Genomic DNA, 55,446 nt, shown 5'->3' on the forward strand with positions numbered 1-55,446 from the left:
GTAGGCAAGCCATGCAAGAGCAGGACTGCATGCGAGTTCATCCCAAAGAAAAAAATTGAATTGAATCTTTCCCTTACAGCGCAGAACCTAAGAGAAAAAGAAGTCATTGTAGAAATGGAGACGCCTTACCTCCTCCTAATAAAATTCAAGGGAAAAAACATTTCACTCTTCAAGAGCGGCAAAATGATAGTGAAAGAAACACAGGACGAGAGCGAAGCAAGGGTTATAGCAGAAGAATTAATAAACAAGATAATACAAAAATAGATTAAGAAATGTAAAAGAGGCAAGAAGAATGCTGAATTTTTCAATGATCCCTGAGATACTGCTTATCCCTAGAGAAGGCTTCAATGCACTGAAAAAAGAGACAGAGGCATTGGACGGAATAACCACTGGGGTAATACTCTTCATTGCGTCAACAGCCCTTTCTGTGGGATTCCTTGCCTTATTTGAACCCAACAAATTTGATGTTATTTCAGAAATAAAAACGCTTTCAACAAGCATGGTGTTCATAATAATTTTCACGATAATTGTGGGAACAATTGCAGCAAAGACAGCAAAAAAAGCATTCAATGGCATAGGCGATGCCGCAATAACAATAAGTTTTAGCGGTTACAGCCAGGCAGTATACTTCATTATCTCACTCCTGATGACCTTGCTGACAATAATTTTAGGCCTCACAATACTAAAGGAAATGCCACAAAACATTTTTTCCTTGGCGCTCTCAACAGGCCCTGCAGGCATGCTGTTCCTTGCAGTAATTGCTGCAGGAGCCCTCTGGTGGCTTTATGTTCACGGAAGCGGCATAGCAGAAGCAAACAACCTCTCTTTTTTCAAAGGGGTTGCAGTATCATTGTTCGCCAGCATTACAGCAATAGCAATAACAACATTCATTGTCCTTACAGCAGACTTTGTCATAGTAACGCAAACAGGCTTTTCAATAATCCCCTAATTGCTTATATAATGCTTTAAAACAATTTTTGCACTCAAACTCTTTATTGGTATTATATGAAAAACTCATTCAGTTTTGGAAGAATTTTAGGCATAAGCCTTGAACTGCACATAACCTTCATACTCCTAATAATAGCCATTGCAGCAGGCATCCTATTGCTTGACACAAAAAATTTTATTCCCACAATGCTCTTGCTTTTCTTCCTCTTCCTTTCAGTATTCCTGCACGAATTAGTTCACTCAATTGTTGCAGTATACAAGGGCGTGAAAGTAAAAAAAATAATCCTGCTTCCAATAGGAGGCTTAGCACAAACAGAAAGAATGCCTGAAAAACCATTAGACGAATTCCTCATCTCAATTGCAGGCCCATTATTCAATTTCCTTGTGGTCTTTGCAGTAGCATTATCAGTTGTATTCCTGCACCTGCCTTTCCCTTCAATACAGCAGTTAAGCAATCCAGCCCTATTAGAACAGTTAATGATGCAATACCCTTTATTCGCATTATTCTGGGTCAACCTAATTTTAGGTGCATTCAACCTCTTTGTTCCTGCAATGCCAATGGACGGCGGCAGGGTTTTAAGGTCATTGCTTGCAATTAAATTCGGGACAGTAAAAGCAACAGGCTTTGCAACAAAACTCAGCATTGCAATAGCAGCAGCAATGTTTCTCATAGGAATATTCGCCAATTTCTGGCTTGCAATAATCGCAGTATTCGTTTACTTTGGGGCCCAAGCAGAAAACGAGGCAACACAAATAAAAGCAGTCCTTGAAAGAAGCCCAATAAAAAAATTAATTAAGCCCTTGCCAAAAACAGTCTCAGGCGAAAAAACACTTAAAGAATTATATGGCGAAATGAAGAAAAGAAACCAGACAGGCCTGCTAATAAAATTAGGCAAAGGGCTTGGATACATTGGAATTGAATCCTTAAAGCAAGAAAAAAAAGAGAACTGGGGCAAAATAAAAGCAAAAGAGAAAGCACAGAAGATTCCCTCAATTCCAATAGAATCAACTGCCTCTGAAGCACTCACAAAACTAATGCAGTCGCCTTACAGCTTCTTCACAGTAAAAGAAAAAGCAAAAATAACAGGCATAATAGAACAGTCTGCCCTCACCAAACTATTCCAACTGAAAAGAATCGGAGAAGTATAATAAGGGAAAACATTTAAAAGGAGTGCTACACTAATATTACTATTATGGTAATATTGAGGTAACGTTAAAATGTCTGGCAAGAATGGCATTAAGGGGTTGTCCAACAAGGAGATTAGGGTAGTGTCTTTTCTGGAATTGGAGGAAAAGCGCTTCTTTTCCAAGAAAGACATTAAGGGTTTTTTCAAGTCTGCAAGCGATATGCGCAAATACATTTATTCGCTTAAACATAAAGGCAGAATCGCCAAAATAAACAAGGATAAATATTATCTTGTTCCAATTCAGGCACAGAAAGCTTGGGCAGAACACCCTTTTATTGTTGCAGATGAACTTTTTAATGGAAAAGAATACTATATTGGTGGAAAGGCTGCTGCCCATTACTGGGGGCTTATAGACCAGCTTCCTTTTATTGTTGATGTTTTTTCCACTAAAAAGCAGGGCGCCAAAACAATCCTTGGAACAAAATTCAGGTTTCGCCGTATTAGAAAGCTTGGCGGTTTTGTAAGAAAAACTATTGGTAACCACGGTTTTCTGATTGCAAGCAAAAAGGAGAGCAAAAAATGGATTTAATCAGCAAAGCCAGGCTTCAGAACATTGCGGCTGAAAAAGGCTTTAACCTCATTTACCTAGAAAAAGACTATTTTCTTACTGTCTTGCTGTATTTAATCAAAGACATTAAAGGCTTGTACTTCAAGGGCGGAACAGCATTAAACAAAACTGTATTCAACCACACAAGGCTGAGCGAGGACTTGGACTTCACTTGCACGGCAAAAATAAGCGAAGTTAAAAGGAAGATTGAAGAAATAATAAAAGAAAACCTTGGATTATTTACAAGAATTGGAACAGACAAAGAAACAGGAAAATTTACCAGAATCCAAGTCTTTTATAAAGGTTATTTCAGGAAAAAAGAATACGTTAATGTTGATTTGAATGCTAACGCCAGAATTCACTTAAAGCCGGAAGAAAAAAACGTAAAGCATTTTTATTACAGGAAAATCCCAAGGTTCTCGGTACAAACATTAAACTTCAAGGAACTTATCGCAGAAAAGGTTTCAGCAACATTCGGGCGCAACGCGCCAAGAGACTATTACGACCTTTACAACATAATAACCAAAAAAATTCCAGTAAACATAAAACTCGTAAAACAAAAACTGAAAGAACACAACCAAAAATTTGACATCAATAAAATATTCAAGCCAGGAAGCAAAGTATACAGTAGATGGCAAACAGACCTGCTTCCACTCACAAAAACAAAACCAGAATACAAAAAAGTAATAAAAACAATAGCAAAATACTTCAAATACAAGCAAAAAAAATAAACGTAAAAAAAATAATGGGTAGTTCAATGAAAATTAAAAAAATTTATTTATGGGGTAAAAAGCGTGCTTTTATTGAATTAAAAGAAGATGATTATGGTCGTCTAGTTAATATAACAAAAAAATACAGTATGGGGGGTGAAATGACTTTAGGGGAATTTTTCGCTGAATGTTTTATTGTTAAGCCAATACCTAATTTTAGATTAGCATATCACCCATCTGGTATTAGTATTGGAATCGATTTAGGCGAAAAAGGCAGACCTCTTCAACTCACTTTTATCTCCAGAGAAAAAACAATGCAAAATATTGAAAAAATTTTAGGCAAAGAAAAAACAAAAAGGCTGTTGGAATTGTTTAAACATAGGGATAAAAAAATGTCTGAAGTGTTGAAATGGAGGAATTATCTATTAACTAAACCAATAGGCAGCAGGGGGGAAGACAAATTATTGTCTGCTCTTGTGCATATTGGTAAACTACAAGACAAAGAAAGAATAGTCGAAAGAATTGACAGTGAGATTAAGAAATCCTTTAGACCACTTATAATAAATTACTGTAAAAAAAGAAAGTGGATTATTCCATTAATAGGTCCGTCCTTTATTTCAGATAAAGCAAAAATAATGAGTAATGGTTCCTCGTGGGGGGTTGGTTCAAGAAAAACATCAAAAAAATTAGTAAAAGGAACATACCAATGGCCTATTACTATCAAAGAAGATAAAGGATGGCATAAAGAAATCAAAAAAATGAGAGCAAAAACAAAAAGACAGTTATAATTAAAAAAAAATGCTGGGGTCGGATAATGGCATTCCACTGGCCTCGAGAGCCAGCGCCCTCAAGGGCATGAGAGTTCAAGTCTCTCCCCCAGCGCTGCCCCTTCTTTTCTTTAGAAAAGAAAAGAAGCGGTAAGTTGCCGGAAGAAAAGAAAGTAAAAAGTGCAAGGAGCCCAAAAAAAGAAAAAAGAAGATTGTTAATTAAATTATTTATCTTCTGAATATCCTTCTGTAAAGTTTCCTTACAGGGTGTTTTTTAGTTCTTACATGACCGGGTTCATTTATTATTGTATGATTAATTCTGCCTAGGAAATCATATTTCTTTTCAATTGTTTTAAAAGAAGTGCTGCCGTCCATAATACTTCTTATTTTACGCATTACTGTTTCTGACTGTCTTTTTCCGTTATGGCCCCACACTCGTTCTATTGTTGTGGTTTTTTCGGGCATATTAGTACTTATATGGTCAACTTTTTTTCTGATTATGATTTCTCTAAATACATTATTTGGTTTATCAAATATTATGTCTTTGGATCTTCCATTAATTGCTTCTCTAACTTGTTGCTCTGTCAAATTTTTCATTAATATCTCTCATTATATCCTATTAGTAAATAAGCTCTTTCTTATATAAAAATTTTTTGTTTTTAATTATTTTAAGGGGGAATAATAATGGATAAAGCAAGGTTTTCGGTCATTGAAATAGAGAACCCTGAAACAAACGAAATAATCATAGGCCAAGGCAATTTTACGGTGAAAACAATAGAAGACTTCTATGACGTCCTGGTGAGCAGCAGTCCTGGAATAGAATTCGGGGTGGCAATGAACGAGGCAAAACCAAAGCTGGTTAGAGTGAACGGGAACTTACAAGAACTAAAGGACAGGGCAGCAAAAACCTGCCTTCAATTAGGCGCAGGCCATGCATTCGTGATATACTTCAGGAAAGCCTTTCCATTGCACGTATTGAACGCAATAAAATCAATGCCCACAATAGCAAACATTTACTGCGCTACAAGCAATCCCCTGCAATTAATCACAGCAGAAACATCACTGGGAAAAAGCATTACAGGTGTTGTTGATGGAACAGCAGCAGACAAAATTGAAACACCAAAAGAAAAAAAAGAAAGGCTTGAACTGTTAGAAAAATTAGGCTTCAGGAAAAAAGAATAAAAAGCGGCTATAGTCTAGTGGTTAGGATTCGAGCTTCCCAAATCAGAACCTAACGGTTCCGATACCTCCCTTAAGAGGTTGTGATTGGAGTGAGCTCGCTACCCGGGTTCGAATCCCGGTAGCCGCACTTCAAGTTTGGTTATTTGGATTTAGTCTTTTCCAACAGTGCCTAATGCTAAGGCATACGAATAGAATGGGCCTCAAAGCTCATGGTATTTTGCCGGCTGTTTTTCTATTTCAAAGTAATTTTTTACGAATTCAGAAAACTTCAGCCATTTCTCCCTGTGCTCTCTGGCTTTTTGCGTAAAAGAAAAAAACAAAGATATGTTGAACCAAATGCGAGCTTCAAATTGGATTATGGAAAAATCCCTGGCAAACATTATAAGAAAATGATTCAAGAAGAAATACAAGAAAAACAAACCTGCAATAAAAAATAGTAATTCAATAATAAAAAAAGGAAAAAATCCAGTTAAAAAAGCAAATATGATAAAAAGCGGAAAAATAAATATCATTGAAAATGCCCCTACTGCCCAGAAGAAAATAAATTGAAAGATATAAATTTTCATGAGCTCTTCCTTTCCCATCTCATTAACAAAAGACATCTGGCTCATGCTCGTCAAACCTTCTGTTTTGAATTCAACAATTAAAGCATTCTCAAATTTTTGCCAGAATTCCTTGTATTTGTCACTGAGAGCCTGCTTAAGTTCAGTGAAGCTGAATCTTTTGTTTTCTTTTTTAATCCATTCCATCAGAAAATTCAATACAACCAATTCAGAGGTGTTTAAGCCTGCTGTTTTTTCATCATTAATTCTTGGAAAAAATTCTTCACCAAAACTTTCAAGCTTGACTGCCCCTTTGTCTTCCAGCCTGAAAATTGAAGCCATAAAACTATTTTTTGAAAAATACTTTTTCACTAGAAATTCTGCAAGGCCAGGAGAATAATCAAAAGGTGGCTTTTCAAAATATTCTCCCACAAAAATCAACTCTAAACTATTAATATACAAAAGCTTTAAATATTACCTTAACTCTTTAAACTAATTGAAAAGCATTTTTTAATGCTTCAAATAAAAGGGAGGTTTAACAATGACATTGCAGGAAATAAAAAGCCTTGACATAATGTCAGCAGCCAAAATCTACGGGGCAATGGGATTTATTGCAGGCATAATAATGGGAATAAGTATCTTGATATTTGGAACAGCAGCCTCAGGAGCTCTGGGTTTTGGCGTTGGTTTATTGGGCTTCATAATGGCAGTAGTACTTTACACAATTATTGGCTTTGTTGGAGGCCTTGTAGGAGCATTCATCTATAACATTATTGCAGGTTTCATCGGCGGAATAAAAATAGAATTGAAGTAAATAAACCGCCCCCTTTTTCTTTTTTTTATTTTTTTGGGTTAAAGGTTTTTTGTTAGTTCTGATTTGAGTTTTTCGAATAATTTGCTTGAAATCTTTCCGATTTCTTTCAGGAATAATAGCTTTTCCATATTTCATCTTCTTTGTTATCCCAAATCTTTTCCAACGCCTTCTGGGACAAAGCAGCCTTAGAATAATTCTCTTCCTCAATCTTTTCTCTGCCTGGTTCTCTCATGATCTTGCTCCTGCTATTATATAACACTAATCTTCTTTTATTAAAGTAGATTTGATTAACTGTTTTTCTTTTCTCTTGAACAAGGACTTAATTTCATTTAATTCCTTGTGTGGGCCAATGAATGTAATGGAAGGGAAATGAATGAATACCTTGATGCCTGAGAATTCAAGCGAAAGATTCTTTGAGGAGTCATACAAAAAGTTTTCGCTTACCAGTTCAAGCAATTTATCAAGAGACTGAACTGGAAGAAGTAAAGAATTCTCTTTCTTTTTTGCATTGAATTTGGCTGAAACCAAGTCAATGAAGGAAAGGTCATTTGATTCAAGAAAGAATTCCTGCGGTTGGAGCATGCTTTGGATTCTGGAAATGCATTCAAGGGAATTCCAGTTCAAGTCCAAAGAAAAAAAGTCATTGAAATTGAATTCCTTGAGCGATTCAATGTGAGAGGAAAAAACCTTTGAAAGGTAATCCAGGTGCCTTGCCTTCAATTCAATCCTCTTGTTCAATTCAATTAACTCGCTTACATTGAACTGGCTTGAACTCTTTGCTGCCTTCAGGAGCTCTGAGTCCTCTTTTGCTCGCTCAATTAAGGTTTGAAGGTACTGCACAATGGATTCAATTTCGTTCTCTGCGTTCTTGGTTTTGAGCAGGGAATTCAATTTCATTAAAAGCTTGTTCTTCATTTCAGAGTTAATTTCAGTTGCTCCTTTGTCTGTAATAAAGAAGTGTTCTCCTTTTTTTGTTATTAAGCCCAGGGAAAGGCAGTCCTTTAAAGTCCTTGAAAGGGAGGCCTTGGCTGAATTCATTGAACTATAAGAAGAAGAGGTTTTTCCGAGCAAGGAATTAAAGCTTATTCCCTGATATTGTTTAATCATCAGCAGAACAGAATTCTTTACAGTCATCAATAAATAAAAGGAATGCGAAAGAAATAAAAATAAGATAAGCACTTCATTTAATAGCAAAAGAAAAGAAGGAAAAAAATGATTTACTCAATAATAAATTCAATAAAGCTGCTGGCAACAAAACCCTTCTATATAATAACGGCTTTGGTGATAAGCATCATCAATGCAGTCCTATTATTTTTCGTCCAGGACGACTTAACGCAGTTTTTGAGCGGTTCTCTCCTAACAGGAAACCTGCCTTCAAGCAATATCACTGTACTGCCGTACCAGGTAATTTCAATGTACCCAAAGCAGTCAATAGAATTGATTGCAGTCTTCTTCTTGTGGATTCTATTGAATGTAATGCTTTTCTTTGGCTTTGCCCATTACTCAAAAAAATTAAACCAGAAAAAGGCAAATGCGGGCGCATCATTCGGCTTCATGGCAGAAAAACTGCTTGAGGCAGTGAAAGTTACAGTGTTCTTTTTCTTGATTGGAGCATTGTTTGCAACCTTAATCTGGTTTGCATTGGTTTTAACCATATCAAACGCAATTCTGGGGATTATTGCATTAATAATACTGGCAATCATACTGCTTTTGGTTTTAATTGAATTCATTCTGACTCCTGCCGTGATGGCAGCAGAAGAACTGAAATTAAAGGAAGGCCTAAAAGAAACATTTGCCTTCTCCTCAAAGCACTCGATCGAAATATTAATACTCATAATAATTATTGGAGTGATTGACACCCTGATAAACGAAATAATAATTTTAATAGAAGATTTTTCCTTTGCGCAGAATTACTGGGTCCAGAACGGAATTGAAATAATTGCGGCATTGATTGTCACTTCCCTTGCATTCTTAATCTTAACCCAATTCTACTTAACAAAGAAAAAAGAATAAATAAAGCATTAAACAGTGAAAGAAATGGCCACAATAGCAAAGCTCAGGCTGAAAAACTTCAAGTCATTCAACAAAGCATTAATTCCTTTCAGCCAAGGCTTCACCTCAATAGCAGGAAGCAACGGAAGCGGAAAATCAAACATCCTTGACGCACTAATGTTTGTATTAGGAATAACAAGCCTTAAAACCCTGCGCGCTTCAAAGCTCACAGACCTGGTGAACCACAACGCAACAGAAGGATACGCCTTAGTGGAGATTGAACTCCAAAACAAGGAAAACAATTACATGCTTTCAAGGGAAATAGACAAAAAGGGAGTTTCAGTTTTCAGGCTAAACGGAAAGAGAAGCACATTAAACGAAGCCAACAGCCTCTTGAACGAATTAGGCATAAGGGCAGACGGCTACAATATTGTGGTGCAAGGAGACATCACAAGAATAATTGAAATGAATGCAGTGGAGAGAAGGGAAATAATTGATGACCTTGCAGGGCTTAGGGAGTACGACGAAAAAAAAGGTGAAGCACTAAAGGAATTGGACAAAGTAGACCAGAAAATCAAGGAAGTGACAATTGTACTAAAGGAAAGGGAATCATATTTAGAGGAAATAAAAAAAGAGAGGGAAGCAGCATTAGAGCACCAGAAGCTTTCAGCAGAATTGCAGCAGACTAAAGCAACCCTGCTTGACAGCGAAATAAAAAAAATAAACAAGGAAAGCAATGAATTCCAAGAAAAAAAGATGGAATTCACCCAGTCAAGGGAAAAAGCAGAGGGAACATTAAAAGAAATAGCAGAAGAAGAAAAAAGAATACAGCAAAAAATTGAAGAACTCAACAGAAAAATAATTGAGTCAAGCCAGAAAACCTATGCAGGAATAGGAATAGAATTAGAGGAAGCAAAATCAGAGAAAAGGCTCAGCGAAGAAAAAATCAGCCAGAGAAAGGAATTCACCATAAGGATAAACAACAGGATTCACTCCATCACAGAAAAAGCAAACTCAATAAAGGAAAGAAAAACAGAAACAAAAAATAGAATTAAAGAAATCCAGGAAAAAGAGCTTGAGTTTGAAGAAAAAATAAAAGAAAAGGAAAACCAAATAAAAAAAGAAAAAGAGAGGATTGGCTCAATAAAAGAAAAAATAAACAGGCTCAAAGAAAAAATAAAAAACGAGAATATCAAGCTCAACAAAAGCAAAGAAGAATTCTTCCAGTCAAAAGCAGAAAGCGAAAGGCTCAAAAAAGAAATAGAAACACAAGAAGAAGCACTCAAAGAAATAAAAGAAGACCTTGCCTCAATAAATGTCTTCAGCAAAAGCAAGGGCCTAAGGGAAAAAATAAAGGGCTTGCAAAGACTCATTGAAGAAACACAGAAAGCCCTAGGAAAAGAGAAAGCAAGGGAAATAGAGAAAATAAAGGCTTTGACAAAAGAGATTGAGACAGGATTAAAGGAAATCCTTGAGGGCGTAGAGGAATTAAGCCCTGAAAATAAAAGGCAAAAAATTGAAGCCTTACAGAAAGAGAATGCAAAGAAATTCAAGGAAAGCTTTGAGCTGAAGTCAAGGCAAGAGAAAGAAATTGAATTAATAGAAAAAGAAACAGAAATAAGGGAGAGAGAAAGAATCGAGTTAGAGGCAATGCTTGGAGAGGAGAGTGGAACAGAAAAAGAATTAAGTGAACTGAAAGCCCAAAAGATTGAAGCAGGGCTTCAAATAAATTCATTCAATGAAAGCCTAGGGGAAATGGAATTCAACGAGAAGGAAGGCATAAAAGAAACAAAAGACTTAATGGAAGACATTGACAGCGCAAGAAAGGCAATGGCAAAAGAAGAAGAGAGAATAAGCGAACTGAATGAAAAGATAAGGAAACTGAATATTGAGCTCGAGAAGCAGACGCAGGAAAGCCATTACCTCTATGAAGAAAAAGAAAAGGAAAGCACGAAGACAGGCGCACTGCAGGAAAAAAAACTGAAGCTGGAACAAAAAATATCTAAGTTGATAAAGGAAGAAAACGAGATAGAGATAGAGAAATCAAAGAACGAGGTAAGGCTTGTTGACCTGCAGGAGGAATTCAAGGATTTAAGCGAAATAAAGAAACTTGAAGGATTTGAAATAGAGGAATTAAGGGAGAGAATGCTTGAATGCGACAAGAGAATAAAGGAGTTAGGCCCAATAAACCTCAAAGCAATAGAGTCATTCGAGGGCCACGCAAAAGAATTGATTGAAATAAAAGAGAAATCAGAGAAACTGGACAAGGAGAGGAATGCAGTAATCGAAATGATTGACAAGATTGAAGTGAAAAGGCTCAATGTATTCACTGAATGCTTCAATCAAATAAACCAGAACTTCAAGAAAATGTACGAGGCATTGGCAGAAGGAGAAGGCTTTTTGAGGCTGAGCAATGAATTGGACCCATTGAATTCAGGCCTGTTAATTGAAGCAAAGCACGAAAGCGAGAAATTAAAGAACATTGATTCAATGAGCGGGGGAGAAAAAAGCCTTACTGCAATAGCATTCCTTTTCGCAATACAATTATACCAGCCGGCTCCATTCTACTTCTTTGACGAGGCAGACGCTGCACTAGACAAAGCCAATTCAGTCAAATTAGCAAGAATGATAAGGCAGATATGCTCTGAAAGCCAGTTCATTGCAATAACCCACAATGACGTCCTAATAAAAGAATCAGACCAAATAATAGGCGTTGCATTGAACGAAAACAACACTTCAGTCATAGGACTAAAATTAAGGGAAGAATACGAAAAAAAAATAAAAGAAAACAATTCTCCAGAAAAAAAACAGCAAGCAATACAAATTGCCTGAAATCATTTCTTCTTTTTAGTTTTCTTTCCGTTGGACTTTCTCTTGGGTTTAGGTTTTGATTTGGGGGTTTGCTCTGCCTTTATTTCTTCTTTTTCTAATTTACTTAAATCAATTTTGGGTTCTTCGTCTTTCTTCAGTTCCCTTTCTTCCTTTCTCTCTTCTTTTAGGAGCTGGGATTTCTCTTTCGTGTAGGAATCCATTCTCTTCTTGTACTCCTGCTCTGAAATTAAGCCTCTGCCATAAAGCCTTTTCAGGCCTGCAAGGCTTCTGTCCTTTGCCTTCAGTTCCTCCCTGAACCTGTCAATGTCAATCAAGTGAGTGGACTTGGATTTAAGAGAGCCTTCAACTAATTCCAATTCCTTCTTGTACTCAGAGCTCAGCTCAGAGTGCTTTTCCTGTGAAATCCTTCCTGAAGCAAGGGCTTCATCCAATCTCAATTGAAGTTTCTTGATTCTTTCAGCCTGGTACTTGGGCTTAACAGAATAATTCAGGTAATTGCTGTACAGCAGGAGGATCACAAAAACAATTAATGCGACGATCACAGTCCCCATAATTAAATTGAAGAGAGCTTGCTGGTTATCTGAAGGGGTTAAATTAACATTTAAAATATTCCCTCCTTGCCCCTTTATGTATTGGGACTCACTGAAGGTGCCATAATAAGAGTAAATGTCTGTTGCTGAATCATACAATGCCTCTGAGAGATAAGCAAGGCTCAAGCCGTTCTTTAATTTTTCTTTTGCAACTATTACCTGCCCGTCCTTCTGATAGAAGTATGCTGCATCAAGGAAGTATCTTGCGTGAGCAACGTAAAGTCTGCTCCAGCCGAAGACCTTCTTTGAGCTTGAATTCTTTTTAATTGAAGATTCAATTGAATTTATTTTTTCTTGGAGCATTGAATGAAGGGCATTAAAGTCTTTGTCTTTTGAGTCTAATTCAGCGTTAATTAATGCAACAGAAGAGCTTGAATCAAAGAGTTCAGCCAGAAACCATTTCAGTTCTTCCTCTTTTTTTGCTGCCTCAAGCCTTCTCTGAATGTCTTTAATGTCCTCTGAATCTAATACCTTGATGCCGTTCTCTGCATTAACCAAGTAATTGTCTGATGCCCCTTTAAAGTGGTCGTCAGGCTTTACCATTGCAGTAGAGTTCTTTGCTATCTCATAAAAGCTTTTTGAAGCCTTATACCAGCTTACAGCGAACTCGTAGTCCTGAATGTCTTCCAGGGCAGTAGAATTAGTTGTTGACCCTTCCCTAATATCAACTACAATTGTTGTTTTGGGCTGCTGCAATTTCTCCAAATTCAACTGGCTCCAAGCAAGCCTTTCCTGTGCTGCAATATACCAGTCTAACTGATCAATAGGAACAAAAGAGTCAAGGTTTGCCTTCAAATTGGTTATATCATTGCCTAATTCCTCAAGCCTTCTCTTAAACAAGGTTGAACTATCATCCAAAAGAGAAGGGTTATCAGAAACATCTTTTACAAGAGAAGCATAAACATTCGCAAGGAAGGCATTGTTTGCAGCAGAGTAAAGGTAATTATTATCATAAAGGCTTTGTGTTTCCTTTAAAGTGCTTTCAGCTGAATTCAGCATGCTTAACAGGAAATTTATTTGGGCCTGATCTGAAAGCCTTGTGTTTGAGAGTGAAGCCTTTGCTTCATTTATTCTTTCCTTTGTTTCCTCAATCATTTCTTTTGTAAGTGACTGCATTGGATAAAGGCTTGAATCAAGAGGGATAGGCTTTGGCTCAAAGATTTCTTCAGGCCCTGCAGAGCCCTTGTTGACGTCAATCTGCTCTATTGGAGTGAAAGCAAGTTTAAGCACTTCATCAATGCCCTGAACTTCAACTACCTTCAGAGTCCATTCCTGAATAGCATAATCAACCAAATTAATGTTTTTTACTGTGCTGTCTGTTTTGATCATCTGTTTTGCTGAGCCTTTAGGAATCATGAAAAGCCTTATTCCTGTCCTGGCCGCCTCCTTTGATTTTTCAAAGACTCCTGCAACGCTGCCTACAGTGCCGTCCTCTGAGATCGTGCCAGTAATTCCAACCCTTGCATCCAATTTCTTGTCTTCAAGCATTGAAATTGTAAGCAGTGCCATTGCTGCTCCAGCGCTAGGGCCTTCAACCATTGAGGCATCAGAATTAATGTCAAACTTGTAATCGTAATCTTCAATTTTGCTGTAATAATTTCTTGCAAGCTTTAATGCAGTCCTTTCAGCGCTTTGAGTGGTAGTTCCAACCAAAGGGTTTACTGAAGACCAGATCTTTCCTGTTCCGGGCTCAATTGTAAGCGTTAAGTCAGCAGAGATTGCTCCTCCATCCCCTGTCACAGCAAAAATCTTCATTGAGCCATTGGTGATTACAGCAGAAACATTAAAAGAGAACAGAATTAAAAGAACGAAAACCAAAAAAAACTTCTTCATACAAGTAGCAATTAATCCACAAAAAGAAATTTAAATTAATTCTTTTGGTTAGAAGAAAAAGAAATTAAAACAAAAAAAAGGAAAGAAGGATTCAGCCGAATAATGCTCCTAGTCCGGCTGCTGCTTCTTCTTCGGTTTTGGCTTCTTCTTTCTTTTCTTCCTTTTTTTCTGCCTTGGCTTCTTGTGCTGGAGGTTGAGCTGGAGCAGAAACTGAAGGCATTATTGAAGCGCTCTTTATTGCCTCGTCAATGTTGACTTCCTTCAGTGAAGCAATCAAAGCCTTAACCCTTGCAGGGTCGGCTTTAATTCCTGCGGCTTCAAGGACTGAAGTAACATTTTTTTCGTCAATGCTTTTCTTTGCTGAGTGAAGCAGCATTGCAGCATAAACGTATTCCATTTTTTTCACCTCTTTAATTTTTTTTAATTCATTTTTATTTTAATAAAAATTTTCACTCCTTGATTTTCTCCTTTAACAATTTTGCCTCAATGTCTGCCTTCTTGATGAATTCATTTACTGTTTCCTCGTTGTAAATTCCGGCGTTCAGTGAAAGGCTCAAGGAATCAATGAAGGCCTTGAAAAGCAAGTGCTTTACTGTTTCGCCTGTAATATAATAGGAATTCAATGCCAGGTTCAATGCATTCAAGTGCGCCTGCCTGAATTCCCCGAAAACCTTTGCTTCATCTATGTCTAATACTCCGGCCTTGAATATTTGTTTTCCTTCAAGGACCCCAATCAAATTCAATCCAACCTTTATTGGTTTAATATTCAATTTATTTAAAGTGCCAGCAGCAGGCTTTGAGACAATTGCGCCTTTCTTGCAGACAACTGTGTCCTCTGGAATCATTATTGTTGCGCCTTGAATTCTTGCATTGATTCCAGCTTGCTTTAAATCGCTTAAAGCTGGACCTGGGGGAAGGCCAGTGTCTCCTGCCGGGACAATTAAATCGAATGGGGCAATCATTCCTGCTTTTGCGCTCATGCTTCCCTTGTTTTTCTTGAGCACTGCATAAAGCTCGAAAGGATTCAATTCAGTGAAAATTACTGCAATAGAGCCAGAAATCATTTCATCCAGGCCAAGCCCTTTCACTTTGGATTCACTCAAAGCCTTTTTTACCACTCTTGCCTTTGAAACCTTTATTACTGCCTTGGGCTTAAGCAGTTTTCTTGTGTCCTGAAATAATGCAGCAGGGAAACTTGAAATGTCAGCCAATGCAATTACAGGGTATTTTTCTGCCAACTGCTTTAATTCCTCTAATTCTGCATGCTTCCACTTCTTTGTATGGCGTGTCATTGTGCTTCACCTTTCTGCACTTCGCCAACCTTTACTGGGGGGCCCATTGTCAGTTTCACAAAAACAGATTTTACGTTCTGCTTTTTTCCAGGCAGCTTTGCTTCAACTGCCTCATAAACTGAAAGAATGTTTTCAGCCAATTGCTCGTCAGGCATTTTCTCGTTGCCTACACTCAAGTGAATTACAGGCATGAATTTGCCTTTCTTGTTTGTAATCCTTGTAGTGCTCGAACTCTTTGAAACAAATTGCTGCACAGCCTTGACATCAGGCTGAACAGGCTTAGGCATCTTGCCTCTTGGAGCCAGAATTTGACCCAAAAATTTTCCTACAGTAATCATCACAGGGCCTTCAGCAAGCAATACATCAACAGAGTCAGCAAGCTCTTGGACCTGCTTTTTGTCAAGGGCCTGAATTTCGTTCTCCATTATTACCCTTTCAACAATTCCCTTCAGGGAAGAAGCAAAGCCTTTGTCGCGCACGAAAACCAGTGCCCTGACCTTTTTTGCTTCCTGGTGAGGCAATACTACCTCCAAGTCAATCCTGTTGGTGTCCTTCTTAAAGTCAATTCCCTTGAAATTGATTGTCAAGTCAACAGACTGCCTGAATTTCCTTGTCTTGCCTTTGTCGCGGGCCTTCTGCAATGCTTCTAGTACTTCCTTTTTATCCAATCGAAAACCTCCTGCAAAACTTTTGGGAAAAGTTTTATCAAAAAAACTCTCCGAGTTAGCAGTAGTAACGGATTAAAATCAAGAAAAATTTACATAATAATTATGGGGCAAGGTTTAAAAAAGAAGGAGTTAAAAAAGAATTCGCAACAACTTAATAATAAATGGAAGTTAAAGAGCCAGAATTTAAGAGGGTGAAATTAGACTTAGCCTTTTTTCTTAAAGTACTAATAATAGCAAATTTTCTGATTATTTTCTCTGTTCTTTTCTTGCATCCAATACCAGAATACCTTCTTGTTACCGACACAATAACACACATAAAATGGATTGAACTAATAAAAAAAGACTTCAAATATATTGACTACAATCATTTTGGTTCTTATCCTAAAGGATTCCATTTAATCAATGCTGCATTAAGCTTCCTGTTGCCAGTAGGAACAGCAATGGCACTCAGCACTGCAATATTTGGCGCCCTACTAATAGTCTTCTCATACAAGCTTGCTTTTCTTGTAAGCAAAAACAAAACACAAGCATTAACAACCGCATTTATTACCTCGACAATTAGTGTTGGGGTTACTTCTTCAATTTCTTCGGCAATACCCCAAACCTTTGCTTTAGCTTTAATGGTGATGACTGCATATTTTTTCCTTAAAAAGGACTGGATTAAAGGAGGCATAACATTAGGCATTTATTCAACTATTCACACTTCTTTCCCTTTAGTGATCGGGTTAATTTTAATTATTGCGTTGATAGATTTATTTAAAAGAAACAATACAGAAAACCTTTTTGTCTTAATTAAAATGATTGCTTTAATGCTGGCTTTTTTTCTTCCCTTAGTTCTCTTTCAAAATTATTATAAAATGCAACCGGCAGTGATCCTTGATTCACTGCCAAGAATTCAATTCTATGATGATATGATTTCTCCTTTAAGCCTTCTTTCAGTCACAAGTCCTTTTGGGATAATATTGTTAGCATTTATTGGGTTATATTTTTATAAAAAAAACATTTCAGAACAAAAATTTCAGTTAATGATATTATGGTTTTTAATTCCTTTAGCCTTATCACAGGCATACTGGCTCACCGACTCAGGCCTTGTGTTGTGGATTTTTCCGGCTTCAAGAATTCTCATATTCTTCTTGTTTCCAGTAGCATTCTTTTCTTCAAAAACAATTATGATGCTTAAAAGAAAGGAAATTATTTTTGCTGTAGTTTCAATAATATTCCTTATTTCAGTATCAAACTCTTTTAGTTTATACCAACAAAAACCTGCAATTGACAAATATGATTTTGAATTAATTGAACACCTAAAAAAAGATGGAAAAATAGACAAAATTATAGCTGGTGATTACGGTGCGCAAGTAATACAACTAAGCTTGAATAAAGGCGTTTCCGATCGAGATTTATGGCTTATTTTTGGGGGCTATTTAAAAACACTAATAGACGAAAACAGGGTTGATTTTGTTTTATTATACAAAAAAAAATATTCCAAAGGATATGAAGTTAAAAGAGGCGTAACAAAAGATTTTGAAAACAAGAAATGGATTTTACTTAAAATAGGGAAAGAATTAAAATTTCAGAAACCAGAAAATTTGAATTTATATTTGATAAGTTTTATTACATTTCTAAACTCTAAATATGAGAAAATAGCCATCAATAACCCTTATTTTATTGCAGTGATTGCAGAAGATTCGAAAGACATAACCTGCATGAAAATGCTGGAAGGCATTAGTATTGAAAGCTGCCCCAAAGAGGTTGATTTCATCATAAAAGGAGAGAAAAAAAATATAATAGAGCTATTCAACTCATACGACAAGGATTACTTTAAATTAAAGTTATTATACATGTACAGAAAAAAAATGCTAAATTTTTCTTCACCACTAAACCCATTCCTTAAATTAGAAAATGCAGAATACCTCTCACACATAAAAAGATGGACTTCAACATCACCTTATTCCCAACCAAATGAAAATATAGCAAGGGTTTTCTGGGCGCTTGGCTTAAGATAAAAAAAGGTGTTTGAAATTGATTGCTGCAATAATCCCCGCATTAAATGAAGAAGCCGCAATAGAAAAAGTTGTAAAAGAAACAAGAAAATTTGCAGGCAAAGTTATTGTAGTCAGCGACGGCAGCACTGACAGGACAGCAGAAAAAGCAGAAAAGGCAGGCGCAATTGTTTTGGCCAACTCTGCAAACATGGGGAAAGGCTTTGCTTCAAGAATAGGAGTAAAAAAGGCATTGGAATTCAATCCAGAAATCATAGTTCTAATTGACGCTGACTTGCAGCACGACCCAAGAGAAATTCCAAAAATGGTTAGAGAATTAAAAGAAAAGAAACTGGACCTTGTACTAGGTGCAAGGATTGGAAAAAAAGGCATGCCTAAAACAAAAACAATCGGCAATGCCTTAATTGATTTTTTAATAAGAATATTCTATGGAATCAATTTGAAAGACAGCCAGTGCGGTTTTAAGGCAATAAAAAAAGAAGCCCTGCAAAAGATAATGTGGAATTCAAATGACTACGGCATGGAAACAGAGATTGCGGCAAGGATAGCAAAGAACAAACTCAAATTTAAAGAAGTTCCAATAAAGACAGCATACAATGATAAATATAAGGGAACAAGTGTTATTGATGGGATAAAGATTTTTTTGAACATAATTTGGTGGCGTATCTTTATATGAATTTGCTGCTGCTTCAAATAATAGTAACCTTATTCAGCGTTTTAATGATATACGTGGCTTTTATTACATACAAAAAAAGACAGATACTCCAAATGGACTTCATTTTATGGCTTTTTGTGTGGGCCTGCTTTATAATAGGAATAAACTTTTCTGAAAGCTTCAAGAAAATAATCGAGACCCTAAGAATCGGGAGAACCATGGATTTACTTTTCATTTCAGCATTTATTGTATTATTTTTCATTCTTTTTTTCCTGTTTAAAATTGCAAGAGACGACCAAAAGAAAATCAATCTGGTTGTAGAGCACTTGGCGCTAAAGAAACAGAAAAGGCAATAAAGCAATTACAATTTTTTTGCAACCACAAGCATCCTGCGAGGTATTACGCCAAAATGTTTTTCTCTCCACTCAAAGACTGGCTCAAAGCCGTTTTTTCTTTAAGATTTTCTTGAGGGTTTTCTTGGGATAATACCTCACGTGCTCCCCTAACGGGTCATAAATTTTTTCCCAGTAAAATAAGGCTACTATCAAATTCTTTAAAAAATTGAATTCAGGGGCAATAATTATGATGTTTCCATTCTTTTTTAAGACCCTTCTAAACTCTGAAAACATTTTTTTTGTGTCAGGAACATGCTCTATAACCTCGCCAGCGAATATTGTGCTGAAACTGTTGCCAGGGAAAGGAATGTCTGTGACTGAGCCCTGCCTGAACTTTACGTGAGGATAATTCTTTTTTGCTTTTTTTACTGCCGTGCGCGAAATGTCTATTCCCTGGGCCGGAACTATTTTGTTCAATTCATTTGTTATTAGCCCGTACGCACAGCCGACGTCAAGGCAGTCATTTTTAAGGAAAGGCCTTATCATTTCCATTGTTTCATTTATTTCTTTTTTGCTCCAGCGGGCAACAGGATCCTTTTCCCAAATCCTTTCATAAAATTCTTTCATATTATTTCCTTTTAGCTTTTATTATCATTGAAGTAGAAAAAAATTTATTTTTTATTTTAGGCATTGAAGGAACTACATAATCGATATCCACAAAAAACTCATTTTCTGAAAAAATTTTTTTTATTTGGCTTGAGTAAATTGCTTTCTCATCCTTGTTTAATGAACCCCCAGAAATCTTAAGTATGAATGCATACAAGTAAAACATTACTCCATTAGGCTCTATTCCGTAATAGGTGCCTTTTGGTTTTAGAACTCTTTTAATCTCTTTAAGTACTTTGTTTATGTCCTTCAAATGATGCAATACAAAAGCGACAAAAACTGCATCAAAAGACTTTTCTTTAAAAGGCAGATTAAACGCGCTTGCTTGCACAAAATCATTCAATTCGTATTTTTTTACGTCAGTTGGAAAAACCTTGTTTTTTTCGCCCAAAACTCTTGTAAATCTTCCTGCGCCGCACCCTATCTCAAGCAATTTCTTGTTTTTAATATTGAACATGTTAACTATTAGTCTTTCTGTCATTTTTTTTACCTGCCAAATTATGGCCTATGAAACCAACAATTGCCCCACACAAAAAAGCAATTCTTGAAAAAATTTCCTGAATTTCCCTTTTAATTATGCTGGACCCTTTAATCTTTTCTGGATTAAAATCAATATTGTTGTACTTTAAATTAATTTTAACCAATAGCCTTCCGTAAGCAAAACTATTATTAACAGATTTCCAGAACCCCTTGCTTTTTCTTTCGTGCAAAACAGGCGCAATAGGCAATTCCAGACCTTTGTATCCTAAATTATTTAATCTGGCAAACAATTCAGTATCCTCAGCCAAAGGAAAATTTTCATTCATTTTATTATTTTTAAGCACAGATGAATGACAGGCAATGTTAGACCAACACCAAGGTGTCTGCCTTACCTCAATTCCCCTAATTATTGTTTTTTCGCCGTGCCTTTTTACTGCCTCAACCATTTCCTCAAGCCATGTATTTGTCAAAGGCATTGCATCGCTTTCGGTTATGACCAAAATCTTTCCTTTTGCCCTGCTTATTGCATCATTTAATGCTTGAGGAATTCCTTTCTTCTGGGATGTCACTAATTCAAAGCCTTGGAATGACTGCTTCTTAAGCGCACTGATTAAAGGCTTCAATTCTTCTCTGCTTTTGGCTACTGCAATAACAGAAACTTCTTTCATTCAGCCATCTCCCTCAAAACTTTTAATGGAACGCCAAAGACCCCCTTTAAGCCGTAATACTTGTACAGATTATATAAATGAAACAAAATTATTTTAGGTTTTCTTGACAGCATTTTTTTGTGCCATTGCTTTACTGCATAATCTAAAAGCCCTTCAACTTCTTTGCAGCTATAAGAAGGCAGGTTAGTAATGCTCTTGTCATTCCCTTTGATTTTCCTCCAGTCACTTACAGCAAGATAGCCTTTTCTCTTGCACCAATCATACATTTTAGTCCCTGGAAAAGGCACACAAATAGAAAACTGCAGTGTATCAGAAGGCAAATTCAAAGCAAATTTTATTGTATTCAGATCGCTTTCCCTTGTTGAGTAAGGCAGACCCAAAACCCAGCAAACATGAGACCTCAGCTTAAATTTCCTGCAGGCTTCAACAAACCTTATAATATCTTCTCTTGTAATTGGCTTGCCGAAATGCTTCATTACATTGGGGTCAGCCGACTCAGCCCCAATAGTAACTCCAGTACAGCCAGCCTTTTTCATTAATCCAAGAAGCCCATTGCTCACCTTTGCATCAACCATGCAATTCCATTTAAGTTTCAGCTTCCGCTTGACTATTTCATTGCATATTCTCCCGGCATGCTTTTCATTTATTGCAAAACTGTCGTCATCGAAATAGAGCTCATTTGGCCGGTATTTGCCCAACAAGTAATTCATTTCATCAACAACATCTTTTGGGTTTCGTATTCTGTAGTTTGGCTTGCAGTAATAGACTGGAACAGTGCAAAAATCGCATCCTCTCGGGCAGCCCCTGCTTGAAACCAGAACAACATTAAAGCCGTTCAGTTTAGGGTCATTGTATTTTTGCATGGGAAGTTCTTCTCTCTCAGGCCAAGGCAATTCATCCAAGTTTTCTATGAGTTCACGGGCAACGAATTTGTGGCCTTTAGCATAAACGCCTTTGGGAATCTTCTTTAATTTTCCATTCAAGTATTTAATTAAATCCAAGATACTGTAATCGCACTCCCCTACAATAACATAATCATAGCCTTCCTTCAAATGCTCTCTTGGTGTTGGGGTCGCATGATAGCCTGACGCAGCAGTTATAAGAGAAGGCTTTAATTTTTTAAGCATTTTAATTGTTTTCAGGTCATAATCAAAAGAGGAAGCAGTTGTCTCCCAAATTAATATGTCTGGATTGAATTCCTTAAATTTTTTAATGAACTGCCTTCTATTCAATTCTTCTGCTGTTGAATCAATAATGTGAGCGTCATAGCCGTTCTTTTTCAGGACTGCTGTAGCATAAGCAAGCCTGACAGGAAAAGGAAAATATTTCATTGAATTTTTTGAGACAGTAATGTCCCACCTGCACCTGAGCCATGGCCCAGGGGGATTTGCAAGCAATATTTTCATCTTACCGCCAATTTAATATTTTTATAAAATCTTTTAAAATAAATATTTAAATATAACAAAAACATTCTTGGCTTTGATAACATCTTAAAGTATTTGATGTAATTTTTATGTTTGGTTGAACTCCATGCCAAAAATATTTTCTTTTTATAGAAAGCCAAATCCTCTTTGGTAAGGTTTTCTAATCTTATTGGGTAATCATTCATGCAATAATGGTAATCAGAAAGCCTTTTTATATTTAATATTGCTTTTTCTAGGCAATATTTTTCTAGATCTGTGCCTATTAATGGAGTCATTATGCTTACCTGTATTCCATCAGGATGTATTTCTTTAATGAGTCTAACTGTCATTTCAAGATCTTCTTTTGTTTCTGTTGGAGTTCCAATTATGATGAATGCATGACATAGAATTTCTGCTTTGTGTGTCATTTTAAATGCTTCTTTTATTTGTTTTACTGTTATGCCTTTTCTCATAAAATTAAGTATTTTCTGAGAGCCTGATTCAACGCCGTAATTTATGAATGTGCATCCAGCATCTTTCATCATTTCAAGTTTTTCCTTGTCAATAAGATTTACTCTTGTGCTACACTTCCAGTTTATTTTTAATGGTTTCACTGATTCACAAAATTTTTTTAGCCAATCTAAGTTCCATGTAAAAGTGTCATCAAGGAAATAAAAGATAAAATTGCTGCCATAATTGTTTATTATTTGTTTTATTTCTGCTACAACGTTTTCAGGGCTTCTCAGCTTAACTTTATCACCGAATAATTTTCTTTGAGTTGGCTGGCAAAAGATGCAATTGTATGGGCAACCCCTTGACATCATTATCTCGATTTCATGGTTCATCCTTAGATATTTGCCGTAATCAATTAATTTTCTGTTAGGAAAAGGGATTACATCTAATTTTTCAACATGCTCTCCGTAAACCAATCTTTCCTTTATTTTTCCTTTGATTATATTTAAAAAAATCTTTTCGCCCTCGCCAACTACTAAAAAGTCAACATGTTTATTCTTAAGCATATTAGCTGTGTCAACAGTAGCATGAGCTCCACCGACTATAACTTTAGCATGAGGGCATATCTTTTTGGCTATTTCAATTGCCCTTAAACCATTTTTTGCTATGGGGGTTTGTATTGAAAAACCTATGAATTTAGGACTCACTTGCTTTAATCTTTGCTTGTATTCTTTCCAACTTGTAAACGTTAAATCAATTATTTCAGATTTTATTTTATTGGCTGCTAAATAAGATGCAATATATTGAATCCCTAACGGAGCTGAACTTCCCCCTGCCAACAATTCTGGGGTTCGAGGATATACTAAAGTTATCATTTTTTCACGCCCAAACACTGTATCATCATAAGATTATAGAAGCCCCTTAAAAACTCTGGCAATTTATATTTCTTTTTAAGTTTATTAAAACCTTCAATTTTAATATAATCAAATTTTTCTAATTGAATATTATGTTTTTCAAATAAATTTTTGACTTCACTGAAGCCCGTAAACCAATGGTAATCCACACAGGCTTTCCCGAGCAATTTTTCGTCTATGAATTTCCTAAGAAACCTTGGAAACAGAATAGTGAAAGGCAGGCCGTCATGTGGATTCCAGAGAATAAACAATGGAAAATACCTTGCTTCTGTTGTTACAAATATGCTGCCTCCTTTTTTTAAAACCCTTGACATTTCGCTCGCAAAGGACTCATGGTCAGGAACATGTTCTAATGTGTCCGTGCAGATAATTAAATCAAAAAATTCGCTGGAATAAGGAATTCTCCTCCCATTCCATAATTTCAGCTCCTGCGGTTTCAGTTTGAGGTCTTTGAATCTCTGCCTTGATATCTCCAAAAAATATTTGTTGACATCTATTCCATACACTTTTGCCCCCCCTTCAGCAAATGCACAGGCAATTCCGCCTGTTCCAGTGCTTGCATCCAAAACCTTTTTGCCTTTCACTTTCAATGAAAGATGCTTTATTATTTTTCTGCCTAAATCAAACCTGCTCAAAGCATACCTTACATCAACTTCGGGCTGGGTCATAGGCTGTATTTTGTCATTCTTCCATAAAACCAATTTATCCTGCCATTTCATTTTTTTTGCACCTTAAAATTTATTGCCAAAAAACAATTTTAATCCAAATACGGCACCGGAAAGCCAAACCAAATTCCTAAGAAATATTATGACAAAAGACAATGGAATTAACTGAATTTCTTTTCTTGAAATAAAAACAAAAAAATTATAATACAAAGCAAAAAGCAAGGAAAACCCAATCAAGGAAAGATAAATTGCATCAAAGTAAAAAGGGCTTAAAATCAAAGCCAAAACAAAAACTGCAGCAAAGAGAGGGGCAAAAGGTATTTCTAGGCCTGTATAAGAGTCCCCTGAAATTTTTTTTGGGTGAATTGCATACAATTTCATTCTCCAGTAAGCCCTCCAAAACTGCTTTTTAAGGTACTCAATTAGATTGCTTGGATGCCTGTGCCAGACAAAAATGCTTTTATCAAACAGCAGCCTGCGGCCAGCCTTTGAAATCCTGAAAGAAAGTTCTGGATCTTCGCCTGAGGCCTGAGGGAAACTTTCATTAAAACCATTAAAACCCAAAAAAATGCTTCGCTTGTAGGCGCAGCAGTAAGAGCCAAGGAAATCAGTAAATTCAGGCTGCCTGCTGTGGCGCCATTCAATCTCGTATCCTGAATACCTTGCAATAATGCTTTTTCTGTTTAAGGTCCTGTAAGTGCCCCCAACGCCGGCCACACAATATTTTTTGAAGTCTTCAGAGATTTTTTTAAGAAAATCCTGCGGTGCAATGCAGTCAGAGTCAAGGAAGACAATTATTCCTGCTTTTGATTTTTTTGCCCCGAAATTCCTTGCCCCTGCAGGGCCCCTATGCTTTATTTTCAGAATTTTAATTTTAAGCCTTGATTTTTTCTCGAATTCATTTATTAACTCAAGGCTTTTGTCAGTGCTTCCGTCATCTACCAATATTACATTGAATTCATTGAAATGCTGTCTTTCAAGGCCTTGAAGGCATTTAACTATGGTTTTCTCAGAATTGTAAAACGGGATTATTACAGAAACTTTTTCTTTCATTTTTTATCCTGTTTTTGCAATTTTATTGTGGGCTAACATTATTGGTTAAATATCTTTTATTCCACAATTAGTTTTAAATGAAAAGCTATTCGGGCAAAAAAATGGTGGTTTCATTTATAATTCCGGCCCATAACGAGGAAAAAATGATAGGCTTTGCCCTAGAGCCCTTAATAAAATTGAAAGCAGACTGCCCTTTCATTGAAATATTGGTTGGGCTTGACGGCTGCACTGACAGAACAAAAGAAGTGGCTGGAGAATTTAAAGAGATTAAATTATTTGAGTTCAAAGAAAGAAAAGGAAAGCATAAAGTGTTGAACGAATTAGTCAAAAAAGCGCGCGGTGAAATATGCGTTATAAATGATGCTGACTGGATTTTTGTTGCAAGAAAAAATGATTTAAAAAAAATGATTGAATGCTTTGAAGACAAAAGCATTGGGGGTTTAGGAGACCATTACGCTTTAACCTTTGCCCCAGAAATACTCAAAAAAAGCAATTCAATCCTGTTTGCAGGAGAAGCATGGAACCTTCTTTTCATCACAGAATACAAAAACAAATTCTTCACCAAAGAAATTAACGGAGAAAGGTTTGCAGATTTTGGAAAAGCCAGCTATCCCTTCTTTGTTCATTTTTTCAGGAAAAACTCTGTTGGAGAAGCAACAACGCTTGCAGATGACGCAGAGAGATTCCTGCAAATTGAAAGAAAAGGATTGAAAGTGAAACTGCTTCCTTTCGGCTCAAAGCCTTATTTCATTCCAGCATACAATTCAATTGACTTGAAAGGAATACTGAAACAGAGAAGCAGAGGCTTTATTGCGCAGAAACAGATAAGAGAGAAATATGGGTCAAATAATTTTACTGCAAAAACAAGCCTTTCGCTATTCTTTTACGCCCTCAAAAATCTTCCAAGAGTAAAAAAACCAAAACATGTTTTTGGGGTTCTCTTATGGTGGGTTCTTTCAGGGATTTCATACATTAATTATGCAGTAAGGAAAAGAAATCTTTCAACTGAAGAAGGCTGGCAACTAGGATTAAGCCGTTAGAACTTTAAAGTAGAGTTTTGGATTGAAAATTATGTTCCTGACCTGAAAAAGGCAGTGCGTGCAATAGCACCCTTCCCCTTCAATCATTTTTCTCTGTCTATCTGCTTTTTTTGAAAACCACACAGAAGAAAAAGCATAATTTGCTTTCCTTAGACTTCCAATGCTTGGGAGGAGTTCGCATAAAGAAAGGCTGCCGTCTGAATTAATTACCCCTGCAACCTTTCCTGCAAGGCATGGAATCACCTGCCTTTCCTGCCTTAATGTCTCAAGCTGTATTTTATTTAGGAAAGAATTAATCTTGAATGCCATGAGAGGATAGAATGATTTCATGAAAAAACTGTTCTTGTAATACCTTTTGTCCCTTGAAGAATAGGCTTTCAGGTTTTCCCTGTATTCACCAAAAAGCTTTTCCATCTGCTCTGCTGTAGGGGGCTTTAATTCCGGGTTTTTTGGGTTGCCTCTAATTATCTCAATTGTATGAAAGTCAACATCCATTTCATCCCTTACAAAATCCATTAAAGCGCCCATTTCACCGTAGTTTTGGTTGCATACAACAGTGCACACCATTGTGGAAAGCTGGGGGAATTCTCTTTTCAGTTTTCTAAGTTTTTTTTCTGTTTTCAGAACCTTCTGAAAATTACCCTTTACTCCTCGAATCGAGTAATGCGTTTTCTCCAAGCCGTCAAGAGAGAGCAGAATTGTAAGATTTATTTCACTGCATTCTGAGAGAATTTTTTTTGTTGTCTTGTATATTTTTTCAGGAAGAAGGCAGTTTGTTGGAATTGCAATGTTTTCCGCCTTATTGTTTTCAAAAAAAACCCTGCAGATTTCAGGCAAATCATTTCTCAGAAAAGGCTCTCCTCCACTCAAATGAAGCCATGCGAGTTCATGCATGTTTTCTGAAATTCTTTTTATTTCTTCAAGCGACAAATCATCTTTTCTGTTCAAATTTTTCCAGTTAAAGCAGGTTTTGCACCTGCTGTTGCATTTGCTTGTAACAAAGAAAATCATGTAAGGGGGCAATTTGTTCTTTCGGGGATTTAAAAGCCATTTGAATGATTTTCCAATCATTTATCGCCCGCCTCGCTGAATTTTTTAACTCCCTTCATTACTCCTGCGCTCCAATAAATTCTCCCAAGAAAGAGCAGAGGAGCATAAAGAATAACTTCAGGGGAATATTTTAAATTCTTCCATAAAACAAACGAAAAGGAAACAACGAAAAGAACTGGAAGGAACAGAAGCATTTCATAAAAATTTTTCCTGAAGAGAAAACTCCAAGAGAAAGGATTATCGTATTTCAGATTCACGTATGCTTCCCCTATGCCGTGCTCAAATCTGTGGAATAAAAAATTTTTCAGGTTTTTTATCTTGTGAAAGTGCTTTGCTTTAGCTTCAGGGAGAAAAACTATCCTGTAATTTTTATTTTTTAGTTTGATTGAAAGTGCAGTATCCTCTGTCCAAAGCACTTCCTCATCAAATCCATTCAATTCATTAAATATTTTCTTTCTAATGCAGAAGTTTGCGCTTGTTGCAAGAACTCTCTCTTCTTTCTTCATTTTTGGGTTCAGTGAATGCGCCCAGTCAAGGTGGATTGCTTTTGAGTAAATATTTTTTTCTCCGTCAATCAATGACCCATAAACAGCAGTTGTTTCTCTGTTCATCATTTCTTTAACCATTATTTTAAGCCATTTTTTTTCTGGAGCACAGTCAGAGTCAAGAAAGGCTATTATTCCTGCTTTTGCTTTCCTTGCCCCAAGATTTCTTGCAGCAGCAGGACCTTTATGTTTTTGCTGAACCAAAATTACCCCCTTAAATTTTTTTACTATATCCCTTGTGCTGTCGATGCTTCCATCATCCACTACTATGACCTCAAACTGGCTTTTAGGGAAATCAGATTTAAGAATTGAACTTAATGTAAGGGCAATTGTTTTCTCTGGATTATAGCAGGGAATTACAATAGACACTTTCATACATTAATATTGACTGCTTAAAATAAAAAATAAGAGGGCGGAAAAGGAGAGAAAAAATCTCCTTGCAATTTCCTTTACAAAAATTTTTTCCGCCCTTGTTGTTGCATGCCAACCACTCTCTTTTATTGAATTGGGTTGAAACCTTCCTGAAGGACAAAAAAAATGCAAAATATAAATAATAGTTTTTTGGTACAAAAAACGTAAAATTGGCTGAAAACAACTGGGGGTTAGAAATTCAAACCAAATATTTAAATATATCCAAGGACACATTATTAATCCTAAAAAAAACAACATATAGTGTTTTATTTATTACAAACACAACATATAGTGAGGTTAATTTGTTTTTTAATGAAATTGAGGGGTGAATAGCATGAAGTGTCCTTTCTGCAATAACACTGAGACAAGAGTAATAGATAAGAGAATTAATGACGAAGAAAAGAGCAATAGGAGGAGAAGGGAATGCCTAAAGTGCGGCAGGCGCTTTACAACCTACGAGAGAATTGAATCCCTGCCCAAAATCGAATTCGTAGAAAAAAGGGATGGAAGAATTGTTGCCTTTGACAAGGATAAAATCACTGAAGCCATATTCAAGGCAGCACAGTCTGTTGGAGGAACAGACAAGAGCATTGCAGAAGGGCTTTCAGACAAGGTCATAGAATTATTAGAACAAAAATTTGGCTCAAACAAGACACCAAAAGTTGAAGACGTCCAGGACGCAGTAGAAAAAGTATTGATAGAAGAAGGCCACACAAAAACAGCAAAAGCATTCATTTTATACAGAGAGAAAAGAAAAGAAATGAGGGACCTAAAATCATATCTTACAAAAGCAAACGAAATAATTAACAGCTATCTGAATATTAATGACTGGCGCGTAAAAGAGAACGCCAACGCAGACTTCTCTATTTCTGCATTTCAGGCGCACATTTCAGGTGAAATAATTGCAGAATACGCACTAAACAATATTTACCCAAAAGAAATAGCTGAAGCGCACAGAAAAGCAGACTTCCACATTCACGATTTGAGTGTTGGAACCTTCACTGCTTACTGCGCTGGCTGGAGCTTAATGCAATTGTTAATGGAAGGATTTAATGGAGTGAGAGGAAGGGTTTCAGCAAAGCCTGCAAGGCACTTCAATGCAGCCTTAGGCCAGTTAGTCAACTTTTTTGGTACTCTTCAAAATGAATGGGCTGGCGCTCAAGCAGTATCATCTTTTGACACCTATTTTGCACCTTTAGTGAGAGAAGACAAACTGAATTACAAGCAGGTAAAACAGAGCATACAAGAATTCGTTTATGGAATCAATCAGACAACGCGCTGGGGCAACCAGGTTCCATTCACTAATATTACCTTGGATTGGACTGTGCCTGAAGACATGAAAGACCATAAAGCAATAGTTGGGGGGGAACTGCAGAAAGACACCTATTCAGATTACCAGGAAGAAATGGACTGGATCAATAAGGCATTCATTGAGGTAATGAGCGCAGGAGACATGAATGCAAGAATCTTCACCTTCCCTATTCCAACATACAATATTACAAGAGACTTTGACTGGGGCACAGAGAATGCTAACCTTCTATTTGAAATGACAGCAAAGTATGGAATCCCATACTTCCAGAACTTTATTAACAGTTCCTTGAAGCCTCAGGATGTGCGCAGTATGTGTTGCAGATTACAGTTAAGGTTAGATGAATTGAGGGCAAAGACTGGAGGCTTGTTCGGCTCAGGAGAACAGACAGGAAGCATTGGGGTAGTAACAATAAACATGCCTAAGATTGGCTTTCTTTCAAAAAGCAGGGAGGAATTCTTTGAAAGGCTCGGAAAATTATTGGTGCTGGCAAAGGATTCACTTGAAATAAAAAGAAAGGAAGCAGAAAAAAACATGCAGCAAGGCCTGCTTCCTTACACTAAAAGATATTTAGGGCACTTGAACAACCATTTCTCCACGATTGGATTAGTGGGAATGAATGAGGCAGGCATTAATTTCCTGCACCAGAGCATTGCAGAAAAAGAGGGAAAGCAGTTAGCCTTGGATGTATTAGACTTCTTCAGAGAGAAATTAACTGAATTCCAGGCAGAAACAGGCCACATCTATAACTTGGAGGCAACGCCAGCAGAAGGAACGTCTTACAGGCTTGCAAGAATTGACAAGAGGAATTACCCTGAAATAATTACAGCAGGGAATGGAACGCCTTTCTATACAAATTCAACGCACCTGCCAGTGGACTACACTGACGACATATTTGAGGCATTAAAGCACCAGGACGAACTTCAAACAAAATACACTGGGGGAACAGTATTGCACGGCTTCATTGGAGAGAGGATTGACTCAAACCAGTCATGCAAGAAGCTGGTGAAGAAGATTGCAGAGAATTTCAGGCTGCCTTACTTCACTGTAACCCCAACATTCAGCATCTGCCCAGTGCACGGCTACATCAAGGGAGAGCACAAGAACTGTCCCACGGCAGCAAAATAAATAATTGAATGAGGTGACATAAAATGGAAGAAAAGGAATGCGGAAAAGAATGCGAGGTATACAGCAGGGTAGTAGGCTATTTCAGGCCAGTACAGTCATGGAATGAAGGAAAACAAGAGGAATTCAAGCACAGGAAAACATATGAAATAAAAGAAAAAGAATTAAAGTAAAAAAAAAAGTGAAGGAAAAAATGGAATTCAAGGGAATACAGAAGACTACTTTAATTGATTTTCAGGGGCACATTGCCTCTACTTTATTTCTTTCGAAATGCAATTTCTCTTGCCCTTACTGCCAGAACCCCTTGCTTGTAAGGGATGATAAAAGCCTTGTTTCAATCCCTGAAAAGGAAATGATTGAACTGCTTGACGAAAGAAAGGAATTCATTGAAGGCATCTGTATTACAGGCGGAGAGCCAACGCTCTACGGCAAAGAATTAAAGGAATTCGTTAAGAGAATAAAAAGGGAATTGAAGCTGAAAGTCAAGCTGGACACTAACGGAAACAATCCCTTGATATTAAAAGAATTAATTCAAGAAAAATTACTGGACTACATTGCAATGGACATCAAAGGGCCTTTAGATAAATACGATGAAATTGCGAGAGTAAAGGTAGACAAGAAGGCAGTGCAGGAGAGCATTGACCTGATAATGAATTCAGGTCTTGAGTACGAGTTCAGGACAACCATTGTACCGGAATTTTTTTCAAGAGAAGATGCAATCTCAATAGGAAAATGGCTTATGGGAGCAAAAAAATACTTTTTGCAGCAATTCAATAATCAAACAGAATTGCTTGACCCCGAATTCAAGGAAAAAAAGCCTTATCCTCCAGAGAAATTAAAGGAATTAGCACAATTAATGAAGCCTTTCTTTGGGGAATGCGGTGTCAGGGGAATCTGATTTAAAAAAAAAACAGGAAAATCAATTGAAATAAGAATCGTATTTTCCTTCTTTCAGGGCTTTAATTGCTTTATCGGGTTTTACTCCGTCTACCGTGAGGCCTAAAGAGTAACAGGAGCCCATGACTTCTGCTGCAGCGCTTTTCAGGCTTGAAGACTTCATTGAGTCAATCTTCATTTCAGCAACTTTAATGACCTGCTCTATTGAAATGTCTCCTACAATCTGCTCTTTAGGGTTAGGAGAACCTTTTGGCAGATTTAATTCTTTTTTTATGAGGGCGCTAGTGGGAGGGCTTCCTACTTTTATTGTGAAGTTTTTCTTTGAGTCAATTTCTATTGTGACTGGAATCTTTATTCCCTCGAAAGCCTTTGTCTTGGAGTTAATTTCAGCTACAATAGCCCCAATGTTTACTCCTAAAGGACCTAACGCTGGACCCAAAGGAGCTGCTGCTGTTGCTTTTCCTGCTTCAACCATTACTTTGACTTCAGGCATAAATTTTCCTCATTAAAAAATATAATTCATTCTTTTAGAATTCTGATGTGCTCTGCCCTTATTGTCACAGGAATCTTTACTGCTGCCTCAAGCAATTCAACTGTGACTTCCTCTTTTGTTGGATTTACCCTGAGCACCCTTGCCTTTTCTCCCTTGAAAGGCCCAGTAATCAATTCTACTTTCATTCCTTCCTTTATGGACTTCATTAAAGGCTTTGCTTCAAGCAGGGAAGAAAGCTCTTCAATTTTTACTTGGCCTCCCACAATTCCCTTTCCTTTAATGTGAGGGGTATTGGCAATAGCCCTCCTTACTGTTAGCTCTGAGTCTGCCTCTATGAGCACGTATCCTTTAAGGCCTGGAATAACGCTCAAAGAATAAACGCTTAATCCTTCCTCTTTTACCTTGTTTGAAAGGATGTCAACAACCAAGGACTCCTGGCCTACTGTTGTTCTAAGAGTAAAGATCATTAGTATCATTCCATTATAAAAATCATATTTTCGGGAAGCCCATTGAAATAAAAGTAAAAATCAATTTCATTATGTAACCAATTACTGCAACCAATAGTATGCCCAGACCTGTTGCCTTAATCATTACCATGAATTCTTCCCTGTCAGGCTTTCTGGCTACAGTGAAGATCCTCCTGCTTGACTCAATGAAAGGACTCAAATTAAACATTTTTTTCACCAAAAAAAAGATTTTCCTGCAATACAAATAAAAAACAATTCTTAATTACGCCTTAAATTTCATCCAGTGAATTCAATCCCCAAATCAATTTCTCCTTCGTCATTATACAATTCCTTCAACTGCTTTGCTCCACTCCCTGAACCCAGGTAAGGGAATTTCCCTCCGGCAATTACAACCATTGCCTGGATCTGGTTCCTTGGAAGGTCTTCCTCTATCATTGCCCCCCAAATGATATGGGCGTTAGCATTAATTTTAGAGCTTACTGCTTCCACAATCATTTCTGCCTCCCTTAAAGTCATGTCTGCGCCCCCAACAACATTCACTAAAGCCCTTGCAGCCTCACTTATGTCTACATCCAGCAAAGGAGAAGTCAAAGCGTTCTCCACTGCCTCCAAAGCCCTTGAGTCAGTTGCTTTTTCTGCATGGCTTTCACCTAATCCAATCATTGCTGCACCGCCTTTATCCAGTATTGTCCTCAGGTCAGCGAAATCCAAATTGATCAGCCCAGGCTTTGTGACCATTTCAGTTATGCCTTTCACTGCATTTGTGAGCACTTCATCTGCAACCCTGAAAGCCGCAGTAACAGGCAGGTCAGGGGCAATCTCTAAAATTTTATCATTCGGGATAACAATTATAGTATCTGACTCCTTTCTCAATCTAGCCAATCCATCCAATGCGTTCTCCATTCTCTTCCTTCCTTCAACAGTAAAAGGCAGGGTGACAACAGAAATTGTTAAGGCTTTAGATCCTTTTGCAATGTTTGCCACAATTGGTGAAGCCCCAGTCCCTGTGCCTCCGCCTAAACCGCAGGTAATGAAAACCAAATCAGAATCATTCAGTATCCCGGAAACATCTTCAATTGACTCCTGCGCTGCTGCCTCTCCAATAGAAGGATTGCTTCCTGAGCCTAATCCTTTAGTTAATTTTTTTCCTATAAGAAGCTTCTTTTCAGCCTGAACAGAGAGAAGGTCTTGAGCGTCAGTGTTCATTACAATTGTTTCAGCTCCATGAATTCCAATTTCACTCATCCTGTCAACAGTATTGCAGCCTCCGCCTCCAACACCCACAACCCTTATTTTTGCCCTGCTGGCTTCAAGCAATCTCACTAATTCTTCGTCTTGTTCCCCTTGAGGCAGCCTCTTTCCTTTAGGGCCTAATTTGCCTCCTTCAGACAAGGCTTTCCTTACTGCGCGCTCTACAACAGACTTCAAGACCTAAAACCTCCAATAAATTTATAAAAAGCAAAACCATTAATAGTATTAAAACAAAAAATTTCCTGCAAAAAATCAATCATTTTGTTTTGTCACTGGAAAATAATTAAAAGGCAAAGGTAAAATTAATTATGAAAAGAAAAGGATTAAAAGCTATTGCTCAAGCCATAAGGGATTTAAAAATACAGGGAGCCTCAAAAGTAAGGGAGAAGGCAGTCAAAGCAATAGCAGAAAGCGTAAAGCACACAGAAACAAAAGAAGTCCATGAATTCAAGAAAGAACTTAAAAGAAATCTTCTCCTCATACTGAACGCAAGGCCTACTGAACCAGAGCTCAGGACAGCAGTAAGAATAATTTTAAGGAAGGCACTGCACGAAACAGACTCCCTGAATGAACTCAAAGAACACATTTACAGGGCGTGCATGAACTACGAGAAAGAAAGAATAAAGGCAATGCAATTGATTGCACTATACGGCGCAAGGCTCATACCAAAAAATTCAATTGTTCTTACACACTGCCATTCAAACACAGTAGAAGAAATCCTTTTATTAGCACACAAGCAAAAGAAATTAAGGAAAGTATACTGCACTGAAACAAGGCCATTATTCCAAGGAAGAATTACTGCAAGAAACCTTGCAAGAAAAGGAATCAAAGTCATATTAATAGCGGACAACGCTGTCTTTTCCTTCATGAAAGAATGCGATTTATTTTTTACTGGAGCAGATGCAGTCCTTGCAGACGGTTCGGTAATAAACAAGATTGGCACAGCAGGCATTGCCTTAACAGCAAAAAAATTCTGTGTGCCTTACTACGCTGCAACCTCCTCCCATGCCTTTGACCCTCTTACTTTTTATGGAATAGAAGAAAAAATTGAAGAGAGAAATCCAAGCGAAGTATGGGACAAAAAATTGAAGAATTTAAGCATAAGGAATCCTGCCTTTGACAGGACTGAAGCAGAATTCATTGAAGGCATAATAACAGAAAAAGGCGTTCTAACACCGGAAAGCCTCTGCCAGCTGAAATACAAGGAACTCCACCTCGACAAACAAAAAGAAGAATTTTTAGACATATACAGGACAATAAAGGAATTGTGAAATCATGGACTACAAAAAATACAAATTTCATTTGACAATAGGGCTAATTTTACTTGTTGTAATAATATCGGCTGTTTTTATTTATTATTTGCCAACAAAAGAAAAAGAAGCATGTAACAAACTAGGGATTACTACAATGAGTATGCTTCATGTTTCTAAATGCACAGATAATGAGGAAAAAGCTTATGTTAAAGTTGACACGCCTTATTGGACAAGAGAATATTATAATGAATCAGGAAATATTATTCTAAAATGCGGTGAAACTTACGATGAGTACAGTTCCGCTGAGTACATGGACCAATGCACAAAATTTGAAAAAGCTCTCACATGCAATAAACGAATGTGCTTCAATGAATTTGAATATTACATCAAATATTACTTATATTACTTTTTTAATTTTTGATGCAGTCAAGTGAGAACATGAAACAATTGTTTCCATCGTACGCAAACCCCAATACTTGGCGGACAATTACAGCAGACCAAACCCGCAGGGAAGACTGGAAGCAAATTCGCCAGAAAATTCTTGAGCGTGATGATTATGCCTGTCAGTATTGCGGCTTCAAATCAGACAAATGGCAAATCGTGCACCACATTAACGGAAACCCAAATAACAATCGCCATTCAAACCTCATGGTTGTCTGCCAAATGTGCAACCTCATTGAACACGCGGGAATGGGTTGCGTATTGCAGGGTGTTGTTGACTTGTACAAAAAAGCGAAATACAGCCAAAACGAGATTGTCGCAAAGACTAGGGAACTGCGAGCGTCTGGAAAGACCGATGCTGAAATAATCCGGGAACTTGGCCTTGAGGAAAAAATGGAATTCAGGCAGGATTGGGCTTATCTCAAACCACTTTTCGGTTTCGTAACCTCACGAAAGGCGACCGATGAAAAGACAAACATTGCCTTGGCATACCAGTATCAAGCGGCCAGAAATCCGGCCAGCCAAGGTCAGCAGCAGCGGAGTTTGGGTGAGTTTTAACCTCAAAAGACCATAGGTCGTTATATTTATATATTAGTTGTTTAACAACTATAATCATGTTGGAGTTGACTGAAAAGCGTTTGGTTTCCATTTTGTGGATGCTGAAAAACAAGGGGAAAAAATGGAGCATTCACGAGCTGAGCAAAGGCTCTGTCGGATTGTCATATAGACCAACATTTAGTTTTGTCAAAGAGCTCGAGAACAAAGGTTTTATAGAAAAAGACCCAAAGACCGCAGAATATGGTGTTACAAGGGTTGTTGATTTGGTTAGATTTGTTTCGCTTGCAAGGCCTGTTGGAAGCTTGAAAACGCTTAATTTTCATTCGCCGCTTGAATTTTCTAAAACCCTGAAAATGGTTCAAGAATCAAAATTGCCACTTGCTTTCACTGTTTTTGCGGGAAGCGAGCTTTACAGGCAATACGTGAAAACAGACCAAGTACACGCTTACATAAAAAAAAGGGAGGAAGAAAAGTGGGGCAAATACCTGCTTTCAAAAAACTGCCTGAAAGCCCAAAAAAGCCAGGCAAATTTATTCTTGATTCCAACAGAACAAGGGGCTTTTTTCAAGGACGCCACAAAAGTGAGAGGCTATTCCATTGCGCCAGCGCCAATTCTTTTGAGCGATCTCTTGAGCTTCGGCGGCTTGGCTGAAGAACAGGCAAGCTTTCTGATGGAAGAATGGCTTAACAACAGGCTGTGATTCTCAAATGGAAAAACTGATGATTGAAAAGTCAGACGAATTCCTGTATACTTTCTTTAAGAACCTTGGAAAGACCGAGATTGATGAAATTGGCTTGATGGGTGGCTGGGCAGTGCATTACACTCTCAAAAACAAGGATGTTGTTCACATTGGTTCAAGAGACATTGACATTTTCTTTGACCCTGCAAAAATAAATCCAAAAGCCATTGAAGAAAAACTCAAAAGTATGGGTTTTCATCCACACTCCACTTTCCGCTGGGTAAAAATATTCCATAGCGAAACGGGAAAAGAGCTTGGCTTGGAAGAAAGCAAAAAACACCCAATCCACAATCTTTCATACGTCTACTTTGACATTACCACGCCAAACAAAATAGGGCACTCAATGCCAGAGCCATTGCTCAAAAAGGTTTTCAAGAAAGAAAAAGAACACGTAAAAATCAAAGACATTCACGTAATGGTTCCTTCTCCCAAAATACTGATTGAAATGAAGCTGACGTCTATTCCTGGACGAAGCGATGCTTTCAAAAGAACAAAAGACATAGCAGACCTTTACGCTCTGCTGGAAAACAATCTTGGCTTGTGGGTTGTGAAAAAAGGCCAAAGAGTAAAAACAAAGGGTTTGGACAAAAAACTTGCAAAAGGATTCAAGGAAAAGCTTGAAAGATTCAAAATAGACGGCACAATTGCAGCGTCAGCCACAATGCTGAAAATAGGGCAAACCACGCTTACGGATTTGTTGGAAAAAATTTGAGGCTATGTGACTAACTTCAGCGGTTAATAAACCATTGTCATATACCCCAAAACTCGCCAAGAATTCGGGGGGTTACGTTACAGCGCAACTCTATTTAAATGGCCAGAATTTTTTCTTGGTCAGCGCACAAAATTTAACCCATTCGCCGCATGAACGCTTCTGTGTTGGCGCATTTTGCTTAGGGAGTGTGGTAAATCTATAACCTGTGTTGATGTTCAGCTGATTGTAATTGTGCCTGTCATTAAAGGGTGGACGCCGCAGTGAAAGCTGAATGAACCGTTCTTGTCTGCAACGAATTGAACTGCTGTAGTGACATTAAAAGGAAGCTCTGTGTTGATGTTGAAGTCTGGAATTACAATGCTATGGTTTGCGTCCAATGATGTAATATTCAATTTCACTGTGTCATTCAGGCTCACTGAAAAAGAATTTGGAACAAAACCAGCGTTAGTGTCAGCGTTCACGTCAAATGTTCTGAGCTGTCCTGCGTAAACGTGCAGGCACTGGGCAGTGCATAAACCTGCATTGCTGCATGAATCTGTGGTCAAAGAATTGGAGTCATCGCACTGGGAATTAGAAGTGCACGCAGGAGTAATACATGAATCATTACAGCACAACTGGTTTGCATCGCATGGACTGTCTTCATCGCATTCACTTTCAGGCAGTTCAGGCTCCTTTAATGTAATAACTTTTATTACAGGGCTCATGATCCATTGGCTTCCTGCCTTGTGAACTGACTCTGGCTTGAAATCCAAGAGAAGGTCAGTTTCCTTGTTTGCGTCAATAATGAATTGATGCACTAGCTTTATTTTATCGCTTGGCACCTTAACTTCAGCTGTATTGTTTCCGTCAAAGCCTACTGTTGCGCTGTCCACTGAAAGCCTTATCTGGGTGTAATGGCCTGATTCAAGGGTTTTTGTTCCGAGCAATTCCTGCACATTAGCCAATTTCATTAAATCAAAGGTCGCAGAATAGTTTGCGTCAGTGAAATCAAACCATTTGCCGCCCTCAGTTTTGTGAACCTCAATCTTTGAGATAGTTATATTAAGGGAAGTGAAATCTTCGCTGTTATTGTTTCCATCATCGTTTTCTTTAGGGGAGTCCTTCAAGTAAATCTTCAGGTCACCGAAGCCCGGAGTAATGTAGCCTTCTGTTTTGCCATCTTTATCCCCTTTACCGTCATCTTCTTCCTCTCCATCATCATCTTCTTTTTCTGTTTTTACTACGAATTCAATGTTTTTGTCTGTAAGATAGGTTCGAACTATATGGTAAGGCTGCGTCAAAGCCAAGGTTACTACCTCATCTGGCCCTGGAGAGCTCTCTTCCACGAACACCCTGATTGAATTCCCCTGCTCTCTTAAGTCATCTATCTCAATTGAATAGCCTCCGGTGCTCTGCTCTCCCATGAAAACAGCAATAACCATTTCTTTGCTGAAGTCAACTGAAGGAAGCTCTGGTGCTGGGCTCACGCCTTCTTTTACCTTGCTCCACGCTGCCTGCCAAGCGCTGTTGTCTTTTACAACCAAATTTTCTGCTGTCTTGTAACCGCTATTATAACCCTTTTCAATTGTCTCGAAGTCTATTTCCTTGCCGTGCTCTTCCTCATCCTTCTGCTCCTGCTCTTGCTCGTCTTCATGCTCTTTTTCTGACTCAATCTTTATTACAGGCTTCACGATGAATTTGTCCGCTGCTTTCTTTAACGAAGCAGGACTGAAGTCAATTACCAAAGTCACAGTCTTGTTTTCATCAATAGTGAATTCTCTAACCAGCTTTATTTTATCTCCTGGAACCATTACACTGAAGGTATTGTCGTCAATTACTGCCTCAACTTTTGTTACATCAAACCTTATTTGGGTATAATGGCCTGCTTCCAGCTGGCTCTGGCCAATTATTTCCTGTACATTAGACAACTTCATTAAATCAAAAGTTTTCTCCCCTTGGAAGAAAGTAATCCATTTGCCTCCCTCTGTCTTGTGCACCTCAATATTTGATATAGTGACATTCAGCGAGGTAAGACCAGGGATCGTCATTTCATTGGCATCAGTAATCTTTAAGACTAAAGTGCCGTAACCTGAAGGGATAATTCCTCCTGGCGGCTGCTGAGTGCAGCCAAACAACACAATTGAAAAAACTAACAGCAAAGCAATTAAACCAAACTTCCTATTCATCTCCTCTCCTCCTATTAAATTAATTCAATGAATCAATGTAATGCGCAGATAAAATTAAAAAAAGAGGCATTCGGGAAGGCAAAAAAATTAAAAAAAGCAATTAATTTAAATTCGTTATTCTACATAAAATACTTTGGCGGGTAGGACAAGGCCAGCTGACGGTTCCTTAAGTGGAGCTGAGGAAAGTCCGTCCATCCAAACTTTTTGAAAAAAGTTTGATCAAAACAAACTTTTAAGAAAAGTTTGATCAAAAAACACTTGAAAAGGTGGCTCTCGGAACAGAAACGAAACCATTCAAGGATTACAATGAATGAAAAAAGAGGTTCTTTGAATATAGTTTCAAGCTTTGCTTGAAATTTTTCAAAGCTTTGCTTTGAAATAGGATGAAACGGCTGAGAGCAGATGCAAGCCTTCAATGGCGCTCAGGTGAATGCTGGATAAAAACAAAAGACGGCTTACTCTGTCCTGCTCCGCCCTTTTCTTTTAAAAAAAGAAAAGTGCAGGTTGCCCAAAAGAAAAGAAGCGGCAAGTTGCTGGAAGAAAAGAAAAAAAGCGACAGGCTGTCGGAAAGAAAGAAAATTAACGGGTTGCCTCAAAAGAAAAAAGAAAGGGGTTAGGGGCAATAAATTTAACTATTTCTTGTAATAAATTGTGATAGGTAAAATTATGAATGATCTAATTGGCAGGTCAAAAAATATTTTTAATAAATTAAATATTGAAGAACTGCAAAAGGCAGGTATTGAAAGAGAGGATATAAAAGTTTCTTCTCACAGCCACCATATTGTTACTTATCCCCCATTATCTGCTTTGCCCGAAATAAATCCTTCAGAAATATATTCAAGTAACAACCAAAAATCTAATCGAGAAATAGCCCTTTACCTGCATTTGCCGTTTTGCACAGGAAAATGCTTATATTGCGCCTATATAACTCTAGCAAACAAGCCTAAAGAGTTTATTGACAGATACATTGATGGCGTTGAAAAAGAAATTGACCTCTTGCTAAAATTCCCAAACCTTCAAAATATTACAGTAAATTCACTTTATGTTGGCGGCGGAACACCAACTTTTTTATCAGCTCAACAGCTGGGCAGAGTCTTAAAATTGCTGAAAACTAGATTTACTGTTAAAAGTTGGGCAGAAATAACCGTTGAAGCAGGACCAGAAACAATTGTTGCTTATGACGGAAAAGAAAAGTTGGAGATTCTTTTACAAAATGGAGTAAACAGGTTAAGCATTGGCTTTCAAACTTTTAATGATGATATATTGAAATTAATTAGGAGAAGGCATAATTCAAAACAAGAAATAGAAGCATACAATTTATTAGAAAAAGTTGGTTTTGAAAATATTAATATTGATTTAATTCCGGGTTTGCCTGACCAAACACTTGAAAGCTGGCAAAACGATTTAGAACAAATAAGCAAACTGGATCCAGCTTCTGTAACCTGCTATCCGCTTTCCATAAAGCAAACAGCCGCTATCTGGCCAATGTATCAGGAAGAAATAAAGAGATTTCCAAGCAGAGAAAACGTCATAGTGATGCACATAATGGCAAATGAATTCTTTAATGATTTAGGTTACACTCAAAGGCCTGTCTGGTGGTATACAAAAACACCTGAATATGTTTACAAACAACAAATTCATAAGTGGGGTGAGCTTGGAGAACAATTAGCTTTAGGTGCCTCTGGATATTCATTTATGAATGGTTTCCAGTATTTCAACTATCGAACTGTGCCTCAATATTTAGAGGCAGTTGAAAACAATAAGTTGCCTGTCTGGAAAGGCACAAAACTTTCAAAAGAAGATTTGATGAGAAGACTAATCTTATTCGGTTTAAAAACAGGGCTCAGCAAAAAATTGTTTAAAGCCAAATTTGACATAAACCCAAAAGAGGTTTTCAAAGAAAGCTGGAAAAAACTGGAAGATTTAAAATTAACTGAGGAAGACAAAGAAATTATTGAGTTGTCCTACAAAGGAAAGCTGTTTGCTGATGAAATTTCCAAAAAATTTTACAGCGATGAAGTTAACAAATTAATTGAAGATTAATCCAACAATGCTTTTTTGTGGTAACTGTTTTTATTCATTATCAGTTATTCTCTTTTTATTATGACTTGGAGCCATGAAAAATTGATTGAATTGTTCCTGAAATACTTCAAGGAAAAGAGGCACAAGATAATCCCTTCTGCTTCGCTTATCCCTGAAAACGATTCAAGCGTTTTGTTCACTACAGCAGGAATGCACCCCCTTGTACCATTTCTTTTAGGGCAGCCTCACCCAATGGGAAAAAGGCTTGCAGACGTCCAGAAATGCCTGAGAACAAACGACATAGAAGAAGTAGGCGATGACTGCCACTTAACCTTCTTTTTGATGCTCGGGAACTGGAGTTTAGGAGACTACTTCAAAAAAGAAGCAATTGAAATGAGCCTTGAATTCCTTACTGGAAGGAAGTGGCTGAACTTGGACGAAAAAAAGCTTTACATTACAATATTTGAGGGAGACAAGGACGCCCCAAGAGACGAAGAATCCTTAAAGGAATGGAAAAGGAAGGGCATACCAGAAGAAAGAATTTTCTTGAACCCAAAAAAAGACAATTGGTGGGGCCCTGTGGGGGAAAGCGGCCCTTGCGGGCCAGACACAGAAATATTCTACGACACAGGAAAAAAGAAATGCTCTCCGGACTGCAGGCCAGGATGCAATTGCGGAAAATACTTCGAGATATGGAATGACGTCTTTATGGAATACTTCAAGACAAAAGAAGGAAAATACGAGAAACTAAAACAGAAAAATGTTGACACAGGAATGGGGGTAGAAAGAACAATTGCTGTTCTCCAAGGAAAAGAGAATGTGTTTGAAACAGAGCTTTATTCAAGCGCAATGAAGAAATTGCAGGGATTAGGGAATGCGCGGAATGAAAAATCTGGCAGGATAATTGCAGACCATTTAAGGGCTGCAGTGTTTGTGCTGGGAGAAAAAAAGGTTGCCCCAAGCAACATGGACAGGGGATATGTTCTCAGAAGGCTTATAAGAAGGGCAATAAGGCACGCAAGACTAATTGGAGTAAAAGCAAACTTCTGCAGGCAGATAGGAGAAGAATTCATTAAATCTGAAGGAAAGGAATGGCCTGAATTAAAGGAGAACAAGGAATTCGTTTTGAGCGAACTAGAAAAAGAGGAAGAAAAGTTTTCTCAGACACTAATGAAAGGCCTCAAAATTTTTTCCCAGATAACAGAAAAAAACAAGGTCTTGAACGGAAAGGATGCTTTCCTCTTGTTCCAATCATACGGCTTTCCATTAGAAATAACAATGGAATTAGCAAAAGAGAAAGGAATCAAAGTAAATGAAAAGGAATTTCAGGAAGAATTGAAATTGCACCAGGAGATTTCAAGGAAGGCAACAGAGAAGAAGTTTAAGTCAGGCCTGGCAGACCAAAGCAAAGAAACAATAGCATTGCACACTGCAACGCACTTGCTTCACGCAGCCCTAAGAAAGGTTTTAGGGGAAGAAGTAAAACAGAAAGGCTCAAACATTACGCCTGAAAGGCTCAGGTTCGATTTCTCTTACTCAAAAAACATTGCTCCAGAGCAATTGAATGAAGTGGAAAAGATTGTTAATGAACAAATCAGGAAAGGCCTTGAAGTGAAAAGAGAAGAGAAAACCTTGGACGAAGCAAGAAAAGAAAAGGCCCTGGCATTCTTTGAAGAAAAGTACGGCGAGAAAGTTTCAGTTTATTCTATTGGAGAATTCAGCAAAGAGGTCTGCGCAGGCCCTCACATCAAAAACACAAGGGAATTAGGGAAGTTCAGGATAACAAAACTGGAGTCCATTGGAACAGGCACCAAAAGAATAAAGGCTGTGCTGGAAAAATAAATTCTGGGATTTATTGAATAAAATCTTTTTTTATTTCTGTTATGCCTTTGATTTTGTTGAGTTTTTTGAGCAGGGAGTTCAATTGACTGCGTGACTCGACCTCGAGGGTGAAGGAGTCTTCGGCCAATCCCTTTTTCTTGTTTGTCTGGATGTCAGCGGAAACTATGTTTGCCTTCGAAGAAAAGAATGCATGGCAGAAGTCGTTCAGGAGGCCTGTCCTGTCTAGGGCAGAAACTTTAAGGTGAAGCAAAGACTTTTCTTTTCCCCTTGAATACTTCTTTCCTTTTACTGCAGAAAGAATTGCAGTCCTTGCCTCGTTTGATTTAGTGAAAGAAAGCCAGGCAGGCTTTGCCTGAATCTTGTCTGAAGCAATTACTTCAACTATGTCCCCTGAATTCAGCTTGTGCCATAAAGGCACTCTCCTGCCGTTGACTATTGCCTTGCACGAATTCAAGGCAGATTCACTGCCAGAACAGAAAGCAAAATCCAAAGGAGTAGAATCAAAAGGCAGTTCAACCAGCTTTCCCTCGCCAGAAAAAACAAATATCTGGTTCTGAAGAAGATCTTCTTTTAAAGATTCCATGAACTGGCTTGAGCTTAAAGAATCAAGGCTCAAAGAAGAAAGGCTTTCAATCAGTGAAATCTTCTGGAGCTCGCTTAAATTCTTGTGCTCTTTAAGCCAGTAAAGAATTCCAAATTCAGCTAATTCGCGCATCTGCTTTGTCATTATGTAAACCTTAACAGGCTTTCCGTTAGGGCCTATTACTGTAGTGTGAAGGGCCTGATTCCACTCTGATTCAGGGATTGCAATGAAGTCCTTGAACTTTAATGGAATTGGAGGAAAGAGTTCATGCAGTGCGCCCAAAGCCTTATAGCAGTCTGGAATAGTGTTTGTTAAAATTATCAGTAAAACAAAGTCATGGATTTCATCCAATGATTTGCCTGAACGGTTCATTTTAATGAAGATAGAGGAAGGGCTCCTGAATTCTTCAGCAAAAGAGGCTTTCAATCCAAAGCTCTTGAATTCTTTCTTCAGTTCTTTTTTCATTAACTCTATTTCACTAATCTTTTTCTGCGATTCACTCTTTATTTTTTCTTTGAGCTTCAAGTAAATTTTCGGCTTGATGACAGAAAAACATTGTTCCTCTATTTCTTTTTCTATTGCATTAATGCCAAGCTTGTGGGCTAAGGGGGCATAGACTTCGATTGCGTCAAGGGCAATCCTCTTCTTTCTCTCTTCAGGCAGAAAATTTATTGTGCGAATGTTATGGAGCTTGTCAGCTAGCTTGATTATTACTACCCCCATGTCCTTTGTTGAAGAAAAGAGGAGCTTCTGCAGTGCAGCAATCCTCCTTTCCTTGGGGGAGCCTTCAACCAATACATTCAATTTTGTCAGAGACTCAACTAAAGATGAAACGTGCTCGCCAAATATTCTTTTCAGTTCATTCAATTCAACATCTGTATCTTCAAGGACGTCATGTAAGAGGCCTGCTGCAATTATTTTTTCATCCAAGCCCCACTTACTCAAATTCAATGCAGTATTGTAAGGGTGAATGAAATAGGGTTCGCCAGAAGCCCTTTCCTGGCTCTTGTGCGCGCAAGCAGAAAACCAGAAAGCCCTCTCAATGAATTTTTCAGGGCTCTCCTTTTTAGCAGAAAAAATAATTGGAATATTTTTAGGCAAACCCAAAGCAGAAGCCAAGGACTTAGAACTGATTTTCTTTATTGAAAGGCTTTTAGGCAAATCAAGTGCCCTTGAAACAAGCGAAAACTTCCTCTTATAATAATAGTTATAGTTTCTGAGCAACTCCTTCAATAAAGAATTATAGTTCGACTGAGACTTCATTAAAACTCAACCCTCAACTCTCATAGAATATAAAATAATTAAAGCAAAAAATTTAATTACATTTCATTCAAAGCCCCAATATTAAGCAAGTGCAGGGCATTGCCTAATACAATGGAAGAAGCTTCAACAAGCTTAAGCCTTGCATTGCGCAATTCACTGCTTTCGGCTTCAATTACAGGGCAGTCCCTGTAGAATTCATTGAATGATGCAGTGAAATCAAGAAGGAACTGGCACATGCTGTGCGGAGCCAAGGATTCAGAGCATTCCTTTACAGTAACCGGGTAATTCAAAATCAATGAAATCAATTTCTTCTCAGAGGGGGAATTAAGCAAATCATAACCTGCTTTGCCTTCAATTTTTCCTGACTTTCTTAGAATGCTTTTTGCTCTCGCAAAAGAATACTGAACATAAGGGCCTGTTTCTCCTTCGAATGAAATGGACTGCTTTGGGTCGAAATGCATGTCCTTTAAGGCATCAGTTTTCAGGAGGAAGAATTTGATTGCACTCAAGCTAATTGCTTTAGCCCTTTCATCCAATTCCTTTCCTTTCAGTTCAGGGTGCCTTTCCAGGATTTCCTCTTTGGCCATTTTCTTCATTTCCTCAATTAAGAAATCAGCGTCAACAATTTTTCCTTCCCTTGACTTCATTCTGCCTTCAGGCAAATAAACCATACCGTAATTCAAGTGAATGCAGTCAGAGCTCCACTTGAAGCCAAGTAACTCAAATATCTTGAAAAGCTGCCTGAAGTACAGGTTTTGTTCAGAGCCAACAACCCAAATGCTTTTATCCAAACCGAATTTCTCGAATTTATGCTTTGTCAAAGCCAAGTCATTTGAAATATAAACTGAGGTTCCATCAGCCCTCAAGATAACCTTTTTCCCTAATCCCTCTTTCTCCAAGTCAGCAGTAATATTCCCTTTTTCATCCTTCTCAAAAATTTTCTTCTTCAAGCCTAATTCAATCAAAGGCCTTGCCTTGTCATAAAAATCTGATTCCCTGAATTCAACATCAAATTCTGACCCGAATTCCTTATAGGTCTGCCTCATTCCCTCTATGACCCACTCATTCAATTTCTTCCAGAGTGCTCTGACTTTCTTGTCTCCCTTCTCCCATTTCCTGAGCATTTCTTTTACCCCTTCCTCTAATTCAGGCTGTCCTTCTAATTTCCTGTTAAACATCACGTAAAAGTCTCCAACGAAATGGTCTGGCTTCTTGTTTGGATTCCTTCCTTCACCCCATTTACCGTAAGCATACATTGACTTGCAGATGTGCACTCCCCTGTCAGAAAAAAGATTTGCTTTAATTACCTTCCAGCCGTTTACATCAAACAGCCTTGAAACTGCCATTCCAATCGAGTCATTCCTTAAATGCCCTAAAGTCAAAGGCTTGTTTGTGTTAGGCGCAGAATATTCTATCATTACTTTTTTTGCTTTGCCCTCAGAATTCCTGCCGTAATTCTTTCCTTTCTTCAAGACTTCAGGAACCAGTTGCCTTGCAATCAAAGAATAATCATAAAAGAAATTCAGGTAAGGGCCTTTCACTTCAGCCCTCTCAATAAAGCCAATTCCTTTTTTTGATTTTAACTGCACCTCAATCTTCTGTTTAAGCATTAGCGCAATCTCTGCAGGCTTTTTTTTCATGAAACCAGAAAACCTAAAGCAGGGAAGCGAGAGGTCTCCCAATTCCTTCTGCGGTGGCACCTCAAGCAGTCCAGCAATTTTACCTTCAGGGAAATCCTTAATTGAAAGAATGCCTGCAATCAGTACAGCAATCTCCTTTTTCGAGTTCATTTTTTAACCTTCTTATTTTCTTTCTTTTCTTTCTTTGGATGGCCTGGAGACTTTCTTTCTTTTCCTAAAAGAAAGAAAGGCTTAGTGACGGGCCCGGTGGAATTCAGCGTTCAAGGGTTCATCCCGTCAATAATTCATTATGCACCCATGCTTTTTTTATTCTTTCACCTCACGTCAAGCAGGAGACTGGTGAGGGCTCCTGCCTTTCACGCTTCAGACCTAAGGAAAGGCACGAATTTTTGAGCATTCATTTGATCACCTCAAACCAAATTAAAGGCAAGAAATCGCAGGGCGTTATCCCTCTACTCCTGAAAGAAGAAGGAATCAGTCTGGCTCGGACTGGATGTCGCCTTAGCCTTTCGGTCAGCGACTTGGAGGCAGGAGCATGAACGGCTATTACTGGAAGAACAAGGAGACCGGACAATGGTTTTTCAGGAAAACAAAGGATGCAGAGGATTGGGAGGGGCCTTTCAATACCAGGAAAGCAGCAAAGCAGGCGAGAGCTGAATACTATGAAAGGCTGGCTGAAAGCAGGCCAACACTTATGATACGTATCATAGGAGGGATGTAAAATGAATTGGAACGCAAACGGGAAGAGAAGGAAGGAGTGCAATAACTTGAAGGCTGTCAGGCACTTCAACAAAATTTTAGGCTTGTGCCGTAATCCTTCTCGGACATTAACGAACATTGCAATGGAGTGGTAAGTTATGTATCAAAAAAACGAAAAGATAGCTTGCCTACGAAACATTGGCGCACAGGATGATATAGAGGCAAAACGCTTGTTCGTAGGTAGGCTAACGACGAACAAGGATTTAACTCTACAAGTAGAAGAACTCCAAAGTTTCGTAGGTAGGCTAACGACTCGCATCAAGTTACTGGAATCAATTCTTTTAAACAACAAAAAAATTGAAACAGCATTCAAATTACAGCAAATAAAAGAGTTATGCGAATTAAACGAAAAAGTCACTGTTTCAGTAATTAAAAGAGAACTGAAATTAAACGCAAGAAATTGTGTTATAGAATTAATGAAAGAAGCAAGCCGAACACACGACCTCTATTTTTTTAAGGGATGCCCTGGCCAAGAAAGCTTTCTTTCAAGAAAGCAACCAGAAAACAAGGCAATGACAGCATACGCAGAAACATACTATGAATTAATTAACAGCCCAATAGGAACTTCCATAACAGAATCAGCGATTGCTCATAAATTTGAATTGAACGGCCAGGAACTGCAGAGCGTTTTAAGCCATTTAGCCAGGCACAGAGAAATTCACATAATATGCCCTATGAGCAGGAAAGGATGCAGGAGGGTCAAACGTGTTCAGTAATTCTTTCAGGAACCCTTTTCTTTTTCTGTTTTCCGTTAGCGGTTCAATCCGCAGGAAAACTAAAATAAAAAACAGCAAAGGTATTGGGAGCAAAAAAAAGAGAGAAAAGAGGACGCCACCTAATTCCTTGACCGGAATTACTTTCGGCGTCCTTCATTTCCCAAAGAAAGCCTTTAAGCGTCAAAAAAACGAAAAGGCAAAAGGAGGAATTTTAGGATGACGGAAAAAATTGAAGGAACTGTAACTGCAGTATCTCAACAAAAAAAGTCAATTCAATTAGGAGAAATAATTGCAGCAGGAAAAGCGAAGGACTACCTTCCAAGAAAAGGAGACAAAGTAGAATTAACCTTAGATGAACAAGGAAAAGTCTTATTCTGCAAGCTGTTAGGCCAAGAAAAGAGACATAGGAAAAAATCATTCCAGCAAAAAAATTAGCAGAAAATGCTTTGGTAATAGCAGAAATCCTGTTAGGAGACATAGGAAAAAACGAATTGAATGCAGTAATGCAAGCCAGGCTCACAACATTCCAGGAATTAATGCTTGACAGGAGGACGGCATTTATTCAGTCAAGCAAAAAAGAAAACATTAAGTTTATGAGGAAATAAAAAATGATTGACTACCATGACGTGCAATACTACGACCACATAAGCAAGAAGCTTACAATGCCGCAAATGGAAAAAGCAATGAAATTCGTTTACTTAGACTTAATAAAATATAACGGGGACGGAAGCTTCACCTGCAAAGCAATGATTGGATACAACACCAGAAACTACACCTTAAAAAAGCACTCTGAATTTTCTTGGGAGTGCAACTGCCAAGGCTGGCAGTCAAAACTAAAAAAGTACGAGCATGACGGGAGCGCTTGGCCTTCATGCTCTCACGTCGCAGCATTATACGTCTGGTTCAAGGTAAGATACTCAAAAGACTGGAATGCAGCACAAGAAGAAGCCCAAAAAATGCTGAAAGAATTCAGTGAAGGAGGGAATTAAATGGAAGAAATTGAAATTGAAATAGGAAAAATTAAACCTAATCCATTCAAGAAATTCATTAATAAAGGGAAGCTATACGAAGAAATAATTGAAAAATTAATGGAAGGATACCAGTAGACAACCTTTCACGAAAACTTGCTGGCAAGAAAAAACTAAAACTTTACTCAAAGAAAAAATAATTCAATAAAAAAAGGAGGGATTTTTTTGATGGCGAGGAAAGCAGGAAAAATTACGGCAGCACTGTGCCCGAAATGCGGTCAAACAATGGACAAAATTGAGGGTTGGGTTTGCAGTAAATGCGGAAAAAAAACAAAGAAGTGAAAAAGAAGTGAAGGAATTAAAAGAGAAAATCTTGCGGAGGCACAATCCTTGCTCTCATTGTTTCTGTGAGGCAAGTTTCATGTTGCCTGACTACAATTTGTTCGCTTGCGGAAATTGCTTAGATTAAGTCATAAGGAAGAAATTGAATTTACCTAACAATACTGTTGTGAAAGTAAGAATAATAAAACAGAACCATTGGAGTGCAAGGTAAAGAAAATGAACCAAGAAAAAGCAGAAAAGTTGTGCAAGACATTGGAATGCGGAATAAAGAAAGACGACAGAGAACCAGCTCCAAACAAGAAAAGAAGGCGGTCAAGTGACTCAAGAAGAGTATTATTGCGTTAAATGCGGAAAAGAAATAGGTTCAGGCCAGGAACTAAAGCACGAGTTCCATAAGTTGTTTCCTGACTGTGATTTAGAGCATGCTAACCTGCATACAGTGCACCGTATCTTGGACGCATTAAAAGAAAAAAACAAGAAGGCTTGAAGAAGGTGAATAAATGAATTTTGTAATTCAATTAAGTTTCTGGGAATTAATTTCTTTACTGGTCGCTTATTTTGTGCTGAAAGTTTTGTATAAGCTAATAGAGGTTTATGTTCTTCTTAGTGCTCAGTCTTTGGCTTTAAAGAAATTAAACAAGCAAGAACAAAAAAAAGAAGACGAAGTATTCAATGATGAAAATTATTAAAAAAAAGAGGCTTTAATAATGAGTAGATGGTGGTTCGTTGTAGGATTAATTGTAGGCTTCTTTATTGGAATAATACTTTAATTGAAGCAAGAAGGAAAGCTTTCTTTTTTGAGGTGATTGAATGACTGGAATTGAATTGAAGACACTGAAAGAGATTATTCCTTGGGATACAAAAGTCGTTAAAGGAGCAAAAAATATTCAAGAAATGTTAGGTAATGTCTTTTCTGGTAATGACTATGAAAATTCTTATGCAGAATCAAACTTAAGGCAGGAAGCTATTAATTGGATAAAAGAATTCAGAGATTATAAAACAGAACATGCTTTAAGTTTAGATGAAAGAATTGCAATGACTGGTTGGATTAAGCATTTCTTTAATTTAAAGGAGGAAGACCTAAAATAAAAAAGAAAGTGAATTCCTAATGCCCGTAAAATTATACTACAAGAAATGTTTTCTGTGCAATAACAAGAAGACCTTAAAGATATTAGACTTCAAGAACGGAAAACACTTGTACTTATGCAAGGAATGTTTAAATAAAAACAAGAACAAGAAATTAATTGAATTATTCGACAAACACGGCAAAAAAAACAACAACAAATTAATTGTAACAGTATGGTGGACAGCAAGCTAAAACTTGTAGGGCACGAAATCGACTACAACTGGAAAATTAATTTAACAATAAAAAAGAAGTGAAATTCAATGCCATTACAAAAAAAACAAATAATCAAAGAATTAATCAAACAGCACCCGCAAGAAAAAAGATACATTAAACTAATAATTAAATCACTACTGCAAACAAAAAAAGAAGGCCTTACAATAAAAGAAATATTAAACGAACTAAGAATAGAAGGATACCAAGCAACATACGACACAATAAGAAGACACTTATGGGAACTATACAAAGAAAACAAAATCAATAAATTCACAGACAAAAAAACCAAGCAAACATACTACTTTCGAATATAAACCTACTTCTTTTTTATTGAATAAAAACCTTTATATTTCACTCACAAGCCTAATTCTTCTTTAGTGAGAATATCTGATAAAACAATTAAACCCTATAAAGATACCTGAAATTGAATTAGTTAACGTTAATTTATTGAAAGTTGACGGAAGAAACCCTAATAGAATGATGTCAACACAAAAAAAAGCTTTAAAGAAAAACATTAAAGAATTCGGTTTTATTGTGCCTATTATAACCAATAAAGATTTATTGATTGCTGACGGAGAACAAAGAATGAATACAGCAATAGAGTTAGGCATGAATGAAGTGCCTGTAATTAAATTGCCTTTAGAAGATGTAGATAGAAGGATTTTAAGGCAAGTATTAAATAAATTGAAAGGAGAACATGAAAGAGAATTGGATTACCAAGAAGCGAAAAAGAATCAATGACTTTAATTGAAGCATTTGAAAACAGGCTAAAAGAAGATGAATTTGATGTATTAAAAGCTTACCAGGAAGCAGGAATTACTATTAAGCCCGAAGAAATATTTCAATTAGGAAATCATAGATTAATGTGCGGGAATGCGGCAATTAAGGAAAATGTTATGTAATGGAATTGGATCCAAAATACTGTGATGTAATAATTAAGCGATGGGAGCAATTTACCGGCAAGAAAGCAGTGAAGGTGAATTAAATTGAAGCGAACTAAAGAAGAAAAAGAAAAACTAAAACAAGATATTCAATCACTTCAATTAGAAAAAATCAATTACAAAGACATTTGTAAAGGACTAAAAATTTCAGTGCCAACTTATTACCGAATAAGCAGTCAATTAGCAAAAGAAAACTACAAAATTTTCTTTAAAGAAAGAGAAAAAATAATAGCAGAATTCTTTGAATCAAAAAACAATTTAATAAGAGAAGCAAGAAAAAAGTACAGAGAAAAAGACGATTACAGAATAATCTATTTAGTTAATCAAATAGAAAACGACACTTTTGACAGACTTCAATCAATAGGCATGATTCCAAGAGAAGCAGAAAAAATTGAATTAGGATTAGGAGAGAGATTATTGAATGCCATCAAGAAAGCAAGAGAACTCAGACGAATTAACGGAAATAATTCTTAACCCAATAAAATTCTTTGCCTTCATTACAGGTTATATTCCTACTGACTACCAGCAACAAATATTATTAGATGACAATAAACACATAACAGTAAGAGCTTCAAGGCAGTCAGGAAAAACAGAAGTAATAGCAGTAAAAATTCTGCAGAAAGCATTACTAATCAATGGATTCAAGACATTAATAATTGCTCCAACAGAAAGGCAAAGCTCAATAGTATTCAATAAAATTGACTCTTACTTAAACCATCACTATTACTTAAACAAACTGCTTTTACGGCATTCTCACACTTACACTTTATTTGACAATGGAAGCGAAATATATTGTCTGCCAGGAGCAAACCCTGAAACAATTAGAGGGTATTCTCCTCACATGATTGTAGTGGATGAAGCAGCTTTCGTTAAAGACACAGTTTATACTGCTATTGAACCTTCTATGTCAGCAACAAACGGAACACTAATACTAATCAGCACTCCTTTCGGAAAACAAGGACGCTTTTATGACTCTCATGCAAGACTCGATTATTATTCTAAATACCATATTCCTTACAATCAATGCCCTTTCATTTCAAAAGAATACTTAGAAAAAGAAAAACAATCAAAAACAGAAATGGAATTCCAACAAGAATACGAAGCAGAATTTGTTGAAGAACAAGACACTTACTTTCCATTACAATTAATTAAGGCCTGCATTGCTGACACAGAAAATCCATTAAAAGAAGAAGGATTTAATTACTACTTAGGCTTAGATCCAGCACGATTTGGAACAGACGAAACAGTTTACTGTATTACAAGAACAAAAGATGGTTTATTAATTGAAGTAACAGAATTACAGGCAACAAAAAAGCTTCCAACAACTGACGTCATAGGAAGAACTAAAGCATTACACGATAAATACAATTTCAGTAAAATTTACGTTGACGAAACAGGGTTAGGAGCGGGAGCAGTAGATTTACTGAAAGAATCAGGCCTGCCAATAGAATCAATTACTTTTACGCTTCAATCAAAACAAGAATTATACCAGAACTTGAAGCTATTAATGGAACAAAACAAAATAAAGTTCTTTGACAACACAAAATTATTATTTCAATTAGCAGAACTTCAATACGAATACACGAGCAACAAACAACTAAAATTACATCACCCAGACAAACTTAACGCTCACGATGACTATCCTGACGCTTTAGCTTTAAGTGTTGCATTCACAATAATAAGAGAAGGAATCGCTTTACTTAAAGACGAAAAAGAATTAGTATTCTAAAAGACACACAAAAATTTATATTTCGCTCACGTTCTGATTTAATTAGAATTCATTTAATCCCCGAACATAAAAAAAAAAAAGCGAGTACCTAAAAAAGATTTGAAAAGGGCAGTAGAAGAGAGTCAGCCCTTTAACTCTCTTCTACTTTTCAAACGTTTATGAAATTATTTGGATTAGAAATAACAAAAAATGGAACAATTCAAGCAATAAAAAAACAAGTAGACTCATTAGAAAGCCAGTTAGCTTTAACGAGACCTAATTTAGACGAACTAATGTCAGTCGGCGGAGAAGTAAGAATCCCTTCATATCCTTTGCCTGCAAGCACATTATACGAAATAAGCTTGTACTCAGACATCTTACGCAACATTCACTTAGCACTAAAAGGAGAAACGTTCAGGAACGGTTATTCCTTTAAAACATTATTTGAAGCAAAATGCATTGAATGCGGAAAAGAATTCGATTACAAAGCAATTCAATGCGATGAATGTGCAGGAGAAACAAGACAGCCATTAAACCTTCAACTACAAAAAATAAAAGAATTCTTAAAGAAATGCAATGAAAACAAGCAGTCATTAATTGAAGTATTAGAACAATTAGAAGACGACCTAAACATAATGGATGACGCTTACCTTTTAATCAACAAAAAATATTACTTTAACGAATTAGGAGAAATAATTGCAGCAGACATTAAAGAAATACTAAGAGTGCCCCCTCACAAAATTTTAATATATGTTGACAGAAAAGGAAATCCAGGAAGAGACTTAGATGGAAGAAAAGTCTATGTTTGCCCTGAACACAGAACAGAATTAAAACACGAAAACGGTTACTGCAGTAAATGCCAGAAAAAATTGTATGAAGTCTTTTATGCTTCAAGAAAAGGAAGAGACGGAACAGAACCAGAAAACTATTACATTGAAGACGAAATAATTCACGTCAGCAAATACTCTCCTTCTCTAAGCTATGGTTTCCCTACAGTTCTAACGATATGGCAGAAAGCAGTAACCTTAATGAACATGGACAAGTACGTGAAAGACTATTACGGAAAACAAAGGCCTCCAAAAGGCTTATTCTTAGTGAACACAAGAAACAAAGAAGGATTAGTAAAGACATGGGAAGAACTACTCAAAAACCTTGAAAAAAACCCGCACTTGATCTGGCCTTTAGCAGTCGAATCAAATTCTACTAAAGGACAAGTAGCTCAATTCATTAACTTCATGCAATCATTAGAAGACATGCAATACATTGAAGCAAGAAACGAAATGAGAAGAACAATAGGAGCATTATACGGAGTAATGCCTTTATTTCAAGGAGATACCAGCGTTTCAGGAGGCCTAAACAATGAAGGCCTGCAAATAACAGTAACCAACAGAGCAGTCGAAAGAGGACAAAGAATTTACAACGAAAAAATATTCCCAGAACTATTAAGGCAGTTCGGAGTAACTGACTGGAAATTAGAATTAAATCCATCAGAAGAAAAAGACGAAATGGCTGAACTGCAAAGAGAAAACCTGAAAATCCAGAACGCAAGACTAATGCTTGACATGGGCTTTGACGTTGAATTAACAGAACAAAAAGAATTCAAGTTTTCAGGAGAAGCTTCAAGACAAGAAATGATTGCCTCTCCTTTAATGCCAGAACAGACAATTCCA

General features: G+C 37.3%; 64 protein-coding genes, 2 tRNA genes, 1 other RNA gene and 2 pseudogenes (2 of these 69 only partly in view). 45 read left to right on the forward strand and 24 right to left on the reverse strand.

Annotated elements, in window-relative coordinates; all coding sequences use genetic code 11:
* From AB1467_06390 to AB1467_06420, 7 genes are all read left to right on the forward strand, one after another.
* A protein-coding gene (locus AB1467_06390; GenBank protein ID MEW6295884.1) for a hypothetical protein crosses the window boundary here: on the forward strand, window positions 1–264 show its 3' portion. 18 nt of this gene lie to the left of the window's left edge; the window shows 264 of its 282 coding nt (coding positions 19–282); its start codon lies off the left edge, out of view; the stop codon is at window positions 262–264.
* A 28-nt stretch (window positions 265–292) separates the two neighbouring features.
* A complete protein-coding gene (locus AB1467_06395) occupies window positions 293–949 on the forward strand; it encodes a YIP1 family protein (GenBank protein MEW6295885.1) in 657 nt (218 codons plus the stop codon).
* A gap of 56 nt (window positions 950–1,005) precedes the next feature.
* The gene (locus tag AB1467_06400) at window positions 1,006–2,097 is read left to right on the forward strand and encodes a M50 family metallopeptidase (GenBank protein ID MEW6295886.1); all 1,092 of its coding nucleotides are present in this window, start codon (window positions 1,006–1,008) and stop codon (window positions 2,095–2,097) included.
* A gap of 69 nt (window positions 2,098–2,166) precedes the next feature.
* Window positions 2,167–2,664 (forward strand): hypothetical protein, encoded by a 498-nt coding sequence (locus AB1467_06405; protein ID MEW6295887.1) that lies wholly within the window; start codon window positions 2,167–2,169, stop codon window positions 2,662–2,664.
* The gene (locus tag AB1467_06410) at window positions 2,655–3,413 is read left to right on the forward strand and encodes a nucleotidyl transferase AbiEii/AbiGii toxin family protein (protein ID MEW6295888.1); all 759 of its coding nucleotides are present in this window, start codon (window positions 2,655–2,657) and stop codon (window positions 3,411–3,413) included. Before AB1467_06405 ends, AB1467_06410 begins: the two co-directional genes overlap by 10 nt.
* Window positions 3,314–4,180, forward strand: a complete 867-nt coding sequence (locus AB1467_06415) for a hypothetical protein (protein ID MEW6295889.1) — start codon at window positions 3,314–3,316, stop codon at window positions 4,178–4,180. The genes AB1467_06410 and AB1467_06415 overlap by 100 nt, the downstream gene beginning before the upstream one ends.
* A 12-nt stretch (window positions 4,181–4,192) precedes the next feature.
* A tRNA-Ser gene (locus tag AB1467_06420) sits at window positions 4,193–4,274 on the forward strand.
* 113 nt (window positions 4,275–4,387) lie between these two features.
* Here AB1467_06420 and AB1467_06425 read toward each other — a convergent pair.
* A complete protein-coding gene (locus tag AB1467_06425) occupies window positions 4,388–4,756 on the reverse strand; it encodes a hypothetical protein (protein ID MEW6295890.1) in 369 nt (122 codons plus the stop codon).
* Window positions 4,757–4,843: 87 nt separating this feature from the next.
* Here AB1467_06425 and AB1467_06430 point away from each other — a divergent pair, with 87 nt between their 5' ends.
* Both AB1467_06430 and AB1467_06435 read left to right on the forward strand, forming a co-directional pair.
* A complete protein-coding gene (locus AB1467_06430; protein MEW6295891.1) occupies window positions 4,844–5,341 on the forward strand; it encodes an adenosine-specific kinase in 498 nt (165 codons plus the stop codon).
* A 3-nt stretch (window positions 5,342–5,344) separates the two neighbouring features.
* Window positions 5,345–5,468 (forward strand) — tRNA-Gly (locus tag AB1467_06435).
* A gap of 73 nt (window positions 5,469–5,541) precedes the next feature.
* Here AB1467_06435 and AB1467_06440 read toward each other — a convergent pair.
* The gene (locus tag AB1467_06440; GenBank protein ID MEW6295892.1) at window positions 5,542–6,315 is read right to left on the reverse strand and encodes a hypothetical protein; all 774 of its coding nucleotides are present in this window, start codon (window positions 6,313–6,315) and stop codon (window positions 5,542–5,544) included.
* 109 nt (window positions 6,316–6,424) lie between these two features.
* Between AB1467_06440 and AB1467_06445 the strand changes: the two genes are divergently transcribed.
* Window positions 6,425–6,697, forward strand: a complete 273-nt coding sequence (locus tag AB1467_06445) for a hypothetical protein (protein ID MEW6295893.1) — start codon at window positions 6,425–6,427, stop codon at window positions 6,695–6,697.
* 106 nt (window positions 6,698–6,803) lie between these two features.
* Here the strand turns inward: AB1467_06445 and AB1467_06450 are convergent, their stop codons facing one another.
* Entirely contained in the window at window positions 6,804–6,929 is a 126-nt protein-coding gene (locus AB1467_06450; GenBank protein ID MEW6295894.1) for a hypothetical protein, read from the reverse strand.
* Between the two features lie 26 nt (window positions 6,930–6,955).
* On the reverse strand, window positions 6,956–7,831 hold the full coding sequence (locus tag AB1467_06455) for a hypothetical protein (protein ID MEW6295895.1): 876 nt from the start codon (window positions 7,829–7,831) through the stop codon (window positions 6,956–6,958).
* A 78-nt stretch (window positions 7,832–7,909) separates the two neighbouring features.
* Here AB1467_06455 and AB1467_06460 point away from each other — a divergent pair, with 78 nt between their 5' ends.
* Together AB1467_06460 and AB1467_06465 are read left to right on the forward strand one after the other, a co-directional pair.
* A complete protein-coding gene (locus AB1467_06460) occupies window positions 7,910–8,710 on the forward strand; it encodes a hypothetical protein (protein MEW6295896.1) in 801 nt (266 codons plus the stop codon).
* A gap of 24 nt (window positions 8,711–8,734) precedes the next feature.
* Window positions 8,735–11,521, forward strand: a complete 2,787-nt coding sequence (locus AB1467_06465) for an AAA family ATPase (GenBank protein MEW6295897.1) — start codon at window positions 8,735–8,737, stop codon at window positions 11,519–11,521.
* Between the two features lie 2 nt (window positions 11,522–11,523).
* Here AB1467_06465 and AB1467_06470 read toward each other — a convergent pair whose 3' ends face one another.
* The 4 genes from AB1467_06470 to AB1467_06485 all read right to left on the reverse strand — a co-directional run bounded on the left by AB1467_06470 (window position 11,524) and on the right by AB1467_06485 (window position 15,904).
* Window positions 11,524–13,944 carry a S16 family serine protease gene (locus tag AB1467_06470; GenBank protein MEW6295898.1) on the reverse strand — a complete coding sequence of 807 codons (2,421 nt, stop codon included), beginning with the start codon at window positions 13,942–13,944 and terminating at the stop codon, window positions 11,524–11,526.
* 91 nt (window positions 13,945–14,035) lie between these two features.
* Window positions 14,036–14,341, reverse strand: coding sequence for a 50S ribosomal protein P1 (gene rpl12p / locus AB1467_06475; GenBank protein ID MEW6295899.1), 306 nt, complete (start codon window positions 14,339–14,341; stop codon window positions 14,036–14,038).
* 52 nt (window positions 14,342–14,393) lie between these two features.
* The gene (locus AB1467_06480; protein ID MEW6295900.1) at window positions 14,394–15,236 is read right to left on the reverse strand and encodes a 50S ribosomal protein L10; all 843 of its coding nucleotides are present in this window, start codon (window positions 15,234–15,236) and stop codon (window positions 14,394–14,396) included.
* Window positions 15,233–15,904 (reverse strand): 50S ribosomal protein L1, encoded by a 672-nt coding sequence (locus tag AB1467_06485; protein ID MEW6295901.1) that lies wholly within the window; start codon window positions 15,902–15,904, stop codon window positions 15,233–15,235. Before AB1467_06485 ends, AB1467_06480 begins: the two co-directional genes overlap by 4 nt.
* 161 nt (window positions 15,905–16,065) lie before the next feature.
* On the opposite strand from AB1467_06485, the gene AB1467_06490 reads away from it, so the two are divergent.
* The 3 genes from AB1467_06490 to AB1467_06500 are packed head-to-tail and all read left to right on the forward strand — an operon-like array spanning window position 16,066 to window position 18,915.
* A complete protein-coding gene (locus tag AB1467_06490) occupies window positions 16,066–17,907 on the forward strand; it encodes a hypothetical protein (protein MEW6295902.1) in 1,842 nt (613 codons plus the stop codon).
* A gap of 16 nt (window positions 17,908–17,923) precedes the next feature.
* Entirely contained in the window at window positions 17,924–18,580 is a 657-nt protein-coding gene (locus AB1467_06495) for a glycosyltransferase family 2 protein (protein ID MEW6295903.1), read from the forward strand.
* Window positions 18,577–18,915: a DUF2304 domain-containing protein gene (locus tag AB1467_06500; protein ID MEW6295904.1), complete on the forward strand. Its 339-nt coding sequence runs from the start codon at window positions 18,577–18,579 to the stop codon at window positions 18,913–18,915. The genes AB1467_06495 and AB1467_06500 overlap by 4 nt, the downstream gene beginning before the upstream one ends.
* An 81-nt stretch (window positions 18,916–18,996) precedes the next feature.
* Here the strand turns inward: AB1467_06500 and AB1467_06505 are convergent, their stop codons facing one another.
* Genes AB1467_06505 through AB1467_06535 form a run of 7 tightly spaced genes read right to left on the reverse strand, consistent with a single transcriptional unit; the run spans window position 18,997 to window position 25,196 of the window.
* Window positions 18,997–19,521 carry a class I SAM-dependent methyltransferase gene (locus AB1467_06505; GenBank protein ID MEW6295905.1) on the reverse strand — a complete coding sequence of 175 codons (525 nt, stop codon included), beginning with the start codon at window positions 19,519–19,521 and terminating at the stop codon, window positions 18,997–18,999.
* Between the two features lies 1 nt (window position 19,522).
* Window positions 19,523–20,041: a class I SAM-dependent methyltransferase gene (locus tag AB1467_06510; protein ID MEW6295906.1), complete on the reverse strand. Its 519-nt coding sequence runs from the start codon at window positions 20,039–20,041 to the stop codon at window positions 19,523–19,525.
* Window positions 20,019–20,708, reverse strand: coding sequence for a glycosyltransferase (locus tag AB1467_06515; protein MEW6295907.1), 690 nt, complete (start codon window positions 20,706–20,708; stop codon window positions 20,019–20,021). Before AB1467_06515 ends, AB1467_06510 begins: the two co-directional genes overlap by 23 nt.
* The gene (locus tag AB1467_06520; GenBank protein ID MEW6295908.1) at window positions 20,705–22,114 is read right to left on the reverse strand and encodes a radical SAM protein; all 1,410 of its coding nucleotides are present in this window, start codon (window positions 22,112–22,114) and stop codon (window positions 20,705–20,707) included. The genes AB1467_06515 and AB1467_06520 overlap by 4 nt, the downstream gene beginning before the upstream one ends.
* Entirely contained in the window at window positions 22,111–23,439 is a 1,329-nt protein-coding gene (locus AB1467_06525) for a radical SAM protein (protein MEW6295909.1), read from the reverse strand. The genes AB1467_06520 and AB1467_06525 overlap by 4 nt, the downstream gene beginning before the upstream one ends.
* Window positions 23,436–24,197: a class I SAM-dependent methyltransferase gene (locus AB1467_06530; GenBank protein MEW6295910.1), complete on the reverse strand. Its 762-nt coding sequence runs from the start codon at window positions 24,195–24,197 to the stop codon at window positions 23,436–23,438. Before AB1467_06530 ends, AB1467_06525 begins: the two co-directional genes overlap by 4 nt.
* 12 nt (window positions 24,198–24,209) lie before the next feature.
* The gene (locus AB1467_06535; GenBank protein MEW6295911.1) at window positions 24,210–25,196 is read right to left on the reverse strand and encodes a glycosyltransferase; all 987 of its coding nucleotides are present in this window, start codon (window positions 25,194–25,196) and stop codon (window positions 24,210–24,212) included.
* Window positions 25,197–25,297: 101 nt separating this feature from the next.
* Here AB1467_06535 and AB1467_06540 point away from each other — a divergent pair, with 101 nt between their 5' ends.
* Complete coding sequence (locus AB1467_06540) at window positions 25,298–26,236, forward strand: glycosyltransferase (protein ID MEW6295912.1); 939 nt, start codon at window positions 25,298–25,300, stop codon at window positions 26,234–26,236.
* Here the strand turns inward: AB1467_06540 and AB1467_06545 are convergent.
* Both AB1467_06545 and AB1467_06550 read right to left on the reverse strand, forming a co-directional pair.
* Window positions 26,225–27,307 carry a radical SAM protein gene (locus AB1467_06545; GenBank protein ID MEW6295913.1) on the reverse strand — a complete coding sequence of 361 codons (1,083 nt, stop codon included), beginning with the start codon at window positions 27,305–27,307 and terminating at the stop codon, window positions 26,225–26,227. The genes AB1467_06540 and AB1467_06545 overlap by 12 nt on opposite strands.
* On the reverse strand, window positions 27,304–28,206 hold the full coding sequence (locus tag AB1467_06550; protein ID MEW6295914.1) for a glycosyltransferase: 903 nt from the start codon (window positions 28,204–28,206) through the stop codon (window positions 27,304–27,306). Before AB1467_06550 ends, AB1467_06545 begins: the two co-directional genes overlap by 4 nt.
* Before the next feature lie 206 nt (window positions 28,207–28,412).
* Here AB1467_06550 and AB1467_06555 point away from each other — a divergent pair, with 206 nt between their 5' ends.
* The 3 genes and pseudogenes from AB1467_06555 to AB1467_06565 all read left to right on the forward strand — a co-directional run bounded on the left by AB1467_06555 (window position 28,413) and on the right by AB1467_06565 (window position 31,574).
* Window positions 28,413–28,571 carry a hypothetical protein gene (locus AB1467_06555; protein MEW6295915.1) on the forward strand — a complete coding sequence of 53 codons (159 nt, stop codon included), beginning with the start codon at window positions 28,413–28,415 and terminating at the stop codon, window positions 28,569–28,571.
* Between the two features lie 5 nt (window positions 28,572–28,576).
* Window positions 28,577–30,849: pseudogene (locus AB1467_06560) on the forward strand (ribonucleoside triphosphate reductase).
* A gap of 8 nt (window positions 30,850–30,857) precedes the next feature.
* Entirely contained in the window at window positions 30,858–31,574 is a 717-nt protein-coding gene (locus tag AB1467_06565; GenBank protein ID MEW6295916.1) for an anaerobic ribonucleoside-triphosphate reductase activating protein, read from the forward strand.
* Between the two features lie 21 nt (window positions 31,575–31,595).
* Here the strand turns inward: AB1467_06565 and AB1467_06570 are convergent, their stop codons facing one another.
* The 4 genes from AB1467_06570 to ftsZ form a co-directional block, all read right to left on the reverse strand.
* Complete coding sequence (locus AB1467_06570; GenBank protein ID MEW6295917.1) at window positions 31,596–32,066, reverse strand: 50S ribosomal protein L11; 471 nt, start codon at window positions 32,064–32,066, stop codon at window positions 31,596–31,598.
* A gap of 26 nt (window positions 32,067–32,092) precedes the next feature.
* Complete coding sequence (locus tag AB1467_06575; protein ID MEW6295918.1) at window positions 32,093–32,542, reverse strand: transcription elongation factor Spt5; 450 nt, start codon at window positions 32,540–32,542, stop codon at window positions 32,093–32,095.
* A gap of 13 nt (window positions 32,543–32,555) precedes the next feature.
* Window positions 32,556–32,741, reverse strand: a complete 186-nt coding sequence (locus tag AB1467_06580) for a protein translocase SEC61 complex subunit gamma (protein ID MEW6295919.1) — start codon at window positions 32,739–32,741, stop codon at window positions 32,556–32,558.
* Between the two features lie 68 nt (window positions 32,742–32,809).
* Window positions 32,810–33,925, reverse strand: a complete 1,116-nt coding sequence (ftsZ, locus tag AB1467_06585; GenBank protein ID MEW6295920.1) for a cell division protein FtsZ — start codon at window positions 33,923–33,925, stop codon at window positions 32,810–32,812.
* Between the two features lie 167 nt (window positions 33,926–34,092).
* On the opposite strand from ftsZ, the gene AB1467_06590 reads away from it, so the two are divergent.
* The 5 genes from AB1467_06590 to AB1467_06610 are packed head-to-tail and all read left to right on the forward strand — an operon-like array spanning window position 34,093 to window position 37,488.
* Window positions 34,093–35,055, forward strand: coding sequence for an S-methyl-5-thioribose-1-phosphate isomerase (locus AB1467_06590; protein MEW6295921.1), 963 nt, complete (start codon window positions 34,093–34,095; stop codon window positions 35,053–35,055).
* A gap of 4 nt (window positions 35,056–35,059) precedes the next feature.
* Window positions 35,060–35,458 carry a hypothetical protein gene (locus tag AB1467_06595; protein ID MEW6295922.1) on the forward strand — a complete coding sequence of 133 codons (399 nt, stop codon included), beginning with the start codon at window positions 35,060–35,062 and terminating at the stop codon, window positions 35,456–35,458.
* 17 nt (window positions 35,459–35,475) lie between these two features.
* Window positions 35,476–36,036 (forward strand): HNH endonuclease, encoded by a 561-nt coding sequence (locus AB1467_06600; protein MEW6295923.1) that lies wholly within the window; start codon window positions 35,476–35,478, stop codon window positions 36,034–36,036.
* A gap of 56 nt (window positions 36,037–36,092) precedes the next feature.
* On the forward strand, window positions 36,093–36,737 hold the full coding sequence (locus AB1467_06605; protein MEW6295924.1) for a hypothetical protein: 645 nt from the start codon (window positions 36,093–36,095) through the stop codon (window positions 36,735–36,737).
* A 7-nt stretch (window positions 36,738–36,744) separates the two neighbouring features.
* Window positions 36,745–37,488, forward strand: a complete 744-nt coding sequence (locus tag AB1467_06610) for a hypothetical protein (protein MEW6295925.1) — start codon at window positions 36,745–36,747, stop codon at window positions 37,486–37,488.
* 215 nt (window positions 37,489–37,703) lie between these two features.
* On the opposite strand, the gene AB1467_06615 is transcribed toward AB1467_06610, so the two are convergent.
* Window positions 37,704–39,653: a DUF4382 domain-containing protein gene (locus AB1467_06615; protein MEW6295926.1), complete on the reverse strand. Its 1,950-nt coding sequence runs from the start codon at window positions 39,651–39,653 to the stop codon at window positions 37,704–37,706.
* A 139-nt stretch (window positions 39,654–39,792) separates the two neighbouring features.
* On the opposite strand from AB1467_06615, the gene rnpB reads away from it, so the two are divergent.
* From rnpB to AB1467_06630, 3 genes are all read left to right on the forward strand, one after another.
* Window positions 39,793–40,123, forward strand: an RNA gene (rnpB, locus tag AB1467_06620) — RNase P RNA component.
* A gap of 196 nt (window positions 40,124–40,319) precedes the next feature.
* On the forward strand, window positions 40,320–41,696 hold the full coding sequence (locus AB1467_06625) for a coproporphyrinogen-III oxidase family protein (GenBank protein MEW6295927.1): 1,377 nt from the start codon (window positions 40,320–40,322) through the stop codon (window positions 41,694–41,696).
* A gap of 60 nt (window positions 41,697–41,756) precedes the next feature.
* On the forward strand, window positions 41,757–43,517 hold the full coding sequence (locus AB1467_06630) for an alanine--tRNA ligase (GenBank protein ID MEW6295928.1): 1,761 nt from the start codon (window positions 41,757–41,759) through the stop codon (window positions 43,515–43,517).
* A gap of 10 nt (window positions 43,518–43,527) precedes the next feature.
* Here AB1467_06630 and AB1467_06635 read toward each other — a convergent pair whose 3' ends face one another.
* Both AB1467_06635 and argS read right to left on the reverse strand, forming a co-directional pair.
* Window positions 43,528–45,363 (reverse strand): HD domain-containing protein, encoded by a 1,836-nt coding sequence (locus AB1467_06635; protein ID MEW6295929.1) that lies wholly within the window; start codon window positions 45,361–45,363, stop codon window positions 43,528–43,530.
* A 56-nt stretch (window positions 45,364–45,419) separates the two neighbouring features.
* Complete coding sequence (argS, locus tag AB1467_06640) at window positions 45,420–47,153, reverse strand: arginine--tRNA ligase (GenBank protein ID MEW6295930.1); 1,734 nt, start codon at window positions 47,151–47,153, stop codon at window positions 45,420–45,422.
* 385 nt (window positions 47,154–47,538) lie between these two features.
* On the opposite strand from argS, the gene AB1467_06645 reads away from it, so the two are divergent.
* From AB1467_06645 to AB1467_06730, 18 genes and pseudogenes are all read left to right on the forward strand, one after another.
* A complete protein-coding gene (locus AB1467_06645; GenBank protein ID MEW6295931.1) occupies window positions 47,539–47,724 on the forward strand; it encodes a hypothetical protein in 186 nt (61 codons plus the stop codon).
* A 1-nt stretch (window position 47,725) separates the two neighbouring features.
* The gene (locus AB1467_06650) at window positions 47,726–47,857 is read left to right on the forward strand and encodes a hypothetical protein (GenBank protein ID MEW6295932.1); all 132 of its coding nucleotides are present in this window, start codon (window positions 47,726–47,728) and stop codon (window positions 47,855–47,857) included.
* Window positions 47,858–47,860: 3 nt separating this feature from the next.
* Entirely contained in the window at window positions 47,861–48,478 is a 618-nt protein-coding gene (locus AB1467_06655) for a hypothetical protein (protein MEW6295933.1), read from the forward strand.
* Between the two features lie 216 nt (window positions 48,479–48,694).
* Window positions 48,695–48,913: a hypothetical protein gene (locus AB1467_06660; GenBank protein MEW6295934.1), complete on the forward strand. Its 219-nt coding sequence runs from the start codon at window positions 48,695–48,697 to the stop codon at window positions 48,911–48,913.
* Between the two features lie 11 nt (window positions 48,914–48,924).
* Window positions 48,925–49,083: a hypothetical protein gene (locus AB1467_06665; protein ID MEW6295935.1), complete on the forward strand. Its 159-nt coding sequence runs from the start codon at window positions 48,925–48,927 to the stop codon at window positions 49,081–49,083.
* Window positions 49,084–49,086: 3 nt separating this feature from the next.
* A complete protein-coding gene (locus AB1467_06670) occupies window positions 49,087–49,467 on the forward strand; it encodes a hypothetical protein (GenBank protein ID MEW6295936.1) in 381 nt (126 codons plus the stop codon).
* A 537-nt stretch (window positions 49,468–50,004) separates the two neighbouring features.
* Window positions 50,005–50,133, forward strand: coding sequence for a hypothetical protein (locus tag AB1467_06675; GenBank protein MEW6295937.1), 129 nt, complete (start codon window positions 50,005–50,007; stop codon window positions 50,131–50,133).
* Window positions 50,105–50,275: a hypothetical protein gene (locus tag AB1467_06680; GenBank protein ID MEW6295938.1), complete on the forward strand. Its 171-nt coding sequence runs from the start codon at window positions 50,105–50,107 to the stop codon at window positions 50,273–50,275. The genes AB1467_06675 and AB1467_06680 overlap by 29 nt, the downstream gene beginning before the upstream one ends.
* Before the next feature lie 13 nt (window positions 50,276–50,288).
* Complete coding sequence (locus tag AB1467_06685) at window positions 50,289–50,477, forward strand: hypothetical protein (protein MEW6295939.1); 189 nt, start codon at window positions 50,289–50,291, stop codon at window positions 50,475–50,477.
* Window positions 50,478–50,598: 121 nt separating this feature from the next.
* Window positions 50,599–50,877 carry a hypothetical protein gene (locus AB1467_06690; GenBank protein MEW6295940.1) on the forward strand — a complete coding sequence of 93 codons (279 nt, stop codon included), beginning with the start codon at window positions 50,599–50,601 and terminating at the stop codon, window positions 50,875–50,877.
* 19 nt (window positions 50,878–50,896) lie between these two features.
* Window positions 50,897–51,106, forward strand: coding sequence for a hypothetical protein (locus AB1467_06695; GenBank protein MEW6295941.1), 210 nt, complete (start codon window positions 50,897–50,899; stop codon window positions 51,104–51,106).
* Window positions 51,107–51,174: 68 nt separating this feature from the next.
* Window positions 51,175–51,441 (forward strand): hypothetical protein, encoded by a 267-nt coding sequence (locus AB1467_06700; GenBank protein ID MEW6295942.1) that lies wholly within the window; start codon window positions 51,175–51,177, stop codon window positions 51,439–51,441.
* Between the two features lie 109 nt (window positions 51,442–51,550).
* Window positions 51,551–51,868 (forward strand): ParB N-terminal domain-containing protein, encoded by a 318-nt coding sequence (locus tag AB1467_06705; protein ID MEW6295943.1) that lies wholly within the window; start codon window positions 51,551–51,553, stop codon window positions 51,866–51,868.
* On the forward strand, window positions 51,865–52,029 hold the full coding sequence (locus tag AB1467_06710) for a hypothetical protein (GenBank protein MEW6295944.1): 165 nt from the start codon (window positions 51,865–51,867) through the stop codon (window positions 52,027–52,029). The genes AB1467_06705 and AB1467_06710 overlap by 4 nt, the downstream gene beginning before the upstream one ends.
* Window positions 52,017–52,112: pseudogene (locus AB1467_06715) on the forward strand (site-specific DNA-methyltransferase). The gene AB1467_06710 and the pseudogene AB1467_06715 overlap by 13 nt, the downstream one beginning before the upstream one ends.
* Window position 52,113: 1 nt before the next feature.
* Window positions 52,114–52,542, forward strand: coding sequence for a hypothetical protein (locus AB1467_06720; GenBank protein MEW6295945.1), 429 nt, complete (start codon window positions 52,114–52,116; stop codon window positions 52,540–52,542).
* On the forward strand, window positions 52,490–53,797 hold the full coding sequence (locus AB1467_06725; protein ID MEW6295946.1) for a phage terminase large subunit: 1,308 nt from the start codon (window positions 52,490–52,492) through the stop codon (window positions 53,795–53,797). The genes AB1467_06720 and AB1467_06725 overlap by 53 nt, the downstream gene beginning before the upstream one ends.
* Window positions 53,798–53,955: 158 nt before the next feature.
* Window positions 53,956–55,446, forward strand: partial view of a hypothetical protein gene (locus AB1467_06730; GenBank protein MEW6295947.1) — the 5' portion only. The gene runs 801 nt beyond the window's last position; only the first 1,491 of its 2,292 coding nucleotides appear in the window; its start codon is at window positions 53,956–53,958; the stop codon falls past the right edge of the window.

It is taken from the genome of Candidatus Diapherotrites archaeon (genome assembly GCA_040755695.1).
Lineage (GTDB): Archaea > Iainarchaeota > Iainarchaeia > Iainarchaeales > 1-14-0-10-31-34 > JBFMAK01.

What these genes read in the sequence shown, in the direction of transcription:
- AB1467_06520 (MEW6295908.1), bottom strand. Translation starts at nt 22,114, where the DNA reads ATGAAAATATTGCTTGCAAATCCCCCTGGGCCATGGCTCAGGTGCAGG.
- AB1467_06575 (MEW6295918.1), bottom strand. Translation starts at nt 32,542, where the DNA reads ATGATACTAATGATCTTTACTCTTAGAACAACAGTAGGCCAGGAGTCC.
- AB1467_06430 (MEW6295891.1), top strand. Translation starts at nt 4,844, where the DNA reads ATGGATAAAGCAAGGTTTTCGGTCATTGAAATAGAGAACCCTGAAACA.
- AB1467_06685 (MEW6295939.1), top strand. Translation starts at nt 50,289, where the DNA reads ATGAATTTTGTAATTCAATTAAGTTTCTGGGAATTAATTTCTTTACTG.
- AB1467_06405 (MEW6295887.1), top strand. Translation starts at nt 2,167, where the DNA reads ATGTCTGGCAAGAATGGCATTAAGGGGTTGTCCAACAAGGAGATTAGG.
- AB1467_06660 (MEW6295934.1), top strand. Translation starts at nt 48,695, where the DNA reads ATGACGGAAAAAATTGAAGGAACTGTAACTGCAGTATCTCAACAAAAA.
- AB1467_06645 (MEW6295931.1), top strand. Translation starts at nt 47,539, where the DNA reads ATGAACGGCTATTACTGGAAGAACAAGGAGACCGGACAATGGTTTTTC.
- AB1467_06710 (MEW6295944.1), top strand. Translation starts at nt 51,865, where the DNA reads ATGACTTTAATTGAAGCATTTGAAAACAGGCTAAAAGAAGATGAATTT.
- AB1467_06395 (MEW6295885.1), top strand. Translation starts at nt 293, where the DNA reads ATGCTGAATTTTTCAATGATCCCTGAGATACTGCTTATCCCTAGAGAA.
- AB1467_06725 (MEW6295946.1), top strand. Translation starts at nt 52,490, where the DNA reads ATGCCATCAAGAAAGCAAGAGAACTCAGACGAATTAACGGAAATAATT.
- AB1467_06450 (MEW6295894.1), bottom strand. Translation starts at nt 6,929, where the DNA reads ATGAGAGAACCAGGCAGAGAAAAGATTGAGGAAGAGAATTATTCTAAG.
- AB1467_06490 (MEW6295902.1), top strand. Translation starts at nt 16,066, where the DNA reads ATGGAAGTTAAAGAGCCAGAATTTAAGAGGGTGAAATTAGACTTAGCC.
- AB1467_06525 (MEW6295909.1), bottom strand. Translation starts at nt 23,439, where the DNA reads ATGATAACTTTAGTATATCCTCGAACCCCAGAATTGTTGGCAGGGGGA.
- AB1467_06535 (MEW6295911.1), bottom strand. Translation starts at nt 25,196, where the DNA reads ATGAAAGAAAAAGTTTCTGTAATAATCCCGTTTTACAATTCTGAGAAA.
- AB1467_06595 (MEW6295922.1), top strand. Translation starts at nt 35,060, where the DNA reads ATGGACTACAAAAAATACAAATTTCATTTGACAATAGGGCTAATTTTA.
- AB1467_06635 (MEW6295929.1), bottom strand. Translation starts at nt 45,363, where the DNA reads ATGAAGTCTCAGTCGAACTATAATTCTTTATTGAAGGAGTTGCTCAGA.
- AB1467_06600 (MEW6295923.1), top strand. Translation starts at nt 35,476, where the DNA reads ATGAAACAATTGTTTCCATCGTACGCAAACCCCAATACTTGGCGGACA.
- AB1467_06515 (MEW6295907.1), bottom strand. Translation starts at nt 20,708, where the DNA reads ATGAAAGAAGTTTCTGTTATTGCAGTAGCCAAAAGCAGAGAAGAATTG.
- AB1467_06530 (MEW6295910.1), bottom strand. Translation starts at nt 24,197, where the DNA reads ATGAAATGGCAGGATAAATTGGTTTTATGGAAGAATGACAAAATACAG.
- AB1467_06625 (MEW6295927.1), top strand. Translation starts at nt 40,320, where the DNA reads ATGAATGATCTAATTGGCAGGTCAAAAAATATTTTTAATAAATTAAAT.
- AB1467_06605 (MEW6295924.1), top strand. Translation starts at nt 36,093, where the DNA reads ATGTTGGAGTTGACTGAAAAGCGTTTGGTTTCCATTTTGTGGATGCTG.
- AB1467_06470 (MEW6295898.1), bottom strand. Translation starts at nt 13,944, where the DNA reads ATGAAGAAGTTTTTTTTGGTTTTCGTTCTTTTAATTCTGTTCTCTTTT.
- AB1467_06570 (MEW6295917.1), bottom strand. Translation starts at nt 32,066, where the DNA reads ATGCCTGAAGTCAAAGTAATGGTTGAAGCAGGAAAAGCAACAGCAGCA.
- AB1467_06550 (MEW6295914.1), bottom strand. Translation starts at nt 28,206, where the DNA reads ATGAAAGTGTCTATTGTAATTCCCTGCTATAATCCAGAGAAAACAATT.
- AB1467_06410 (MEW6295888.1), top strand. Translation starts at nt 2,655, where the DNA reads ATGGATTTAATCAGCAAAGCCAGGCTTCAGAACATTGCGGCTGAAAAA.
- AB1467_06460 (MEW6295896.1), top strand. Translation starts at nt 7,910, where the DNA reads ATGATTTACTCAATAATAAATTCAATAAAGCTGCTGGCAACAAAACCC.
- AB1467_06655 (MEW6295933.1), top strand. Translation starts at nt 47,861, where the DNA reads ATGTATCAAAAAAACGAAAAGATAGCTTGCCTACGAAACATTGGCGCA.
- AB1467_06695 (MEW6295941.1), top strand. Translation starts at nt 50,897, where the DNA reads ATGCCCGTAAAATTATACTACAAGAAATGTTTTCTGTGCAATAACAAG.
- argS (MEW6295930.1), bottom strand. Translation starts at nt 47,153, where the DNA reads ATGAACTCGAAAAAGGAGATTGCTGTACTGATTGCAGGCATTCTTTCA.
- AB1467_06650 (MEW6295932.1), top strand. Translation starts at nt 47,726, where the DNA reads ATGAATTGGAACGCAAACGGGAAGAGAAGGAAGGAGTGCAATAACTTG.
- AB1467_06465 (MEW6295897.1), top strand. Translation starts at nt 8,735, where the DNA reads ATGGCCACAATAGCAAAGCTCAGGCTGAAAAACTTCAAGTCATTCAAC.
- AB1467_06545 (MEW6295913.1), bottom strand. Translation starts at nt 27,307, where the DNA reads ATGATTGGAAAATCATTCAAATGGCTTTTAAATCCCCGAAAGAACAAA.
- AB1467_06400 (MEW6295886.1), top strand. Translation starts at nt 1,006, where the DNA reads ATGAAAAACTCATTCAGTTTTGGAAGAATTTTAGGCATAAGCCTTGAA.
- AB1467_06480 (MEW6295900.1), bottom strand. Translation starts at nt 15,236, where the DNA reads ATGACACGCCATACAAAGAAGTGGAAGCATGCAGAATTAGAGGAATTA.
- AB1467_06610 (MEW6295925.1), top strand. Translation starts at nt 36,745, where the DNA reads ATGGAAAAACTGATGATTGAAAAGTCAGACGAATTCCTGTATACTTTC.
- AB1467_06425 (MEW6295890.1), bottom strand. Translation starts at nt 4,756, where the DNA reads ATGAAAAATTTGACAGAGCAACAAGTTAGAGAAGCAATTAATGGAAGA.
- AB1467_06630 (MEW6295928.1), top strand. Translation starts at nt 41,757, where the DNA reads ATGACTTGGAGCCATGAAAAATTGATTGAATTGTTCCTGAAATACTTC.
- AB1467_06455 (MEW6295895.1), bottom strand. Translation starts at nt 7,831, where the DNA reads ATGACTGTAAAGAATTCTGTTCTGCTGATGATTAAACAATATCAGGGA.
- AB1467_06675 (MEW6295937.1), top strand. Translation starts at nt 50,005, where the DNA reads ATGAACCAAGAAAAAGCAGAAAAGTTGTGCAAGACATTGGAATGCGGA.
- AB1467_06445 (MEW6295893.1), top strand. Translation starts at nt 6,425, where the DNA reads ATGACATTGCAGGAAATAAAAAGCCTTGACATAATGTCAGCAGCCAAA.
- AB1467_06590 (MEW6295921.1), top strand. Translation starts at nt 34,093, where the DNA reads ATGAAAAGAAAAGGATTAAAAGCTATTGCTCAAGCCATAAGGGATTTA.
- AB1467_06670 (MEW6295936.1), top strand. Translation starts at nt 49,087, where the DNA reads ATGATTGACTACCATGACGTGCAATACTACGACCACATAAGCAAGAAG.
- AB1467_06690 (MEW6295940.1), top strand. Translation starts at nt 50,599, where the DNA reads ATGACTGGAATTGAATTGAAGACACTGAAAGAGATTATTCCTTGGGAT.
- AB1467_06540 (MEW6295912.1), top strand. Translation starts at nt 25,298, where the DNA reads ATGGTGGTTTCATTTATAATTCCGGCCCATAACGAGGAAAAAATGATA.
- rpl12p (MEW6295899.1), bottom strand. Translation starts at nt 14,341, where the DNA reads ATGGAATACGTTTATGCTGCAATGCTGCTTCACTCAGCAAAGAAAAGC.
- AB1467_06505 (MEW6295905.1), bottom strand. Translation starts at nt 19,521, where the DNA reads ATGAAAGAATTTTATGAAAGGATTTGGGAAAAGGATCCTGTTGCCCGC.
- AB1467_06580 (MEW6295919.1), bottom strand. Translation starts at nt 32,741, where the DNA reads ATGTTTAATTTGAGTCCTTTCATTGAGTCAAGCAGGAGGATCTTCACT.
- AB1467_06415 (MEW6295889.1), top strand. Translation starts at nt 3,314, where the DNA reads ATGGCAAACAGACCTGCTTCCACTCACAAAAACAAAACCAGAATACAA.
- AB1467_06700 (MEW6295942.1), top strand. Translation starts at nt 51,175, where the DNA reads ATGCCATTACAAAAAAAACAAATAATCAAAGAATTAATCAAACAGCAC.
- AB1467_06615 (MEW6295926.1), bottom strand. Translation starts at nt 39,653, where the DNA reads ATGAATAGGAAGTTTGGTTTAATTGCTTTGCTGTTAGTTTTTTCAATT.
- AB1467_06500 (MEW6295904.1), top strand. Translation starts at nt 18,577, where the DNA reads ATGAATTTGCTGCTGCTTCAAATAATAGTAACCTTATTCAGCGTTTTA.
- AB1467_06510 (MEW6295906.1), bottom strand. Translation starts at nt 20,041, where the DNA reads ATGACAGAAAGACTAATAGTTAACATGTTCAATATTAAAAACAAGAAA.